This window comes from Hydrogenophaga sp., from assembly GCF_035481345.1.
In the GTDB taxonomy this organism is placed as follows: Bacteria; Pseudomonadota; Gammaproteobacteria; order Burkholderiales; family Burkholderiaceae_C; genus Hydrogenophaga.
The window spans coordinates 56,236-99,825 of record NZ_DATIGV010000106.1 but is presented as its reverse complement, the minus strand read 5'-3'; the positions used below and the strand labels follow the sequence as shown (position 1 = coordinate 99,825).

Here is a 43,590-nt window from a genome sequence, read left to right as displayed (position 1 = left end):
CCACATCTCCTTGTCCCGCTCCGCCGTCCAGATGCGCGGGTTCTTGATGCCTTTGGCTTCGTCGTAGGCGCGGCTCACGTCGAAGGGCAGGCAGTGTTCGTAGATGAAGACGTGGCCGAAGACCGGGTCCATGCTCTTGCGGGTGTGGGCCATGGCGGCTTTGAGGTCCATGTTGCCGGCCACGGCTTCCTTGCCGGCCTGGAACAGGGTGGTGACCCAGCGCTGGGTGTAGTCCAGCGCCTTGTTCACGTCGGCATTGCCTTTCATGGCCTCGCCGCGGCCGGGCACGATGGCCTCGGCCTTGAGCGCGCGCAGGGCTTCGAGCGTGGCGGGCCATTCCTCGAGCTGGGCGTCGCCGGTGTAGACACCCGCCTCGTACTCGACGAGATCGCCGCTGAACAGCACCTTCTCGTCTTCCACCCAGGCGATGGTGTCGCCGCGCGTGTGGCCCTGGCCAGGGTGCCAGATCTCGACCTTCACGCCACCCAGGTCCACCGTCAGCGAGCCCTGGCGGCCGGGCTTGCCGTCGCCGATGACCATCGTCGGCCAGGTCAGGCCGGGCACGCTGTCGGCGCCACGGAACAGGCGCGGGAAACGCTCCATCTCGCTCTGCATGTCCTCGGCACCGCGCTCGACGATGAGCTCGTAGGTGCCGCGGCTGGCGATGACCTCGGTGGCCCCTTCGGCCACGTAGGCGCTGGCGCCCAGCACGCGCACCGCGTGGTAGTGGGTGAGCAACACGTACTTGATGGGCTTGTCGCTGACCTCGCGGATGCGCGCGATCAGGTCCTGCGCCATGGCGGGCGTGGCCGTGGCGTCGCTGACCATGATGAACTTCTCGCCAATGATCACGCCCGAATTCGGGTCGCCTTCGGCGGTGTAGGCCCAGCAGTGCGGGCTGAGCTGTTCGAAGGTGATCTTCTTGTCCTGCAGGTCGGCTTGGGAGGCGAAGGCTTTGCTCATGGGGGTCTGTCTCCGGTGGGGAAGCGAGAATTTTAACTAATCGAAACTCGTTTCATATACGTAAACGCCAGAAATCCCCTTCGAGTCACTCGGGCCGACGGCCGGCCAGGCCGCCTTCCAGCACCGCCACCACCTCCTCGGCGAAGCCGGCGTAGCTCATGGGGCCGCCGGGGCGCAGCCAGATGAAGGTCCAGTTGATCATGCCGAACAGCATCATCGTGAGCGCGGCCTGGTTGGTGGGGGTCACGCGCTCGGGGTAGGCGCGCTTGATGAAGCGGGTGAAGGCGGCCACCACGTCGCGCTGGCGGTTGACCACCTGCTCGCGCTGCGCCGGGCCGAGGAACTTGGTGTCGGACACCAGGGCCGCGTGGCGCGTGGCGCTGGTCTCGTACTCGGCCAGGAAGGCGCGCACCAGTTCGCTCAGCGCGTCGCGCTCCGACAGGTTCTTGCGCTGGGCCCGGCCCTCGGCCTCGCCGATGAGGGCGAGCAGGCGCTGGGTGTAGCGGTCCAGCAGGTCGAACAGGATCGCTTCCTTGCTCTCGTAGTAGTGGTAGAGCCGCGCCTTGCTGGTGCCGCAGGCCTTGGCGATGTCGTTCATGCTCGCGGCCGGGAAGCTCTGGCGCGCGAAGCACTGGGCGGCGACGTCGAGGATCTCATCGCGTTTCAAATCGTGGGTAGCTGACTTGGGTCTGGCCATGCGAGGATTCTGCCTCCCACCTTCTCATCCGCCCATGCCCACCGCCCCCGACCCCCTCGTCGAGCACGCCTGTGAACTGCTGTCGCCTCTGGGCCACGTGGTGGCCCGGCGCATGTTCGGCGGCTGGGGCCTGTCGGTGGACGGCATGAACCTGGGGCTGATCGCCTGGAACACGCTCTACCTGAAGGCCAATGCCGAGACCGAGCCGCAGTGGCTGGCGGCGGGCTGCCGGCCCTTCGTCTATGAGGCCAAGGGCAAGGCCATGCGCTTGCACTACTTCACGGCGCCTGAGGAGGCGATGGAGTCGCCTGCGCTCATGCAGCCCTGGGCGCGGCTGGCGCTGCAGGCCGCGGTGGCCGCGCGCGCGCCGCGCAAGAAGGCCCCGAAGAAAACCTCAAGGCGGGTTTGATTCGAAGCGCGAGAGCACGCGGCCGCGGCCGGCGACGAGGAACTCGGTGTAACCGAGCACGCCGCGCAGCAGGCGCCCGAAGGCCAGTGTGGCCTGGCCCAGCGCGGTGGCCAGCTCGCGGGAGGGCGCGACCACTTCGCGCGAGAAGCGTTGCGGTCGCGCCTCGGCCTGGGGGATGACGGCCCAGTCGAAGCGCAGCGCCTCGCCGCGGATCCAGGGCTCCATCACCAGATGGGCGCCGGCCGGCACGAACAGCGATTCGCCGGCGCGCAACACGTGGTCGCCCAGGCCGTCGGGCTGGTGCGGCAGGTTGAGCGTGACCCAGGCGCGGCCGGTGGTGACGATCAGGCGGCTGTCTTCGGCGGGACGCAGGCTGATGGCCCGGTGGGCGCCGACGACGAAGCCGCGACGCTGGGAGGTTGATGCCGATTCGGAACGGGTTTCCATGGGGTTTCTCCATGCACCAGGGGGTATTGGCGCGGATGTCATCGTCGGGCTTGGTGTGCAACACGTCCAATGAAAGCCGGCTAAGCTATTGATTCGTTCACCGCATCAATCGTCATGAGCCTGACACCCCGCCACCCCCGCACCCGGCCCATCGGCATGGGCCACCTGCGCGCCTTCGAAGCGGTGGCACGGCACCTGAACTTCCGCGCCGCGGCCGAGGAGCTGTCGCTCACGCAAAGCGCGGTGAGCCGACAGATCCAGGCGCTGGAGGACGAGGTGGGCGCCTCGCTGTTCCTGCGCCACACGCGCGCGGTGGAACTCACCAGCGCGGGTTCCATGCTGCTGCGCGCCGCCGGCACGGCGCTGGAGCGCGTGGACAACACCGTGCGCCAGATCCGCCAGAGCGCGGGGCGCAAGAGCGTGGCCATCACCACCTGGGCCTCCTTCGCCTCCATGTGGCTGATCCCGCGCCTGGAGGCCTTCCAGCGCGACCACCCCGACATCGACATCCGCATCGACGCCACCGACTCGGCGGTGGACCTGGCCACGGCCGACGTGGACATGGCGCTGCGCTACGCGGTGCCGCAGGCGGTGCCGCCGGGTGCCATCCGCCTGTTCGGCGAGAAGCTCACGCCCGTGGCCAGCCCCTGGCTGCTGCAGAGCCATCCCATCCAGCGCATCGAAGACCTGGCGGGCTGCTCGCTCATCGAGGCGGGCGACGCGCACCGCACGCGCCACCTGGAGTGGCTCACCTGGCAGCGCTGGCTGGAGCACTTCGCGGGCCCCGAGACCGCGCCGCGCGGGCGCAAGGCGGCCAGCAGCAAGCCGCGCCTGAACCCGCAGCGCTGGCTGTACTTCAACTACGCGCAGCAGATCGTGCAGGCCGCCGTCATCGGCCAGGGCGTGGCGCTGGCGCGCCTGCCGCTGGTGGCCGAAAGCCTGGCCAGCGGCGCGCTGGTCGAGCCGCTGCCTCACACGCGCATCGACTCACCCCTGGTGTATTGGCTGGTGATGGCGCCGCGCAGCGAGCACCGACCCGAGGTGAAGGCCTTCGCCGATTGGTTGCTGGGCCAGGCCGCCGCCACGCGCGAGGCGATCGGCGATGTGCCGGATCCCGACACGGTTGATCAAATTGACTAACCCCCCGCGCCGCCTTCGGCGTCACCCCCCAGGGGGCGGCGCCTGCGGCCCGGCAAAGCCGGTTCCGCGGCACCCTCGCACTTAACGCTCTTCGCTCCCACACATGTCCTCACCCAGCAACGGCAACCTGCGCAGCATCGTTGCCATGCTCATCGCCGTGGGCTTCTTCGCGCTCATGGACGCGGTGCTCAAGACGCTCGCGGCGCGTTACCCAGCGCTGCAGATCGCCGCGCTGCGCGGCCTCACCGCGCTGCCGCTGGTGCTGGTCTACATCGCCTGGCGCGGCACCTGGCACACGGTGCTGCGCGCGCGCTGGCCGCTGCACGCGCTGCGCGGCGTGCTGGGCATCGCCATGCTCACGCTGTTCACCATGGGCGTGCGCACGCTGCCGCTGTCGGCCGCGTACACGCTGTTCTTCATCGCGCCGCTGCTGATCACGGCGCTGTCGGTGCCGGTGCTGAAGGAACGCGTGCCGGCCGCGCACTGGTGGGCCATCGCAGCGGGCTTCGGGGGGGTGCTCATCGCACTGCGCCCCAGCGGCGCCGACCTGCAGTCCGGTCTGGTCACCGCCGGCGGCCTAGCCATCCTGGGCGCGGCGCTGTGTTATGCCGTGGCCGCCGTGGCGGGCCGCCTGGCCAGCCGCACCGACACCAGCGAGTCGCTGATCCTCACCATGATGCTGTCCATGGCCGTGGGCGCGGGTCTGCTCGCGTTGCCGAACTGGCTGCCCATCGCGCGCGCCGACCTGCCGCTGCTGCTGGCGCTGGCGATCACGGGCTTCTGCGGTCAGCTCGCCATCACCGAAGCCTTCCGCCACGGCCAGGCGTCCATCGTCGCGCCGTTCGAGTACAGCGCGCTCGCCTGGGGCCTGGGGCTGGACTGGCTGATCTGGCAGGCCCTGCCGGGCCCGCACACCTGGCTGGGTGCGGCGGTCGTGGTCGGCAGCGGGCTCTACCTGATCCGGCGCGAGCGGCGCATCAGCGAGGTGCACGCCAGCGCGGAGCACCCCTGAGCAGGCGATCGATTCAACCCCCGGGGGCAGCGGCCCGCACGGCGGCGGAGCGCGGGCGCCTCAGCTCACGGGCCAGGCGACCCCTTTGTCGCACAGCACCGCGTCCAGCGGCACGTCGTGCGGCTCGGGCCGCAGCAAGGGCAGGAAGGCGAAGTCATAACCCAGGCCCACGGTGAACGGCTTGGGCCGCAGCGTGGCCAGCGTGCGGTCGTAGAAACCGCCGCCGTAACCCAGCCGGTAGCCACCCGGACCGTAGCCCACGCAGGGCACGAAGATCAGCGTGGGGTGCACGATCTCGGTGTCCTTGGGCTTGGGGATGCCGTAGGCGTCCTCCTCCATCGGGCAGCCCGGGTACCAGGTGTAGAAGGTCAGGGTCTTGTCGATCTTGTTCACCACCGGCAGGCCAATGCGGCGGTGGCGCTGCTGGCCTTGCGCGTCTTCCTCCAGCCCGGCCTCCTGCCAGCGGAACAACGCGGGCAGCGGGTCGAACTCGCCCTTGATGGGCCAGTAGGCCCCGATGATGGTGTCGGGGCGGTTCACCAGCCACACGCGCATCACCCGTTGCAACTGATCGTTTCGCCACAGGCGATCGGACAGGCGCTGGCGCTTGTCCACCAGCGCCTTTCGCCACTGCGCCTTCTGCTCGCCGGGCGAACCGCCGGCCGTCTTGTGCACGGGTGAAGGGGAACTCTGGCCGTCGTTGCTGTCCATAATCGGCTGTACGTCACGAAGGTCGATATGCAGGGATTTCGCAAGCGCTGGATGGCGCGTTTCGCGGCCCGCCCCGCTCCCGGGGCGCGGCTCATTATGGCGGCGCTGCTGCTGCCGTCGCTGGCGTGGACGCAGACCGCCGCGCCCGACCAGACCGTGCTGTCCATGAGCGAAGCCTCCCGACGCGGCCAGGCCAGCGAACTCACCCGCCTGTTGCCCGCCGCGCGCGGCCATGTGCTGGAGCCTCTCGCGCGCTACTGGGAGATGCGCGCGCGCCTGGACTCCGCGCCCGCCACCGAGATCCGCGCCGCGCTCGACGCCATGGCCGGCACCTACTGGGAAGACCGCCTGCGCAACGACTGGCTGCTGCAGCTCGGCAAGAACCGCGACTGGGCGCGCTTCGAGACCGAGCGCCCGCTGTTCCGCATGAACGACGACCGCCAGATCACCTGTTACACGGTGATGCTCGACGCCGCCGGCAGCCGCCTGCCGCCCGAGGTGGCGGCCGAGCGCGTGCGCGAACTCTGGCTGGCGCAGCGCGACGCGGACGACGGCTGCGCCACCGCCGCGCAGGCGCTGCTGGCCAGTGGCCACCTGCGCCCCGCCGTGGCCTGGCAGCGCGCGCGCTTGATGATGGAAGTGGGCCGCGGCCGCGCGGCCACCCAGGCGGTGGGGCTGGTGCAGCCCGAAGCGGTGTCCACGGTGGACGCCATCGCGGCGAACCCCGCGAAATACCTCGACGAAAAAATCACCGCCATCCGCCCGCGCACCAAGGAACTGGTCACCCTGGCCATCATCCGCCTGGCCTCGCAAGACCCGGTGCTGGCGGCCGGCGAGCTCGACAGCCTCAAGTGGCGCGCCCAGCTCACGGCCGAGGAGCGCGGCTGGCTCTGGGGCGTGATCGGCAAGCGCTCGGCGCAGCGCCTGCAGGCCGAGGCGCTGTCGTACTTCGCCAAGGGCGAGTTGCGCTTCATGACCGACGACCACCTGGCCTGGATGGCGCGCGCCGGCCTGCGCCTGGGTCGCTGGGACGCGGTGCGCGACGCCATCTACGCCATGAGTCCCGCGCAGCGCGGCGAGATCGGCTGGACCTACTGGCGCGCGCGCTCGATCGAGGCCTTGCAGGAGCCCGATGCCAGCGTGGCGCGCGCCCAGGCGCGCGAGATCTACGAGGCCATCGCCTCGCCGCGCGACTTCCACGGCATGCTGGCCATGGAGTCGCTGGGTCTGCCGATCGTGGCGCCCGCGCCGCCCGAGCCGCTGACGGCCGAGGAGCGCCGCGCCGCCGAGCAGAACCCCGGCCTGCGCCGCGCGCTCGCAGCCATCCGCCTGGGCCTGCGCGGCGAAGGTGTGCGTGAGTGGAACTACCAGGTGGCCCTGCACACGCCCGGCGGCATGCCCGACCGCGAGCTGCTCGCCGCCGCCGACCTGGCCTGCCGCGAGCAGTTGTGGGACCGCTGCATCAACACCAGCCAGCGCACACGCGAGGCCATCGACATGCAGCAGCGCTTCCCCACCCCGCACCGCGAGCAGGTGGTGGCGCGCACGCGCGACATCGGCCTCGACCCGGCCTATGTCTACGGCCTCATCCGCCAGGAAAGCCGCTTCGTGGTGGAGGCGCGCTCGCACGTCGGCGCCTCCGGCCTGATGCAGGTGATGCCCGCCACGGCGCGCTGGACGGCGCGCAAGATCGGCCTGAGCGATTTCCGCCCGCACCACATCAACGAGCGCGACACCAACATCCAGATCGGCACCGCCTACCTGAAGTTCGCGCTCGACGACTTCGAGGGCTCGCTGCCGCTGGCCGCCGCGGCCTACAACGCCGGCCCCTCGCGCGCCCGCGCCTGGCGCAACGGCCCCGTGCTGCCCGGCGAGGTCTGGGCCGAGAACATTCCCTTCGAGGAAACGCGCGACTACGTGCAGCGCGTGCTGACCAACACTGTGAACTACGCGGCGCTCATGAGCGGCGCGCCGCAGTCGCTGCGCCAGCGGCTGGGCAGCGTGGGACCGCGCAGCGGGGCCGCGCCCGCCGAAAACACCGAACTACCCTAGGGAGCCCGCGCTCCAGGAGGTGCGTCATGAAGAAGGTCCTCGTGCTCGGCGGCACCGGCTTCGTCGGCCGCCACGTCTGCGAAAAGCTGCAGCGGCGCGGCTGGCACATCACGGTGCCCACGCGCCAGATCGCCAAGGCCAACGCCGTGCTGCCCCTGCCGCGCGTGACGGTGGTGCAAGCCGACGTGCACGACCCGCGCCAGTTGCTGCGCCTCATGGAAGGACAGGACGCGGTGGTCAATCTGGTGGCCATCCTGCACGGCAATGAAGAGGCCTTCGAGCGTGTGCACGTGGAGCTGCCCCTGGCCATCGCCGAGGCCTGCCTGGCCGACGCGGCCTGCCGGCTGGTGCACGTGAGCGCGCTGGGCGCCTCGGCCGACGGCCCCTCCCTGTACCAGCGCAGCAAGGCGCGCGGCGAAGAGGTGCTGCGCGCCACCGGTCTGGCGCTCACCCTGCTGCGCCCCAGCGTCATCTTCGGCCGGGGCGACCACTTCCTCAACCTGTTCGCCCGGCTGCAGCGCGTCTCGCCCGTCATGCCGCTGGCCGGCGCCGACGCGCGCCTGCAGCCGGTTTGGGTGGAAGACGTGGCCGAGGCGATCGCGGTCTGCCTGGACGAGGACGCCATCGGACGCGCCAGCATCGGCCGCACCATTGAGTGCGCGGGGCCCGAGGTGCTCACGCTGCGCGAGCTGGTGCGGCTCGCGGGCCGGCTCAGCGGCGCCGAGCGCCCGGTGATCGGCCTGCCGCTGGCGGTGGGCCGCTGGCAGGCGGCCCTGCTGGAGCTGCTGCCCGGCGAACCGCTCATGAGCCGCGACAACGTCGCCTCGCTGTCCGTGCCCAACGTGGCCAGCGGCACGTTGCCCGGCCTGGACAGCCTGGGCATCACGCCGTCGAGCGTGCACGCCATCGCGCCCACCTACCTCGGCGAGCGCAATGCGCGCACCCGACTACTGCATTTGCGGAAGCAGGTGCGACGTTGATCGGATCTTGATCACGATTGTGTCCGGCGAACTGTACGGGGTTGGTGTTTCGGGGCACACTCGCGCCTCCGAAATGAGTACCTTTCACTGATAGGTGGACCATGACCCAGCACGACGGCCTTTCGCACCCCCCCCGCCACGCCGGCCTGCCGCGCAACGAGAGCCAGCGCGACGTGGTCAACCGCCTCAAGCGCATCGAGGGGCAGATCCGCGGGCTCATCGACATGGTGCAGACCGAGCGCTCCTGCGAGGAGGTGGCCCAGCAGATGGCCGCCGCCCGCAAGGCCATGGACAAGGCCTTCTACCGCATGATGGCCTGTTCGCTGATGGAGGCCGTGGCCGAATCCGCCGTGGAAGGTTCGGCCATGCGCGACGTGGAACGCTCCACGCGCATCCTCGAAAAATACGCCTGAGCGATCCGCAGACAAAAGCATTCATGAACGGCCCGCATCCATCGGGCCGCTTTTTCGCATGGATCGCGGCGCCGCGCGGGCCTAGGATGCGGTCTTCTCACGGAGACCCCCCATGCCCCTGCAACTGTTCATCGGCAACAAGAATTACTCGTCCTGGTCCATGCGCCCCTGGGTGCTCATGCGCCAGGCCGCCATCCCCTTTGAAGAGGTCCTGATCCGCTTCGACTCATTCGAGGCCGACTCCGATTTCAAGCGGCGCGCCAAAGCCGTCAACCCCCTCGGCAAGGTGCCGGCCCTGGTCGACGACGGCTTCGCGGTCTGGGACTCCCTGGCCATCGCCGAGTACCTGGCCGAGCGTTTCCCCGAGAAAGGGCTCTGGCCCGCCGATGCCCGCCAACGCGCCCGCGCGCGCAGCGTCTGCGCCGAGATGCACAGCGGCTTCTCGGCGCTGCGCAACCACTGCCCCATGAACATCGAAGCCTCGCTGCCCGACACCGGCGCCCTGCTCTGGCGCGACCAGGCCGGCCTGCGCGCCGACGTCGCCCGCATCGAGGCCATGTGGGGCGAGCTGCTCGCCGCACAGCCCGCGCACGGCCTGCTGTTCGGCGGCTTCACCATCGCCGACGCCTTCTTCGCGCCGGTCTGCACGCGCATCCGCACCTATGGGCTGCCGGTGTCCGACGCGGTGCGCGCCTACGTCGATCGTGTGCTCGCGCTGCCCGGCGTCAAGGCCTGGATCGACGACGCGCTCGCGGAGCGCGATTTCATCGACTTCGACGAACCCTACCGCCTGCGCCCGGCGACACGCTGATACGAAACAGCCCCCGCGCCGCATGGTGGGCGCAGCCCCGCCGCCTACACTCGCCGCATGCAGATCTATCTGGTGGGCGGCGCGGTGCGCGACGCTCTGATGGTGCGCGAACTGGGCTTGCCGGCCCCCGCGCAGGCCGACCGCGACTGGGTCGTCGTCGGCGCCACGCCCGAGGCCATGGTGGCCGAAGGCTATGAGCCCGTGGGACGCGACTTCCCCGTCTTCCTGCACCCGCAGACACGCGAGGAACACGCACTGGCGCGCACCGAGCGCAAGACCGCGCCCGGCTACCACGGCTTCGCCTTCCACGCCGCGCCCGACGTCACGCTGGAGCAGGATCTGGCGCGCCGCGACCTCACCATCAACGCCATGGCCGTGGCCGCCGAGGACGCCGGCCACCCGGAGAGCGCCCCGCTGATCGACCCCTGGGGCGGCCTGGCCGACCTGCGCGCGCGCACGCTGCGCCACGTCACCGAGGCCTTCGCCGAAGACCCGGTGCGCATCCTGCGGCTGGCGCGCTTTCGCGCGCGCTGGCCGGGCTTCGGCATCGCGCCCGAGACCGAGGCCCTGATGCGCGCCATGGTCGAGCGCGGCGAGGTCGACCACCTGGTGCCCGAGCGCGTGTGGCAAGAACTTTCTCGCGGCCTGATGGAAGCGCGGCCCGGACGCATGGTCGAAACGCTGCGCGACTGTGGTGCCCTGGCCCGTTTGCTGCCGCCGTCCGTGCGCGCACAGGTGGATGCCCTGCCCCCGAGCCTGCCCGGCGAAACCGACGCCCAGGCGCTGTTCACCGACGCGCCGCTGTCGGTGCGCTGGGCCTGGCTCGTGGCCGGACTGGACGGCGCGGCGCAGCAGGCGCTGGGTGCGCACTGGCGCGTGCCCAACGCCCTGCAGGAACTGGCCCAGATCGCGCAGCGCGAGCGCGCCGACTGGCCCGCGCCCGAGGCGCTGGACGCCGCCGAGGCGCTGCGGCGTCTGCAGCGCTGCGACGCCCTGCGCAAGCCCGCGCGCTGCCGCGAACTGCTCCGGGTGATCGACGGCGAGGCCCTGAGCGAGGCCGATGGCGGTGCGGCGGTGCGGCGCAGCACCCGGCGCCTGGAGCGGGCGCTGCAGTCCCTGCTGGCCTTCGATTCCGCCGGCGCGGTGCGCCAGGCCCAGGCCGATGGCGCGCAGGGCGAGCAGATAAGTGAGCGCCTACACACCGCTCGCCTCCAGCATTTGCTGCACTGCGATATCTGGAACGACTGAGACCGGCCGCGTCAAGCACCGGCGCAGTCTCTCACCCAGCGGCTGGGACAAAGCCGTCATGGCTTGCCCTGCGGCCCCGGCCTGGGGTACGGTCTCGGGCTGATGACGACGCTGCCCACTCTGTCGGCCCACGGGTCGGCACTGTTTCTGGACTTCGACGGCACCCTGGCCGAACTGGCCAGCCGACCCGATGCGGTGCGGATCCCTCCCGACCTGCCGAGCCTGCTCGATGCGCTGCACGAGCGCTTGGGGGGAGCGCTCGCGCTGATCACCGGCCGCGCGCGCGGCGACCTGCAGCGCTGGCTGCCGGTGCAGCACTGGCCCGGCGCCTTCGAGCACGGCGCGCTGCGCGTCGGCGCCGATGGCATCGACCGGCTCGCCGTGACGCCCGACCTGGGCCCGGTGGTGATGGCCGTGCAACCCTTCGCCGCCCGCCACCCGGCGCTGCTGCTGGAGGTCAAGCAGACCGCACTGGCCCTGCACTACCGCCTGGCGCCTGAGCTGGGCGCAGCCTGCGTGGCCCTGCTGGAACAGGCCGTGGCCGAACACCCCGGCCTGCGGCTGCTGCACGGCAAGGCCGTGGTTGAGGTGAAGGCCGCGCACACCAGCAAGGGCGCGGCCATCGATTGCTTCATGCGCGAGCCGCCGTTCGTGGGCCGCCGGCCCGTGTTCGCGGGCGACGATGTGACGGACGAGGACGGTTTCACGGTGGTGCAATCGCACGGCGGCGATGGCCTCAAGGTGGGTGATGGCCCGAGCATCGCCCGCCTGCGCTGCGAGAGCCCGCAGGCCCTGCGCGACTGGTTGCGACAACAGATCGAAGAGGTGAAGCCATGACGACCCCCGCCAGCGGATTCGCATCGCCCGAGCCGGCCTCGCTGCACATGGGCGTGATCGGCAACTGCACCATCAGCGCGCTGATCGACGCGCGCGCGCGTGTCGTATGGAGCTGCATGCCGCGCTTCGACGCCGACCCGGTGTTCTGCTCCCTGCTGGGCGGCGCCGATGGCGCGAGCGGCTCCTGGGCGATCGAACTCGAGGACCTGGCCGAGACGCGCCAGCGCTACGAGCCCAACACCGCCGTGCTGGTGACCGAACTGTGGGACCGCCACGGCCAGGGCCTGCAGGTCACCGACTTCGCGCCGCGCTTCGCCTCGCGGGGGCGCTTCTTCCGGCCCATGCAGATCACGCGGCGCGTGCGCGCGCTCAAGGGCACGCCGCGCATCCGCGTGCACCTGGCGCCGCGCTTCGAATGGGGGGCACGAGCGCCGACCATCACCTCGGGCAGCAACCACGTGCGCTACGTGGGCGACCACCTCACGCTGCGGCTGTACACCGATGCGCCCATCAGCCACGTGCTATCGGGCGAGCCCTTCCTGCTGGTGCACGAGCACAACTTCCTGCTCGGCCCCGACGAAACCATCGCGGGCAGCGTGAGCGACGTGGCGCGCCACTTCGAGCAGGAAACGCGCGCCTACTGGCGCACCTGGAGCCAGCGCCTGGCGCTGCCGCTGGAGTGGCAGGACGCGGTGATCCGCGCGGCCATCACGCTCAAGCTCTCGCTGTTCGAGGACACCGGCGCCATCGTCGCCGCCATGACCACCAGCATCCCCGAGGCGGCGCACACCCAGCGCAACTGGGACTACCGCTACTGCTGGCTGCGCGATGCCTTCTTCGTGGTGCGGGCGCTCAACAGCCTGTCCGAGATCGGCACCATGGAGGACTACCTGCGCTGGCTCTCCGACGTGGTGGTGGGCAGCGCACGCCATGACAGCAGCGGGCACGTGCAGCCCCTCTTCGGTGTGGGGCTGGAACGCCATTTGCCGGAGCGCATCGTCGACTCCCTGCCCGGCTACCGCGGCATGGGTCCCGTGCGCGTGGGCAACCAGGCGCAGGAACACTTCCAGCACGACGTGTACGGCAACATCGTTCTCGCGTCCTCGCAGGCCTTCCACGACCACCGGCTGCTGCACCCGCCGGGGCGGGCCGAATTCGAGCGGCTGGAAGCCGTGGGCGAGCACGCCCGGCGCGTGTTCGACCAGCCCGACGCGGGCATGTGGGAGCTGCGCACCCGCGCGCGCGTGCACACCTCGTCCGCGCTGATGAACTGGGCCGCCTGCGACCGCCTCGCCAAGATCGCGCGCACCCTGCACCTGCCCGAGCGCGCGGCCTACTGGGCCGGCCACGCGCAGGGCATGCGCGAGCGCATCCTGAACGAGTCCTGGAGCGAGGAGCGCCAGGCCTTCGCCGAAAGCTTTGGCGGCCGCGATCTGGACGCCAGCGTGTTGCTGATGGCCGAGGTCGGCTTCATCGACCCGAAGGACCCGCGCTTCCTCTCCACGCTGCAGGCGCTGGAGACCCACCTGTGCGACGGCCCGTACATGCGCCGCTACGAGGCGCCCGACGACTTCGGCAAGCCCGAGGTGGCCTTCAACATCTGTACCTTCTGGCGCATCGACGCGCTCTCGCGCACCGGCCGCGTGCGCGAAGCGCGCGAGGTGTTCGAGGCCATGCTGGCGGTGCGCAATCCGCTGGGTCTGCTGTCGGAGGACACGCACGCCACCACCGGCGAGATGTGGGGCAACTTCCCGCAGACCTACTCGATGGTGGGCCTGATCAACGCAGCGGTGCGGCTGTCGGCCCACTGGGACAGCGTCGTATGAGCCGATTGGTCGTCGTCTCCAACCGCCTCGCCGACCCGCGCAAGGTCGCGGCCGGCGGCCTGGCCGTGGCCCTGGGCCAGGCGCTGGAGGCCAGTGGCGGCGTCTGGTTCGGCTGGAGCGGGCGCATCGTCGAGAACGGCACGCCGGGCCAGGGCGAGGTCACCCGCCAGCAGGCCGGCGCGGTGCAACTGTTCACCCTGGACCTGTGCCGCGAGGACCACGACAGCTACTACCTGAACTACAGCAGCGGCGTGCTGTGGCCGGTGCTGCACTACCGGCTCGACCTGGCCAACTTCGACGCCAACGGCATCACCGGTTACCGGCGCGTGAACCAGCTGTTCGCGCAGAAGCTCAAGGCCCTGCTGCGGCCCGACGACATCATCTGGGTGCACGACTACCACCTGATCCCGCTGGCCGCCGAGCTGCGCGCCATGGGCTGCGAGCAGCGCATGGGCTTCTTCCTGCACGTGCCGCTGCCACCGCCGCTGATCCTGGCCGCGCTGCCCGAACACGACTGGCTCATGCGTTCGCTCTTCGCCTACGACCTGGTGGGCCTGCAGAGCCAGGCCGATGTGACGCACTTCGAGCGCTACGCCAGCGACGAGCTGCAGGCCCAGTGGGTGGGCGAGCACGGCTGGAACGCCTTCGGCAAGACCCTGCAGGTACGCGCCTTTCCCATCGGCATCGACGTGGACGAGTTCCAGGCCCTGGCCAACGGCAAGGACGCGCGGGACATGTTCGACCAGTTGCGCCGCGAGTACGCGCGCCGCCGCCTGCTGGTGGGTGTGGAGCGCATGGACTATTCCAAGGGCCTGCCGCAGCGGCTCAAGGCCTTTCGCACCCTGCTGCAGAACTACCCCGAGAACCAGGGCAGCGCCACGCTGATCCAGATCGCCTCGCCGAGCCGCGAGTCGGTGGACGCCTACGCCGCGCTGCGCGCCGAACTCGAAAGCCTCTCGGGCGCCATCAACGGCGAGCACGGCGAGCTCGACTGGATGCCGCTGCGCTACATCCACCGCAACGTGGCGCGCCGGCGCCTGCCGGGGCTGTACCGCGCGGCCTCGGTGGCGCTGGTCACGCCGCTGCGCGACGGCATGAACCTGGTGGCCAAGGAGTTCATCGCGGCGCAGGACCCGGACGACCCGGGCGTGCTGGTGCTCTCGCGCTTCGCCGGCGCGGCCGAACAGCTGCCCGAGGCCCTGCTGGTCAACCCCTACGACATGGCCCGCACCGCCGAGACCATTCAACGCGCGCTGCAGATGCCGCTGGCCGAGCGCCAGCAGCGCCACCAGGCCCTGCTGGCGCGACTGCGCGCGCAGGACGTGCACTGGTGGCGCGAGAGCTTCCTGCGCGCCTTGCAAGAGACACCGGACACGGAGAAAGCCCCATGAATCAGAACCTCATCGACGTCGCCGCCGGCTGGTGGCAGGGACTGGGCAGTGTCGCCACCAGCGGGCTGCGCATCGTGCTCATCCTGGCCATGGCCTGGGTCGTGGTCGGCGTCGCCGGGCGCGCCATCCGCCTGCTGCGCGACCGCATCGCCGGCCAGCTCGACGACGACCGCGAAGCGATCAAGCGCGCCCAGACGCTCAGCCGCGTGTTCCGCTACCTCGTGGTGGTGGTGGTCAGCCTCATCACCGGCATGCTGGTGCTGGGCGAACTGGGCGTGTCGGTGGCGCCCATCCTCGGCGCCGCCGGTGTCGTCGGCCTGGCCGTGGGCTTTGGCGCGCAGAGTCTGGTGAAGGACTACTTCACCGGCTTCTTCCTGCTGCTGGAGAACCAGATCCGCCAGGGCGACGTGGTGCAGCTCGGCAGTCACTCCGGCGTGGTCGAGGAGGTGACCTTGCGCTACGTGCAACTGCGCGACTACGACGGCAACGTGCACTACGTGCCCAACGGCGAGATCACCACGGTGGTCAACATGACGCGCGGCTTCAGCCAGGCGGTGTGCGACATCGCCGTCTCGGTGCACGAGGACGTGGACGCCGTGGTCCGGGTGATCCGCGAGGTGGCGGCCGAGCTGCGGGCCGACGAGGCTTTCAGCGCGCGCATCCTGGCCGACCTGGAGGTGGCCGGCGTCGAACGCTGGGACAACGCCTCGGTGGTGATCCGTTGCCGCTTCCGCACGCTGCCCATCGAGCAGTGGGGCGTCAAGCGCGAGTTCTTGCGCCGGCTCAAGGGCGCCTTCGTCGCGCGCGGCATCCGCCTGCCCTACCCTAACCTCACGGTGCACGCCGACGCCGAGGCCGCCAACGCGGCCAGCCTGCGCGAGGCGGCGGCCGCGGCGGCGACGCGCTGAGCGACCACTGGCGCTCACGACCGTTACCGGCTGTTGCGTCCGATTGCCCGAGCGCGGCAGGCGAGATTGCCCAACGGGCTTGGCCCCACGCGGGTCCTCGGTGCACCATGGCCCTCCAACCGCCGGAGGCCACCATGTCCTCGATCAACCCGCTCAACCCGCCCCTCGCCGAGGGCATCCGGCGCCTGGGGTTTCGCAAGTGGTACGAGCGCGAGCTGCTCTCCAGCCACGCGCACATGGCCCTGGCGGTGCTGGCGGCCGTGGCCATGCTGGCGAGCTTCGAGGCCTTCGCGGGCGCCAGCGCGGGCGAGAAGCTCATGAACACCGCCTTCGTGGTGCTCACCGCCGGCGTCACGCTGTGGGCGCTGCAGCGCTACGTCTACCTGCTGATGCATGCGGAGGAAGTGGCCAACCAGGCCAACTGCCCGCGCTGCCACGCCTACGGGCAGTTGCGCCTGTCGGAGCGGCCCGTGCGGCACACCGCTGAAGAAGAAGGCGCCCGGCGCCTGGTGCCGGTGTGCTGCAAGCGCTGCGCGTTCGAGTGGGACGTGGACGACGGCTGAGCCGCGCGCCCGCTCACATGCCGGCGAACACCGAATCGCTCTCGGCGTGCGCCGAGCCCACGAACACGCGCAGCAGCGGGCCCTGCAGGTCGTGCTCCCACAGCCGGCCCTGGATGGTGAACTGGCGCCCGCCGACGCGAAACACGTCGCCCGGGATGGGCGCGGCGCCATGGCCGCGCCAGTAGTCGGGCACCACCAGTTGCATGCGACGCAGCCAAGCCTGGTCCTCAGGGGTGAAAACGAGCACGGTTCTGAGGGTGGTGGTCATGGGGTCTCCTGTGGGCGCAGCATACGAGTGATCAGGTTAGCGCAAGCGGCGGTTCAGTCCAAGCCATCGAGGCCGCGGGCCGCGCCCAGCAGCGCGGGCGACTCGCGCGCGGTGATCACCCACACCGGAATGGCGCGCAGGTAGCCGCCGAAGCGGCCCTTGTCCTCGAAGCGCTCGCGAAACGGGGAGTTGTCGAACCAGGTGCCCAGGCGCGGCACGATGCCGCCGCCCAGGTACACGCCGCCGCGCGCGCCCAGCGTGAGCGCGAGGTTGCCAGCCACCGAGCCCAGCAGCGCGCAGAACAGGTTGAGCGCCTCCAGCGCCTGTGGCTGGCCGTGCCGCAGCGCGGCCTCGGTCACGTCGGCGGCGCGCTCGATGCCCTGCACGGCGACGCCATCGGCCTCACAGAGGATGCGAAAGCTGTCGAGCAGACCCGCACCGGAGCACACGCGCTCGGCCGAGGCGCGGCCGTAGCGGGCCGCGAGCGCGTCCATCAGCAGGCGTTCGCGCGGCGTGGCCGCCGGCAGCGTGACGTGGCCGCCCTCGCCCTCCAGGGGCGCCCAGCCGCCGTCGCCGCACGGCAGCAGGCCGGACACGCCCAGGCCCGTGCCGGCGCCCAGCAGCGCGCGCGCGGCGCGTGGCACGGGCTGTCCGCCACCGATCTGGCGCAGATCGGCGTCCGGCAGCACCGGCAAGGCCAGCGCCAGCGCGGTGAAGTCGTTGAGCACGCGCAGGCGGTCCCAGCCCATGGCCTCGCGCAGCGCGCGCTGCGAGAAGGCCCAGTGGTGGTTGGTCATGCGCACCTCGTCGCCCGTGACGGGGTTGGCGATGGCGATGGCCGCCGCGCGCACCGTGCGCGGCGCCAGGTCCGCGAGGTAAGCGCGCAGCGCGTCCTGCACGCCGGGGTAGTCGGCCACGGGCAGCACGCGGATGTCGCTCAAGGGCTCGCCGGGCGCGGACTGAAAAGCGAAGCGGGCGTTGGTGCCGCCGATGTCGGCCAGCAGGCGGCCGCTGGCGCGTGCGGGGGTGTCGCTCATGGCGACGGATGATAGGCCGAGCGCCGGTGAACCCGGCTCAACGCGGCAGATGGCCGCGCGCCCAGCGAACGATGTCCGCCGCGCCCATGGCGCCGGGCTGACGGGCGATTTCCCGGCCACCGGAGAACAAGGCCAGCGTGGGGATGCTGCGGATGTTCATGGCCGCCGACAGCGCGGGCGCCTCTTCGGTGTTGAGCTTCACCAGCCGCACGCGCGGCTCGAGTTCGCGCGCCGCCGCTTCGAACTGCGGCGCCATCGTGCGGCAGGGGCCGCACCAGGGCGCCCAGAAGTCCACCAGCACCGGCAGGTCCGACTTCTCGATGGTCTTGCGAAACCCGGCCTCGTCCAGCGACACCGGCGCACCCGTGAACAGCGCCCGGTGGCAGCGGCCGCAATCGGGCGCGCTGCCCAGGGCGTCGGCCGCGAGCCGGTTGGTGGTGCCGCAATGCGGGCAAACGACGTGCAGAGGGGTGGTGGCGTCCATGCCGATCAGATGCTGGCCGTGGGCGCGAATTGCAAGCCCCCGCCAGATACCCGGCCAGCGCCGGCACAGTCCTCAGATCAGATAGCCGATCAGCCCGGCGATGAAGCTCAGGAGCACCGTGCTGGCGAACGGCAGGAACCACTCCCGGCCGAAAGCACGGAAGTGGAAGTCGCCCGGCAGGCGGCCCAGGCCCAGACGGCGCAGCAGCGGCGTGGCCCAGCTGATCAGCAGCAGGGCCAGGAAGATGACGATCATCCAGCGGATCACGCGCCCACCTTCCTAGAGCCGGTGCGTGCGGTCGCCGTGCGCGAAGCCGACCGGTACCCAGCCGGCCCCGCCGCCCGACGGCGTGAGTGCGATGACCTTGAACAGCTCGCCCATCTCGTGCTCGTGCACCAGCATCTGCATGCGCGAGCGCTCGCGCGGATCGGCGCCCTGCGAGAGTTCGACCAGCCCCAGGTTGATGAGGAAGCGCCCCTGGCTGGTGTAGCCGATGACGTCCAGCCCCGCGTCCTGCGCCGCCAGCGCCACGCCCGTGAAGTTCACGTGCGCGGTGATGTCCTTCTCGCCGGGGCGATCCAGCACCTCGTCGTCCACCTGGTGCGCGCGGTGCGCCACCAGCGTGCCCATGTGGCGCTGCGGGTGGTAGTACTCGGCCTCGGGAAAGCCGTAGTCGATGAACAGGGCCACGCCCCGCGCGAGGCGATCGGCGATGGTGCGGATGAAGGCCTCGACCAGCGGGTGCACCTCGGTGCAGTAGTCGTGCTCGCCGGGCACGTCCAGGGGCGGGCGCAGGGTGGTGGGCCGATCCGCCCAGGCGAAGCCATCGCCCGCCCGCACCACCACGCGCTCGTGCCAGACGCCCTCCCGGCGCGCCAGCGGCGTGACGGGAATGGCGTCGAGGACCTCGTTCCCCACCAGCACGCCCTCGATTCGCTCGGGCAAGGTGTCGGCCCAGCGCACGCGATCGCCGCAAGCGGCCAGCCGTTCGCGCTGTCGTTCGCGCAGCTCGCTCGACAGCTCGACGATGGTGTAGCGCGCCACCGGCTGGCCAAGGGCGTCGAGCGCGGCGATGAGCTCGGCCGCGAGCGCGCCGCTGCCGGCGCCGAATTCCCAGACCTCCTGCGTGCCCGTGGCCGCCAGGGCCTGCGCGACCTGGCGGGCCAGTGCGCGGGCGAACAGCGGCGTAAGTTCGGGCGCGGTGACGAAATCGCTGCCCTGCGACGGGAAGTGGCCGAACTTGGGCGTGCCCGCCGCGTAGTAGCCGAAGCCCGGCTCGTACAGCGCCATGCTCATGAAGCGCTCGAAAGACAGCTGCCCCCCCGCCGCGTCGATGGCCGCGAAAATGCGGGCCGTCAGGGGGCTGGCTACACTCCCGGGCTGGTTCACGGATGCGGTGTTCACGCGCCGATTGTCACCCATGCCCTCTTCGCACACGCCTCGCATCGCGCTGGTCACCGGCGCCGGCCGGCGCCTGGGCCGGGAGATCGCGATCTCCCTCGCGAGGGCCGGCTGGAACGTGGCCGTGCACCACCGCCACTCGCTGCACGAGGCGCGCCAGACCGCCGCCGATTGCGAGGCCGCCAGCGGGCGCGCCGACAGCGCCCACACCTTCTTCGCCGACCTCTCCGACGAAGCCAGCGTGCGCGCGCTGCTGCCCGCCGTGGCGGCGCGCTTCGGCGCGGTGGACGCGGTCATCAACAGCGCCTCCACCTTCGAGCACGACAGCGCCGGCAGCTTCGACTTCGCCACCATGGAAGCCCACCTGCGCGCCAACACCGGCGCGCCCGTGCTGCTGGCACAGGCCCTGCACGCGCACCTGGCCGAGCGCGACGCGCGCGGCGTGGTGGTGAACCTGCTCGACCAGAAGCTGTGGAACATGAACCCCGACTTCTTCAGCTACACCCTGTCCAAGGCGGCGCTGGAAGCGGCCAACACCATGCTGGCGCTGGCCCTGGCGCCGCGCGTGCGGGTGGTGGGCGTGGCGCCAGGGCTCACGCTCACCAGCCACCTGCTCACCGACGAGAAGTTCCAGCAACTGCACCAGCAGTCGCCGCTGGGCCGCTCGTCCACCCCGGCCGACGTGGCCGCCGCCGTGGCCTTCGCGCTGGACAACGGCTCCATCACCGGCACCACGCTGCTGGTGGACGGCGGCCAGCACCTGATGCGCTTCGAGCGCGACTTCTCCCTCATGTGAGGACCGCATGATCCCCACGACCGCCGCCACCCAGATCCTCACCCTCACCGGCCTGCGCTTCGACGCCAACCTGGGCATCCTCGACCGCGAGAAACACGCGCCGCAGCCGATCCAGGTGGACGCCGAATTGAACCAGGGCACGCAGCCCCTGCTGCCCAAGGACGACGACATCACCCACGTGCTCGACTACCGCAAGGTGCGCCAGATCATCATCGACGAGTGCACCGCCGAGCACGTGAACCTGCTGGAGAGCCTGATCGGCAAGCTCACGCGCCGGCTGATGCAACTGCCCGGTGTGATCGGCGTGCGCGTGAAAATCGCCAAGCTGGAGATCTTCGAGGACTGCGAGGTCGCGATCCGCATGGAAAGCGGGCAATGGTGACCCTGAAGGAATGGCAATGAACATCGAACTGGAAAACCACAAGCTCGAGAAGCGCCTGTGCCGCGAGGTCGGCCGCGCCATCGTCGACTACAACATGATCGAGGACGGCGACCGCGTGATGGTCTGCGTCTCGGGCGGCAAGGACAGCTACGGCCTGCTCGACATCCTCATGAAGCTGCAGCAGCGCGCGCCGGTGAACTTCGAGCTGATCGCGGTCAACCTCGACCAGAAGCAACCCGGCTTTCCGGAGCACGTGCTGCCCGAGTACCTGGGCAAGCTCGGCGTGAAGTTCCACATCGAGAACCAGGACACGTATTCCATCGTCAAGCGCGTGATCCCCGAGGGCAAGACGCTGTGCAGCCTGTGCAGCCGGCTGCGCCGCGGCATCCTCTACCGTGTGGCCGACGAGCTCGGCGCCACCAAGATCGCGCTGGGCCACCACCGCGACGACATGCTGCAGACCCTGCTGCTCAACATGTTCTTCGGCGCCAAGCTCAAGGGCATGCCGGCCAAGCTGGTGAGCGACGACGGCAAGCACGTGGTCATCCGCCCGCTGGCCTACGTGCCCGAGAAGGACCTGAGCCGCTGGGCCGAGGTGCGCCAGTTCCCCATCATTCCCTGCACGCTGTGCGGCAGCCAGGAGAACCTGCAGCGCAAGCAGGTGGGCAATCTGCTGCGCGAATGGGAGCACAAGTACCCCGGCCGCGTGGAGAACATGGCCAACGCGCTGCAGAACGTGGTGCCCAGCCACCTGATGGACCGTGCGCTGTTTCCTTTTGAAACCCTGCGGGCGAGCGGCGTGCCGGACGACAACGGCGACAAGGCCTTCGACGACGAGCCCGTGGCCACGCCACCAGCCGCCGCCGAGGCCAGCGAACCCGCTGCGCAAGGGAACCCGGCCGCGCCGCGCACGGTCATACCCATCGCCGCCGAAGCCAGCTGATCGCCAGCCACGAGGGGCTTCAACGCCAGGAGACGTCCATGCCCTCGATCCGCCTTCTCATCCCCGCCCTGGCCGCACTGCTGCTGTCGGGCTGTGCGTCCGTCATCCTGGTCGACAACCAGGTGGAGAGCTTCCCTCGCTGGCAAGACCGTGCGGCCAACGCAGCGGTGCCCGCCCCGCCGCAGATCTACCGGTTCGAGCGCCTGCCGTCACAGCAGCAAGAACAACGCGCCGGGCGCGGCCAGGACGAACTGGAGCGCTACGCCGAGGCCTCGCTGGCCAAGCTGGGCTGGACGCGCGCCGCCGCCAACGTGTCGGCCCCCTGGGCGGTCCAGGTCAATGCCAGCAACGTGCGCCTGCCGCGCGCGCCCTGGGAAGACCCCTGGGACACCTGGGGCTGGGGGCCGTACGGCGGCTACCCCTTCGCCATGCCGGGGCGCGACTACGTCGTCACCGGCTCGGGCCAAGTGATCTTCTTCCCCATGATGGCGCCGCGCTTCGAGACGCCCTACTACCAGCGCACGGTGTCGCTGGTGATCCGCGACGCCGCCAGCGGGCGCGTGGTCTACGAGACGCGCGCCGCGCACGATGGCCGCTGGAACAGCACGCCGGCGCTGTGGACCGCCATGCTCGACGCGGCCTTGCAGGGCTTCCCCGCGCCGCCCACGGGCGTGCGGCAGGTCAACATCGAAGTGCCCCGCTGAACCGCGGCCAGGACGCGATTCAGGCCGGCAGCCGACCGCGCTCCGCGGACTCCAGCAGCGCGCAGATGGCCTGCGCCAGCGCGTCCATGTTGTCCTGCTTGGGCAGCACCTCGCACATACCCAGGGTCTGCGCCTCGGCCACCAGCGCCTCGTTCACGTGGCCGGAGACGATGGCCATCGGCAACGCCGGGCGCCGCTCGCGCGCGGCGCGCGCCACCTCCAGCCCCGACAGCCCCGGCATGTTCTGGTCGGTCACCAGCAGGTCGATCGCCTCGTCGCCATGCGCGGCGAGCCAATCGATCGCGGCCTGGCCCGACTCGAAGGTGGTGACGCGCGCCCCGCGCTTGGTCAGCAGGCGGCGCACCAGGAACACCAGCGCTTCGTAGTCGTCCACGTACACCAGGTGCCGCCCGTCGAGCGTGGGCAGCGCCGCCGCCTCGGGCGCGGCGCCGGGTTCGTCCACCGGCGCGCCGTCGGGCGCCAGCGGCAGGAACACGTCGAAGCGCGTGCCCCGCCCCGGCGCGCTGTCCAAAGCGATGGCCCCCTTGTGCGCCTTCACGATGCCGTGCACCACGGCCAGCCCCAGCCCCGTGCCCGCGCCGGGCGCCTTGGTGGTGAAGAAGGGCTCGAACACGCGCCGCTGCGTTTCGTCGTCCATGCCCGGCCCGTTGTCGGCCACGCTCAGGCAAGCGTAGGCCCCGGGGCTCAGGCCGCCGAGCTGCAGCGCGCGCGCCGCGTCGAGCGCCTCCTCGTGCAGGGCCACGGTGATCTCGCCGGCGCGCCCCTCGAAGGCCTGCCAGGCATTGGTGCACAGGTTCATCAGCACCTGCTGCAGTTGCGTGCCGTCGGCCATCACGGGCAGGGGCGGGCCGTCCAGGCGCAGGTTCAGCCGCACGCCCGCCGGCAGCAGCGTGCGCATCAGGCGCAGGGCCTCCTCCATCAGCGGCAGCAGCAGGCGCCGCTCCATGGTCTGGGCATCGCGCCGGCTGAAGGTGAGGATCTGCTGCACGAGCTGGCGCGCACGGATCGCCGCGCGGTTGATCTCGATCAGGCTTTCCTGCGCGGGGTGATCGGGGCCCACGTCCTCGCGCGCGAGCACGAGGTTGCCCAGGATGGCCGCCAGCAGGTTGTTGAAGTCGTGTGCCACGCCACCGGCCAGCGTACCGATGGCTTCCATCTTCTGGCGCTCGCGCAACTGCGCCTCGAACTGGCGCTGCTGCTCCTCGGCCTGCTTGATCTCGGTGATGTCGGTGTGCGTGCCCACCAGGCGCAGCGGGCGGCCCTGGGCGTCGCGCTGCACCGCGGCGCCGCGCGTGAGCACCCACATCCAGCGCCCGTCGCGCGTGCGGATGCGGTGTTCGTTGCGGTAGACGGGTGTGCGCCCCTCGAAATGCGCCTGCCGCGCGGCGAGCATCCCCGGCACGTCGTCCGGGTGCGTGCGCTCGTCCAGGTCGGCGGCCACGCCGTGGACGTCCTTGCGCGAGTAACCGTACATGGAGAGCAGGCTGTCGGACAGGTACTCCTCGCCCGTCTCCAGGTTCCAGTCCCAGACGCCGTCGCCGGCGCTCTCCAGCGCCATCTTCCACAGCGCCTCGCTGCGGTGTAGGGCCTCCTCCATGCGCTTGAGCTCGGTGATGTCGAGCAGCACGCCCACGCGGTGGATGCCCTCCTTGTCGCGGTAGGCCTCGCAAGAGCGGTTGTGCACCCATTTCTGCTGGCCGTCCGGCGTCACGACGCGGAACTCGCCCGAGAGCACGGCCTTGCCGGTCAGCAGGGCCTGCGTTTCGGCCTGCATGCGCGGGCGCTCGTCGGGGTGCAGCACGCGCGAGATCACGGTCGGGTCTTGCAGGAACACGTCCGGCGACACGCCCAGCAGCTCGCGCACGCCCGAACTCACGTAGCGGTAGCGGCGCGTCCCGTCGTAGTGGATGACCAGCGAGAACACCATGCCGGGGATCTGGTCGGCCAGTGCCTGCATGCGGTCCTGCTGCTCGCGGATGTCGCGCTGCTGCGCCACGCGCTCGGTGATGTCTTCCACCGTGCCTTCGTAGAACAGCACGCCCCCATCGGCGTCGCGCACGATGTGCGCGTTCTCGCTGATCCAGGCGCGCTCGCGCGTCTTGTGTCGGTACACCTCGGAGACGAAGGCGCGAACGAAGCCGTCGCGCTCGAGCAGGTGGCGGAAATCGTCGCGGCGGCGGTGGTCGACGTACCACTCGGTGGCGATGTCGCCGACGCTGGCGATCAGCGCGGCTTCGCTGTCGTAGCCATTGAATCGCACCAGCGCCTCGTTGGCCCGCAGCATGCGCCCATCGGGGGCGCTGCGGTACGCGCCGATGGGCAGGAAATTGAACAGCGAGGAGAAGTCGCCATCGGACGAGGCCATGTAAGACATTGTGTCGCAAGGCCCGGTACATTTCATCCAGACCGACCCCTCTTCCCAAGCACCTTGCAAGTCACCCGCATCCTGGCCGTGCGCCACGGTGAGACCGCCTGGAACCGCGACACGCGCATCCAGGGCCACACCGACATCGACCTCAACGACCACGGCCGCTGGCAGGCCGAACGGCTGGCGCACGCCCTGCGCGACGAGCCCATCACCGCCATCTACAGCAGCGACCTCAAGCGCGCGCGCGTCACCGCCCAGGGGGTGGCCGACACGCACGACCTGCCGGTGCACGCGCACATCGGCCTGCGCGAGCGCAGCTTCGGCCGCTTCGAGGGCCACACCTGGGACGAGCTGGAGCTGCGCTACCCGACCGAGACCCTGGCCTGGCGCAAGCGCATGCCCGACTTCGCGCCGCCCGGCGGCGAGACCCTGCTGCAACTGCGCGAGCGCGTGGTCGACACCGCGCTGGAGCTGGCCGCGCGCCACCCGGGCGAGCAGATCCTGCTGGTGGCGCACGGCGGTGTGCTGGACGTGCTGTACCGCGCCGCCACCCGGCTGGAGCTGCAGGCGCCGCGCAGTTGGCAATTGGCCAACTGCGCCGTCAACCGCCTGCTGTGGTCGCCCGAGGGCCTGGCCCTGGTGGGCTGGGGCGACGTGAGCCACCTGCAGGTGCCGGATGACGAAGGGGTGCTCGATGAGCGCAACGCCTGAACGGTTCCAGGGACTCGTCGGCCAGGGCGTGGCCGCCATCGACACGCCCGCGCTGGTGATCGACCTGGACGCCATGGAGCGCAACCTGCACCGCATGGCCGACTGGTGCCAGGCGCGCGGCCTGCGCCTGCGCCCGCACGCCAAGATGCACAAGTGCGCCGAACTGGCGAAGCTGCAGATGGCGCACGGCGCGGTGGGCGTGTGCGTGCAGAAGACGGGCGAGGCGCTGGCGCTGGCCGCTGCCGGCGTCACGGACGTGTACATCAGCAACGAGGTGGTGGACCCGGCCAAGCTCGCGCGGCTGGCGCGCGCCGTGCGCGTGGGTGGCACGCGTTTCGCCATCGCGGTGGACAGCGCGCTGGGCGTCGAGCGCCTGGCCCATGCCCTGGCCCAGGCCGGCGTGCGAACGCCGGGCGCCATCGACGTGTTCGTGGAGATCGACGTGGGCCATGGCCGCTGCGGCGCGGCACCGGGCGAGCCGGCGCTGGCGCTGGCGCGGGCCGTGGCAGCGCATGCGCCGCTGCGCCTGGCGGGCCTGCAGGCTTACCACGGCACGGCCCAGCACCAGCGCACGCCGCAGGAGCGCGCCGCCACCGTGGCGCGCGCGGCCGAGGCCGTGGCGCGCACGCGCGCGCTCATCGAAGGCGCGGGCCTGGCGGTGCCGCTGGTGACCGGCGCGGGCACCGGCACCTTCGTGCACGAGGCGGCCAGCGGCCAATGGGGCGAACTGCAGGCCGGCTCCTACCTGTTCATGGACGCCGACTACGCCGCCAACACCGCGGACGGCGATTCACCGACGTTCGAGCACGCCCTGTTCGTCAAGGCGCAGGTGATGAGCCGCCCCGAGGGGCGCGCCGTGATCGACGCCGGCCACAAGAGCCACGCCATCGACAGCGGGCTGCCGCGCGTGTGGCTGCCCGAGGGGCTGGACTTCGCCAATGGCGGCGACGAACACGGCGTGCTGCGCGGCGCGGCCCTGCCCGCGCTGGGCGACGCCGTGTGGCTGGTGCCGGGCCACTGCGACCCCACGGTGAACCTGCACGACGCGCTGATCGGCGTGCGCGGTGGGCTGCTGGCGGGCCGCGTGGAACGCGTGCTGCGCGTGGACGCGCGCGGCGCGGTGGACTGAAGCCCTTTCCGGCGGCGACGCGACAAGCCCCTGTGGGGCCCGGCCGATCAGGGCCCGAACACGCGGGCCTCCAGGCCCAGGTTGCGCACCGTCTCGGCGGCGGCCACGGCCTGTTCATGGGTGTCGAACGGGCCCACGCGCACGCGCGTGAGCGGACCGCGCGCCGACTCCACGGGGTCGCTGCGCACCGGCAAGCCCGCCTGGCGCAGACGGGACGCAGCGCGCTCGGCGTTGGCCGGGTCGGCGAAGATGCCCACGTTCACCCCGTGGCCCTGCCAGCGGGCGCGGGGCGCGTCGGCGCTGGCCGCGGGCGCCTGGGAGGGTGAAGGGCTCGGCGGGGTGACGGGGGCAAGGATCGGTGGGGGTGGCGGTGGTGGCGGTGCCGGCGCTTGCACCGTGACGCGGCCCGTCACCGACGTGCCGCTGGATGAGGCCGAGACCAGGGGCGGTGCTGGCTCAGAGACGACCTCAACGGACGCCGGCGCGGCGGGTGACGGCATCGGGACAGGCGCTGGCGCGGGGGCTGGCGCAGCCGCCTCGGCCACGGTCGGCTCCGCCGGGACCGGCCCACGCGTGGCAGCGACCGGGCCGGCCCCGGTGCGCACCCCCAGTGCGAACAGCAGTGCCAGTTCCACCAACAGCGCCACCACCCAGGCCCAGCGCAACGGCCCGACGGCCTGCAGCAGGCCGCAGGCCTCCTGCACGGTGCGCGCCCGCCGCACGGCGTCCGTCATGCGCCGGCGCACGTCCGCGTGCAACCAGGCCGTGCCCCACCAGCCGGGCACGGCCACCGCCAGCACGCCGATCAGGGCGAGCAGGCCCCAGCGCACGCCAGCCGGCCAAGTGGCCATGAACCCGCGCGCCCACCACCACAAGCCCAGCGCAGCGGCCAGGGCCACGGCGTACAGCAGGGCCTGGCGCCACAGGCGCCGGTACAGCAGCCAGTTCAGGTTGAGCCACGCGGCCGCATGGTTCCACGACGTCCCCGCCACGCCGCGTTCGTCGAAGCGCGCGAACACCGGCAGGTAGTGCGCCGTGCGGCCCGGGCCGAGCGCCGCCCGGTACAGCGCCTCGGTGGCGCTGGTCAGCGCCGCGGTGTCCGGGGGCGTGACGGTCGGCGGGCTGGTCATGGCGGTGCGAGCGGGCTCATCGTGCTCAGTCGGCGGCGCCGAACAGGCCTCCCTCGGTGCGCGGCGGGTTCACGCCCAGGTGGCGGTAGGCCGCCAGCGTGGCGGTGCGCCCGCGCGGCGTGCGCTGCAGGTAGCCCTGCTGGATGAGGTAGGGCTCGATCACGTCCTCGATGGTGTCGCGCTCCTCGCCGATGCTGGCCGCGATGTTGTCCAGGCCCACCGGCCCGCCGTCGAAGCGGTGGATCACGGCCTCCAGCAGCTTGCGGTCCATCAGGTCGAAGCCCTGCGGATCGACGTCGAGCATGGCCAGGGCGCGCTCGGCGATGTCCTTGTTGATGCGCCCACTGCCCTTCACGTCGGCGTAGTCGCGCACGCGGCGCAGCAGGCGGTTGGCGATGCGCGGCGTGCCCCGCGAGCGGCGCGCGATCTCGAAGGCGCCGTCGTCGTCGATGGGCGCGTTCAGCAGGCCCGCGCTGCGCCGCACGATGCGCGCGAGCTCCTCGGCCGAATAGAACTCCAGCCGCGCCACGATGCCGAAGCGGTCTCGCAGCGGGTTGGTCAGCATGCCCGCGCGCGTGGTGGCGCCCACCAGGGTGAAGGGCTGCAGGTCGAGCTTGATGCTGCGCGCGGCCGGCCCCTCGCCGATCATGATGTCGATCTGGTAGTCCTCCAGCGCGGGGTAGAGGATCTCCTCCACCACCGGTGAGAGGCGGTGGATCTCGTCGATGAAGAGCACGTCGTTGGGCTCGAGGTTGGTCAGCAGCGCGGCCAGGTCCTTGGGCTTCTCGAGCACGGGGCCGCTGGTCTGGCGCAGGTTCACGCCCAGTTCCTGCGCGATGATGTGCGACAGCGTGGTCTTGCCCAGGCCGGGCGGTCCGAACAGCAGCACGTGGTCCAGCGCCTCGGCGCGCTTCTTCGCGGCGCCGATGAAGATCTCCAATTGCTCGCGCACCTTCATCTGGCCCACGTACTCGTCGAGCAGCTTGGGCCGCAGCGCGCGCTCGATGGCCTCCTCCTTGGGCGAGGTCGCCATCGGCGAGATCACGCGAGGCGCGGGGGCGAAGTCGTCGGTCTGGATGCTCATGGATGGCGAGCGTGGAAATGCAGGATCAGCGGAAGGGGTTGAAGATCTCGACGCCGAACGCCCGGAAGTCGGCCACGTTTCGCGTGGCGACCGTGAGGCCATGGGCCTGGGCCGTCGCGGCGATCATGGCGTCTTCATACAGCGTATCGGACTTGCGGTGCATCAGGCGCGCCCATCGCCGAAAAGCGCTGGCGTCCATGGGTAGCACGTTGTAGGCCCCGGCCAGTTGCTCCAGCCAGGCTTCGATCCCGCTGGCCTTGGCCGCGTCCTGCTCGCGCGTGAGTTCGATGCCCGCCTGGATCTCGCCCAAGGTCACCGCCGACAGGAACAGATGGGCATCGTCCACCTGTTCGATCCAGGCCAGCACCGCCCCGTGCGGACGCGGCTTGCGCAGCTCCGAGACCACATTCGTGTCCAGCAGGTACATGCCACTCATCACAAGGGTTGCACGGGCCGGCGCCGGGCGCTGCCTCGCACGGGCGTGAGTGTTCTGGTGCGGGCCTGGTCCGACAGCAGCAACTGCTTCAGACTGGGCTGCGCCGCCGCCTGCAGCCGCCGCCATTGCTCGACAGGGACCAGCACGGCGGCTTCGGCTCCACGCTTGGTGACCATCTGCGGCCCCTCGACGAGACAGGCTTCCAGGAATTCGCTGAAACGGGCTTTGGCGTCTTGAACAGGCCATGTGTGCATGATCAGCCTCCAAACTAGTCAGTTGACTAGTCTGATCCAGCACAACCTGCCTGTCAAGCCGGGGACCGAAAGCCTCACTTCGCCAGCGCCTTCAGCGCCAGCTTGATGCCATCGGTGACGCCCACGTCCGCCGGCAAGGCCTTCAGCGCCGCGGCGGCGTCCTTCTCGTTGTAGCCCAGGGCCATGAGGGCCTGCTGGATGTCGGCCTGCGCGTCGCTGCGCGTGGCGCCCGCCGGGAGGCCCAGGTCCACGCCCAGCTTGCCCTTGAGTTCGAGCAGCAGCCGCTCGGCCGTCTTCTTGCCGATACCGGGCACCTTGACGATGCGCCCGGTCTCCTGCGTGCTCACGGCCTGGGCCAGGTCGTTCACCGACAGGCCCGAGAGCACCGACAGCGCGGTGCGCGGACCCACGCCGCTGATCTTGATGAGCTGGCGGAAGGCGTCGCGCTCGGCGGTGGTGGCGAAGCCGTAGAGGATCTGCGCGTCCTCGCGCACGACGAAGTGGGTGAGCAGCGAGACCCGCTCGCCGCTGGCGGGCAGGTGGTAGAAGGTGCTCATGGGCACGTCCACCTCGTAGCCCACGCCATGGCAGTCCAGCAGGATCTGGGGCGGGTTCTTCTCCAGCAGGGTGCCGGTCAACTTGCCTATCATCGGTGTCCTTTTGGTCGTTCGCCGGGCCGCCCCAAGAACGACCGCGCCCCTCGGGGGCCTGGCGTAGCCAGGGTTGGGGCCATTTTTTTTGCCTTGGGATTATCGGCTTGATTCTCAGACACACCTTCAGCCCACCGGACAACGCCCGCATGGCCCACCTGTGCGGTCCACTGGACGCTCACCTGCGAGCCATCGAGTCCGCGCTGCAGGTCAAGGTGGCCCACCGCTTCGAGCAATTCCGCGTCGAGGGCCCCAAAGCCAAGGCGCAGCGCGCCATGGAGGTGATCCAGGCCCTGTACGAGATGGCGCGCGGTCCGATCCCGCCCGAGCAGGTTCAGCTCATGCTCAACGGCAATACCGCGCTGGACAACCCGGGCGACGAGACGCTGGCCATGCAGACGCGCCGCGGCGAGGTGCGCGGGCGCACGCCCAACCAGGCGCGCTACCTGGAGAACATGGCGCAGCACGACATCACCTTCGGCATCGGCCCGGCCGGCACCGGCAAGACCTACCTGGCCGTGGCCTGCGCGGTGGACGCGCTGGAGCGCAGCGCGGTGCAGCGGATCGTGCTCACGCGCCCCGCGGTGGAGGCCGGCGAGAAGCTGGGCTTCCTGCCGGGCGACCTGGGCCAGAAGGTGGACCCGTACCTGCGCCCGCTGTACGACGCGCTGTACGACCTGATGGGCTTCGACAAGGTGCAGAAGGCCTTCGAGCGCCAGCAGATCGAGATCGCGCCGCTGGCCTTCATGCGCGGGCGCACGCTCAACCACGCCTTCGTCATCCTCGACGAAGCGCAGAACACCACACCGGAGCAGATGAAGATGTTCCTCACGCGCATCGGCTTCGGCAGCAAGGCCGTGGTCACGGGCGACGTGAGCCAGATCGACCTGCCGCGCACCCAGCTCAGCGGTCTGATCGACGCCGAGCGCGTGTTGAAGCGGGTCAACGGCATCGGTTTCACGCGCCTGACCAGCGCCGACGTGGTGCGCCACCCACTGGTGGCGCGCATCGTCGACGCCTACGAGGCGCGCAGCCCGTCGGCGGAAGAGGCCGAACCGGCCCGCCGCCGCCGACACACCTGAAGGGAGGAACCGCCATGCGTTCGATCGCCATCGCCGCCCCGCTCGCCACCGCCCTGCTGGCGGGCGGCTGCGCGCTGCATCAGCACCCGGCGCCACCCAGTACCCGGGGCGCCATCCAGGGCCCGGGCTACAGCAGCGAGACGGTGCGCTACCGCTGCGAGAGCGGCACCGAGATCGAGGTGGCCTACCTGGAGTTCGGGCATGGCGACAGCTTCGCCGCCCTGCACCACCAGGGGCGCACCGCGCTGCTCAAGAGCCGGCCCAGCGCCTCGGGCGTGCGCTACATCGCACTGGACGAGCAGCACAGCCTGCGCTGGAACACCAAGGGCGAAGAAGGCTTCCTGAGTTTCCTGGCCGCCGACCACACGGCGCAGGAGCGCGTGCTGCTGGCCAACTGCAAGTCGCTGCAGTCCCTCAGCGCCGGCAAGGCGGCGAGCTGATGGCCCTGCCCCCGCTCACATTGTCGCTGCAGTTCGCGCGCTTCGATGGCGTGGCCGAGCACCGCGCCGCGCTGCCGCGCGCCTTCGTGGCGCGCTGTCTGCGCCACGCCCTCGACCGCGAGGCCGAGCTCACGGTGCGCATCGTCGACGCCGAGGAGGGCCAGACCCTCAACCGCGACTACCGCGGCCGCGACTACGCCACCAACGTGCTCACCTTCGACTACGCGGTGGAACCCCTGGTGATGGCCGACCTGGTGCTGTGCGCGCCGGTGGTGGCGGCCGAGGCAAAGCAGATGAAGAAGCCGCTGGCCGCGCACTACGCGCACCTGCTGGTGCACGGCGCCCTGCACGCCCAGGGCTGGGACCACGAGACCAGCGAGGCCGACGCCGAGGCCATGGAGGCGCGCGAGACCACGATCCTGGCCGCGCTGGGCGAGCCCGACCCCTACGGCCGATCGCGGCGCGCCCGCAAGGCCTGAACCGCGCTCAGTCGCAGGCGTCGGCGCGTCCCCAGCGCTGCACGGAAAACCGCAGGCCGCCGGCGGACAGGTCGCGCTGCGGCGGCGGCACGGATTCGACGCGGCCTTCGCGCACGGCATCGAACAGCGCGGCGGCGCCCGGCTGCGATTGGCAGCGCGCGTCCAGCCCCTGGCCCGGCAGGCTGCCCCGCGCCGCCCATTGGCCGCGTTCGTCGGCGCGCCAGACGCGCGCGCCCGCCCCGCCACGAGGGCCGGTGGACTCGCGCGACAGCAGCGCGTAGGCGTCGGCGCCCAGCACCTCGGGCGGCAGGCGCCAGATGAGGCAGGTGTCCCCCTCGCACGCGCCCACGCCGCCCTCGCGGGCCAGGGCGTCCAGCAACGCAGGCGGCGCCACGGCGCCCGCCGGGAACACGGGCAGCGCGCGCAGCATGGCCGACTGGCGCTCGCGGCGCGTGTCCGCGTCGCTCAGCGCGTCACGCGCCAGCGCCTGGCGCGCGGCCGGCACGCCGCCGAACCGGGGGTCGTCGGCCGCCAGGGCCTGCAGCGCGCGCCGGCCGAACACGCCGCCTTCGCGGGCAAGGTAGCGGATCGGGTCCTGCTGATCGCCGCTGTCGCTCATCAGTCGGCGCACCTGGTCGTTGACGCTCACGCGGCGCGGGTCGATCGCACCGCCCAGCAGCAAGAGAATGCCCACCACGGCCACCCCGGCGGCCACCGCGTTGGTGGCAGGCACCAGGCAGCGTTCGGCGCGGCCCGCCCATTCGGCCAGCGCGTTGAGCGCGTAACCCAGGGCGAACACGGCGATCACGACCGCCACGAACAGGCCCCAGAGGCGGTCGACCGTCCAGCCGTACTGGTTGATGCGCACGCCCAGCGCGTAGAGCGCCACCGCCACCATGGGCAGCAGCACCAGCAGGCCGGTGGACAGGGCGCGGCGCAGCCAGCGCGGGTAGCGCGGCTCGTCGAGCCCGCCGCGCGAGCTGGCATTGACCAGCAGCACGCTGAGCACCGCGAACCACAGCAGCAGGAAGGCCGCGCGCCGCGTCTGCAGCAGCGGCTCGATGCCCTGGAACAGCCAGCTCGCCACGAAGGCCACGCCCAGCGCGCCCGCCAGCGGGTAGATCCAGCCGCAGAGCTGCGTGACCCGGTCGAACAGGAAGCGCGCCACCGTGCGCTGCGTGACGGCAAGCGACACGCCGTAGGAGAAGACCAGCGCGGTGGCGGGAATCCAGAACTCGCCGCGCTCGATGAGCTCGCTCAGGAAGGGCAGGCGCACGAGCTTGAACAGCGCCGCCGCGCTGAACATCACCAGCCAGAACAGACCGGTGACGAGCGCGCCCTGCGCGAGCAGCAGGGTGTTGTGCAGCAGCGCGTCGAACCAGGCCTCGTAGCGCACGCGGCCCTCGCGCGCCACGGCAGCGGCGGGCACGGCAATCATCAGCGCCAGGCCCAGCACGAAGGTGGGCATGAGGTAGTCGTCTTCCTTGAAAGGCAGGCCCGCGCGCGCGTTCACCGTGAGCCCGCTCACGGTGAGGCCGTGATAGGCACCGACGGCCAGCGCGAGCGCGCCCACGCCCAGCGCGATGGCCACGCGGCGGCCCAGCGGGGCCGCGCTGGCCAGGTAGAAGCCCAGCGGCGCGAGCGCCATGAGCAGGAACAGCGGCACGAAGGCCGCGGCCTCGGTGGCGGGCCAGGCGCCTTGGCGCGTGGTCTGGTACAGGGCGTAGGCCAGCGCGGCCTGCAGGGCGCCCGTGACCAGGTGGACGCGGGCTTCGGGCGGGGGCGTCGAGGGATCCGGGGGGGTCGTCATGCGCTCCTCCTGAGGGCTCTTGGGCGCTGGCGGCTCAAGCCACCAGGCGCATCGGGATCGTCACCGGCCCGTCGTTCACCAGGTGCACCTGCATGTCGGCACCGAAGCGGCCGGTGGCCACCTGGGGGTGGGCGGCGCGCGCGCCGGCCACGAAGGCATCGTAGAGCGCCTCGCCGAGCGCGGGCGGCGCGGCGTTGGTGAAGCCGGGGCGGTTGCCGCCGGTGGTGTCGGCCGCCAGGGTGAACTGGCTGACGATGAGCAGGCCGCCGCCCACGTCCTGCACGCTGCGGTTCATCTTGCCGGCGTCGTCGGCGAAGATGCGCAGCTTCAGGACCTTGTTGAGCAGCTTCAGGCCCACGGCCTCGGTGTCGGCGGGTTCGGCGCACACCAGCACCAACAGGCCGGGGCCGATGGCGCCCACGGTCTGGCCCGCGATGTCGACACGGGCCTGGCTTACGCGTTGCAGCAGGGCGATCACGTCGGTTCCTTTTTGTCTTGTTCCACCGCCAGCGCCTCCACGTTGGTCGGCAACAGTTCAATGGTGGCGCGCAGGCCGGGCACGGCCTGCATCAGGGCCTGCTCCACCTCGGCGCGCAGCGCGGCGGCGCGGCCCAGCGGCCAGGCGGCGGGCAGGTGCATGTGCAGGTCCACGAAGCGGCGCTGGCCGGCCTTGCGCGTGGTGATGTGGTCGAAGCGGGCGGTGCCGAAGCCCGCCAGCGTGCGCTCGATGGTGGCCTGCAACGCCGGATCGAGTGCTTCGTCCATGAGGCCCTGCGCGGCACGCCAGACCAGGCGAACACCCTCGCGCAGGATGTTCAGCGCCACCAGAATGGCGACCACGGGATCGAGCCACAGCCAGCCCGTGAGCCCCACGAGCGCGATGCCCACGACCACGCCGACCGAGGTCCAGACGTCGGTGAACAGGTGGCGCGCGTCGCCTTCCAGCGCGGCCGAGCGGTGCCGGCGCGAGGCGCGCAGCATCACCGCGGCCAGGGCGGCGTTGAGCGCGGTGCTCAGCCCGGTGAACAGCAACCCCAGATCGAGTTGTTGCAGCGGCTGCGGCACCAGCAGCCGGGCCACGGCGGCCCAGATGATGGCCACGGCCGCGACCACGATCAGCACGCCTTCGAAGCCCGAGGAGAAGTACTCGGCCTTGTGGTGGCCGTAGGGGTGGTCGTGGTCGGCCGGGCGCGTGGCGATGGTGACCATGAGCAGGCCGAAGCTGGCGCCCGCGAGGTTGACCAGGGCCTCCAGCGCGTCGGACAACAGACCGACCGAGCCGGTGATCCACCAGGCCGCGGTCTTCAGGCCGATGGTGAGCAGGGCCACCGTGATCGAGGCCTGCAGCAGGCGGCGCGGCGTGAGTCGGTCGAGCAAGGTGGGCGTCACGCGCGGCATTGTGACCCAGGGTCGGCGGCCGACGGCTGACGGGCCGTTGCAGAATCGCCGCCATGCAATCCGCATGGACGTCCCGGCTGGGCTGGATCGCGGCAGGCCTGGTCCTGTCGCTGCTCGGCGCGTGGCTCATCGCGCAGCGCGGCCTGCAGGCGCAGCGCGCCGCCTTCGAGACCGACGCACGCATCGTGCACCGGCTGCTGAGCCAGCAGGTGGTGCAGCACGACGCGGTGCTCTCGACTCTGGCCCTGCTGGAGCCCGAACGCACCGAGGCGCTGCCGCGCCTGAGCGCCGTGCACCCGCGCCTGTTGGGCGTCCTGGCGCGGGCCCCCGGTGGCACCTGGGCCGATGCGGCGCTGGCGCGCGCGGAGGCGGCCTCGCGCGCCAGCGGCCGCGCGGCCATGGCCGAGGGTGATCTGGCCAGTGGCCGCTACACGCTCGTGCTGGGCGCGGGCGACGGTGCGTACGCGCTGGTGATCGCGCTCAAGGGCCTGGTACCCGACGCCGACTGGCCCATGGACCGCGCGAGCAGCCCGGTGCGCGTGGCCTTGCAGTGGAACGGGCAGTCGCTCCCCTTGCAAGCGGGCCGACCACTCGAACGCGGCTGGCGTTTCGACTTCGACAAGGTGGTGGCCGCCGAGAGCCAGCCCTTTCATGCGGTGGCCACCCGCTGGGTCGGCTGGGGCGAACTGCCCTGGCTCGGCATGGCGGCGTGGGTGCTGGCCGTGCTGGCCGGCCTGGCCCTGCTGGCGCACGCGCTGCGCCTGCGCGAGGCGCGCCAGCGCGCCGAGGCCCTGCTGCGCCTGGGCCAGCTCGGCCGGCTCAACGCCATGGGCGAGTTCGCGGCCGGCCTGGCACATGAACTGAACCAGCCGCTGACCGCCGTGCTGGCCAGCACGCAGGCCGCGCAACGCCTGCTGACCGACGTGCCACCCGCCCTGGACACCGCGCGCGAGGCCATGGGCCGCGCCGGAGCCCAGGCGCGCCGCGCGGCCGAGGTGCTGGCGCGCTTGCGCCGCGGGCTCGAACCGCCGGCCGGCGCGGCGGCGAGCCTGGCACTGGACCTTGGCGCCTGCGTGCGCGATGCCCTGCACCTGCTGCAGCCGGACATCGAGCGGCGCGGCGTGGCCGTGCGCTGGCTGGCCAGCGACTCCGTGGTCGTGCGCGCCGATCCGGTCGCGATCGATCAGATCGTGCACAACCTGATCGCCAACGCCCTGCAGGCCCTGGACCGCCAGGCCAGCGGCCCGCGCGAACTGCGCCTGTCGGTGCGCCGTGACGGCGACAGCGCCGTGCTCGACGTGGCCGACACCGGCCCGGGCCTGCCGCCCGAGGTGCTGCCGCGCCTGTTCGAACCCTTCTTCAGTACCCGCGAGGGTGGCCTTGGCCTGGGTCTCACGCTGAGCGAGTCGCTGGCGCAGGCGCAGGGCGGGCGGCTGAGCGCGGGCGCCGCGCCGGGCGGCGGCGCGCTGTTCTCGCTGCGCCTGCCGCTCGACACCGACACGCATCCATGAACACCGCCCGCGACGCCCTCTCCCCCACCGTGCACCTGATCGACGACGACGAGGCGGTGCGCGAGAGCCTGGCCCTGCTGATCGGCACGGTGGGCCTGCGCGTGGTGGCCTGGGCCGACCCGCGGGCCTTTCTGGCGGGCTTCGAGCGCGAGGGCATCGGCGCCATCGTGCTCGACGTGCGCATGCCCGGCATCAGCGGCCTGAACGTGCTCGACACCCTGGTGGCCGAGGGTGTGGACCAGCCGGTGATCATGCTCACCGGCCACGGCACGGTGGACATGTGCCGCCGCGCCTTCAAGGCCGGCGCGGCCGAGTTCCTGGAAAAGCCGGTGGACGACGAGGCCCTGATCGAGGCCCTGCAGCAGGCCGTGCGCCAGCACGTGCACCTGCGCCAGCGCACGCAGACCGACCGCGCGGCGCGCGAGCGGCTGCAGCAGCTCTCGCCGCGCGAACGCGAGGTGCTGGCGCTGATCATCGAGGGCCTGAGCAACAAGGGCATCGCGCGCGCACTCGAGCTGTCGCCGCGCACGGTGGAGACACACCGCGCCCACGTGTTCGAGAAGCTGGGAGCGGACTCCCTGGCCCAGCTCGTGCGCGGCTACGCGGCACTGGTGAACGCGCCGGGCACCGCGTAGTTCTACGGAGCCCTGCGCGTAGCCGCGCGAATGGTGCGCGCGGCGCGCGATTCCTACAGTGCGGACACGGTTGATCGAACCGCAACGCCCCCACGGAGACCCGCTTCATGAACACCCCCATCCGCACCACGCTGGCCATCGCCCTGATCGGCGCCAGCGCCCTCGCCCAGGCACAAACCCAGGGCAGCGGCGCCGTCCTCAGTGAGCGCAATGTCTCGCTGGCGCTGGCCAACCAGATCGCCGCCGCCACCGTGGCCGCCTGCAGCGCCAATGGCCACGCCGTGACGGCCACCGTGGTGGACCGCGCCGGCAACGTGCGCGCCATGCAGCGCGCCGACAACGCCGGCCCGCACACCCTGGAGGCCAGCCGCCTGAAGGCCTACACCTCGGCCTCGGCGCGCAACACCACCCTGGCCATGATGGAGGCCTCGCAGAAAAACCCCGCCGCGGCCAACCTGAAGGACATCCCCGGCTACCTGCTGCTCGGCGGCGGCGTGCCGGTGCGCGCGGGCAACGAGGTGATCGGCGCCGTGGGCGTGGGCGGCGCGCCCGGCGGCCACCTGGACGAGCAGTGCGCCATGGCCGCGCTGGAACAGGTGAAGGCGGCCCTGCAATGAAGCGCCGCGCGCTGCTGTCGCTGGCGCTGGCCACCGCGTTCGCGGGCGCCGCACGGGCCCAGGTGCCGCCCTCGCCGAGCGAGGTCGCGGCCTACCAGGGCCTGCACGCCGCGGCGCAGCGCGGCGACCTGACCGCCATTGCGCGGCTGCTGAAAGCCGGCGCGGCCATCGACGCCACCGACGGCGCCGGTCGCACGCCGCTGCACGTGGCCACGTTCGCGCGCCAGCGCGAGGCGGTGCAGGCCCTGCTGAAGGCTGGCGCGAACCACGCGGCGCTGGAGCACGGACGCTACGACGCCGTGACCATCGCCGCCGTGGCCGACGACGAGGAGACGCTGCGGATCCTGCTGGCCGGCAGCGCGAGCGCCAGGCTGGTGACCAGCCGCTACGACGGCACCGCGCTGATCGCGGCCGCGCACCTGGGGCACGAGGGCGTGGTGAAGCAGCTCATCGCGGCCGGCGCGCCGCTCGACCACGTGAACAACCTGCACTGGACGGCCACGATCGAGTCCATCGTGCTCGGCGATGGGGGGCCGCGGCACCAGGCCACGCTCAAGGCCTTGATCGACGCGGGCGCGAGCCTGCAACTGGCCGACCGCAGCGGACACACGCCGCTGGCGCTGGCGCGCTCGCGCGGCTACGCGGCGATGGTGGCGATGCTGGAGAAGGCCGGGGCCCGCTGAACGCGACCCCCACGCTCCGCCGCTGCGCGGGTCGCTGCCCCCCGAGGGGGCTGATCCGGCTTGGGGCGGCCCGGCGCCGGATCGGCCTCAGGCCAGCGCCACGCGCGCGAACTTGCGCTTGCCCACCTGCACCACGTAGGTGCCAGCGGCCAGCTTCAGGCCCTTGTCGCTCACCACCGCGCCATCGACGCGTACCCCACCGCCGTCGATGAGGCGGTTGGCCTCGCTGCTCGACGGCGCCAGGCCCGCCGACTTGAGCAGCGCCGCGATGCCCAGCGGCGCCCCCGACAGCGAGACCTCGGGGATCTCGTCCGGCACGCCGCCCTTGGAGCGGTTGATGAAATCCTGCTCGGCCGCGTCGGCCGCTGCCGCGCTGTGGAAGCGCGTGGTGATCTCCTTGGCCAGCATCACCTTCGCGTCCTTGGGGTTGCGGCCGGCGGCCACTTCCCGCTTCAGCGCCTCGATGGCCTCCATCGACTGGAAGGACAGCAGCGTGTACCAGCGCCACATCAGCGTGTCGGAGACGCTCAGCACCTTGGCGAACATGCTGTTGGCGTCCTCGGTGATGCCGATGTAGTTGTTCTTCGACTTGGACATCTTGTCCACGCCGTCCAGGCCCTCCAGCAAGGGCATGGTCAGGATGCACTGCGGCTCCTGGCCGTACTCGGCCTGCAGGTGGCGGCCCATCAGCAGGTTGAATTTCTGGTCGGTGCCGCCGAGTTCCAGGTCGCTCTTGAGCGCCACCGAGTCGTAGCCCTGCATCAGGGGGTAGAGGAACTCGTGCACGCTGATCGGCGTGCCGGCCGTGAAGCGCTGGTGGAAATCGTTGCGCTCCATCATGCGCGCCACCGTGTACTTGGCCGCGAGCTGGATCATGCCCATCGAGCCCAGCGGCAAGCTCCATTCGCTGTTGTAGCGAATCTCGGTCTTCGCCGGGTCCAGCACCAGGCTGGCCTGCTTGTAGTAGGTCTCGGCGTTGGCCTTGATCTGCTCGGGCGTGAGCGGCGGGCGCGTGCTGTTGCGGCCCGAGGGGTCGCCGATCAGGCTGGTGAAATCACCAATAAGAAAAATGACCGTATGCCCCAGGTCCTGGAGCTGGCGCATCTTGTTGAGCACCACGGTGTGGCCGATGTGGATGTCCGGGGCCGTCGGGTCCAGGCCCAGCTTGATGCGCAGCGGGGTGCCGGTGCGCTCGGCACGTGACAATTTTTGCGCCCAGTCCGCCTCGGGGATCAATTCTTCGCAGCCCCGCCGGGTGACGGCCAGGGCGTGGCGAACACCGTCCGTCAGGGTTTCGCTGCCGCTGGGGGAGCCATCGGTCGGGGATGGGAAAGATAAGCCGTTATTCATACGTGTTTGTTCCGATGGGAGCGCGTCGCCAGCTCGCTACACTTGCCGGTTGTCGCCGGATTTTAGTTGGCGTGCTTTTTGCACAAGCGTTCGGACCAACGTAAAGCCCGGCCCGTGGCGTGAACTCTCGCGTCGCTGCCCGCTCACTCCCTGGATGCCGGTGTGTGGCTCCGCTGCCCTCACCGGCCCTTTCATGGATGACCGATCTTGATACGCCAGACCTTGCACGCCATGGCCCAATTGGGCCAAGAGACCGCTGAGACGATCGCTCGTCACCCTCGCCGCATCATGGGCGGCATTGGCGCCCTGCTTCTGGGCACCGGCGTCACCGCCTTTGGCATCGCCCCACTGGCCCCCGACGCGGCCGACCTGCCGGTGCGCGAAGTGGTCGAAGCCCTCCCGGTGCTCGCCACCCCCCTGTACGCCGCCATCCCCGCCAGCGCCGAGCTGTCGCCCGAGGCCCGCCCGGTGCTCGCCAGCCCCCAGCCCTGGACGCTCTACCGCAGCGACACCACGCGCACCGACGACACCCCCCAATCGCTGCTGCAGCGCCTGGGCGTGAACGACAGCGAGGCCCAGGCCTTCCTGGCCCGCAACCCGCTGGCGCGCCAACTGCTGGCCTCCCGTCAGAGCCGCCTGGTGCACGCCGAGTCCACCCCGCAACAGGCGCTGCAGCGCCTGACCGCCCGCTGGGCGGACCCGAAGAGCGAGCGCGGCTTCCTGCGGCTGGTGGTGGAGCGCGACGCCAATGGCCTGAACGCGCGCCTCGAGCCCGGCGCCCTGCAATCCAGCTCGCGCCTGGCCAGCGGCGAGATCCAGAGCTCCCTGTTCGCCTCCACCGACGCGGCGGGCATCCCCGATGCCGTGGCGGTGCAACTCGCGGAGATGTTCGCCAGCGACATCGATTTCCGCCGCGACCTGCGCAAAGGCGACCGCTTCCAGGTGGTCTACGAGATCCTCAGCGCCGAAGGCGAGCCGATGAAAACCGGCCGCATCCTGTCGGCCCAGTTCGTCAACAACGGTCGACCGCACGAAGCGGTGTGGTTCGAGGCGCCCGGCGTCAAGGGCGGCTACTACGCCTTCAACGGTGACAGCAAGCGCCGCTACTTCCTGTCCTCGCCGCTCGAGTTCTCGCGTGTCAGCAGCGGCTATGGCATGCGCTTCCATCCGGTGCTGGGGCGCGAGCGCCCGCACCTGGGTGTGGACTACGCGGCGCCGACCGGTACGCCGGTGCGCACGGTAGCCGACGGTGTGGTCGAGTTCGCCGGTGTGCAGCGCGGCTACGGCAACGTCATCTACGTGCGCCACCGCAACAACCAGGTCACGGTCTTCGCGCACCTCAGCCGCATCGGCGTGCGCACCGGCCAGCGCGTGAACCAGGGCGAGTTCATCGGCAACGTCGGCTCCACCGGCATGTCCACCGGCCCGCACCTGCACTTCGAGTTCCGCGACAACGGCGTGCACCGCGATCCGCTGGTCATCGCCCGCCAAAGCGAGGCCATCAAGCTGCCCGAGAACCTGCGCAGCGCGTTCAATGAGGTGGCCCGCGTCCAACGGCAGGAACTCGCCGCCGCCGGTCGCCTGCAGCAGGCGCTGGCCAGCGCCGACTGAGCCGGCCCCCGGTATCGGGCCCGCCTCAAACAAAAAGGGAGCCGATGGCTCCCTTTTCATTGGCCGGCGCGCCGGCGGGTTTCAGGTACTGAAGCTCGACCCGCAGCCGCAGGTGGTGGTGGCGTTGGGGTTCTTGATCACGAACTGGGCGCCCTGCAGGTCTTCCTTGTAGTCGATCTCGGCGCCCACCAAGTACTGGTAGCTCATGGCGTCGATCAACAGGGTGACGCCGTTCTTGCTCATCGCGGTGTCGTCGTCGTTGACGACCTCGTCGAAGGTGAAACCGTACTGGAAGCCCGAGCAGCCACCGCCCTGCACGAAAACGCGCAGCTTCAGGTCGGGATTGCCTTCTTCGGCCACCAATTCGGCCACCTTGGCGGCGGCGCTGTCGGTGAAGACCAGCGGCGCGGGCATGTCGGTCTGGATGTTCTCAGCCACGGCACTCATGGGGATTCCTCTCGTAGGGACGGGCGGCAGGCCCGCAATAGTGCGAATGGTACGGTACGGCGCTCGGGTATGCCGCTCAGCGGTCGTTTGCCGCCAGTTTCAGTGTGGGCTTTTCCTCGGCGCCGTCGCTCGCCATGGGGCGCAATTGACCCTCGACGGTGGCGCCCTGGTGCATCTCGATCGCGCTGTAGGACACATCGCCCTTGATGTCCGCCTTGGGCTGCAGCTCCAGCAGCTTGCGCGCCATCACCGGACCCTTGACGCGGCCGTTGATGATGACATGGTCCGCCTCGATGGAGCCTTGGACCGAGGCCACCTCGCTCACGATGAGCAGGCTGGCCCCATCCGCCGCTCGCACATTGCCCACGACCTCGCCGTCGATGCGAAGCCCTTCCGCGAACAACAGGTCGCCCTGGATACGGGTGCCCTGCGCAATCAAGCTCTTGATCGGGGGCTGTTTGGCCTTGTTGGCGAACATGCGCAATCTCCTGTCGGCGACCCCCGATCAGGGATCGAAGGTCTGAACGGACCGCACCGCGCTGCCCTGCAGCAGCTTCGCGGTGACGGTTTTTACAACGGCCTGCGCAGGCAGATCAACAACGCCTTCCTGCCGCAGATAACCTTTGACGAGCACCGGCTGGGGCGCTGGTGCGTGCTTCGCCGACCAGGGTTTGCCGGCCAGCGTGCCGGTGAAGCTGATCTCCAGCGCACCTTTGAAGTCTGGCGCGTTGCGCGCCGCCTGGATCATCAGAACCTGCCAACGCCACTGTGTGGCCGACAGGCGTTCCGCCTGCAAGCCGCGAATGGCGAGCGCATCCCCCCCGGCGGGAATCAATCGCTCGAAGAAGCCGAGGTCGTTGCGCAGGGCCTGGTTGTCGGCCTCGAGCTGGCGGATCTGCACGCGCAGTTGTTCCTGCAGCGAACGCTCGGTGGTGAGCCGGCTTTGGGCGGTGTGGTCCTCCGAACTGAGGGCCGCGAGATCGGCGCGCAGTGTGACCACCTCCTGGCGCAAGCGCTCGAGCTCCTCACGCGCGTTGCGGTCCAGCCCCGCGATGTCCTTGCCGAACTCGAAGGCCCACAGCGCCAGCGCGCCGCACAGCCCCAGCATGACCGCCGCCCCGAGCCAGCGCAGAGGCCAGGGCAAGGCGCTGCGCACCGACATGCGTGGGGCCCCAGCCTTCCAGCGTCGACGTCCGAAGCGCAATCGCATGCAAACCTTTCAAACTGCAAGCAAAAGAAAGCGGGGCCCAGAAAGCAGAAACCGCCCCAAGCGGACTTGCAGGCGGTTTCTGGGGGTCGTTCGCGAGGCGATCAGCGCTTG

The 43,590-nt window shown here is 70.9% G+C and carries 50 protein-coding genes (1 of these 50 only partly in view); 27 read left to right on the top strand and 23 right to left on the bottom strand.

Features of this window, described 5'->3' with window-relative positions:
* Window positions 1-963, bottom strand: a 963-nt coding sequence (locus VLG41_RS11810; protein WP_325349597.1) for an MBL fold metallo-hydrolase, incomplete at its 3' end; no start/stop codon positions are given.
* An 85-nt stretch (window positions 964-1,048) separates the two neighbouring features.
* Complete coding sequence (locus tag VLG41_RS11805) at window positions 1,049-1,660, bottom strand: TetR/AcrR family transcriptional regulator (RefSeq protein WP_009516734.1); 612 nt, start codon at window positions 1,658-1,660, stop codon at window positions 1,049-1,051.
* Between the two features lie 34 nt (window positions 1,661-1,694).
* On the opposite strand from VLG41_RS11805, the gene VLG41_RS11800 reads away from it, so the two are divergent.
* Window positions 1,695-2,069 carry a TfoX/Sxy family protein gene (locus VLG41_RS11800; RefSeq protein WP_325349596.1) on the top strand — a complete coding sequence of 125 codons (375 nt, stop codon included), beginning with the start codon at window positions 1,695-1,697 and terminating at the stop codon, window positions 2,067-2,069.
* Here VLG41_RS11800 and VLG41_RS11795 read toward each other — a convergent pair.
* Window positions 2,055-2,516 (bottom strand): DUF2917 domain-containing protein, encoded by a 462-nt coding sequence (locus VLG41_RS11795; RefSeq protein ID WP_325349595.1) that lies wholly within the window; start codon window positions 2,514-2,516, stop codon window positions 2,055-2,057. The two genes, VLG41_RS11800 and VLG41_RS11795, sit on opposite strands and share 15 nt — an antisense overlap.
* Before the next feature lie 114 nt (window positions 2,517-2,630).
* On the opposite strand from VLG41_RS11795, the gene VLG41_RS11790 reads away from it, so the two are divergent.
* Both VLG41_RS11790 and VLG41_RS11785 read left to right on the top strand, forming a co-directional pair.
* A complete protein-coding gene (locus VLG41_RS11790) occupies window positions 2,631-3,656 on the top strand; it encodes a LysR substrate-binding domain-containing protein (protein WP_325349594.1) in 1,026 nt (341 codons plus the stop codon).
* 103 nt (window positions 3,657-3,759) lie between these two features.
* Window positions 3,760-4,668, top strand: a complete 909-nt coding sequence (locus VLG41_RS11785) for a DMT family transporter (protein ID WP_325349593.1) — start codon at window positions 3,760-3,762, stop codon at window positions 4,666-4,668.
* Between the two features lie 60 nt (window positions 4,669-4,728).
* Here the strand turns inward: VLG41_RS11785 and VLG41_RS11780 are convergent, their stop codons facing one another.
* Window positions 4,729-5,379 (bottom strand): 5-formyltetrahydrofolate cyclo-ligase, encoded by a 651-nt coding sequence (locus VLG41_RS11780; protein WP_325349592.1) that lies wholly within the window; start codon window positions 5,377-5,379, stop codon window positions 4,729-4,731.
* Window positions 5,380-5,430: 51 nt separating this feature from the next.
* Here VLG41_RS11780 and VLG41_RS11775 point away from each other — a divergent pair, with 51 nt between their 5' ends.
* From VLG41_RS11775 to VLG41_RS11730, 10 genes are all read left to right on the top strand, one after another.
* On the top strand, window positions 5,431-7,431 hold the full coding sequence (locus VLG41_RS11775; protein WP_414652490.1) for a lytic transglycosylase domain-containing protein: 2,001 nt from the start codon (window positions 5,431-5,433) through the stop codon (window positions 7,429-7,431).
* A gap of 26 nt (window positions 7,432-7,457) precedes the next feature.
* A complete protein-coding gene (locus tag VLG41_RS11770; RefSeq protein WP_325349590.1) occupies window positions 7,458-8,411 on the top strand; it encodes a complex I NDUFA9 subunit family protein in 954 nt (317 codons plus the stop codon).
* A gap of 101 nt (window positions 8,412-8,512) precedes the next feature.
* The gene (locus VLG41_RS11765) at window positions 8,513-8,824 is read left to right on the top strand and encodes a metal-sensitive transcriptional regulator (protein ID WP_325349589.1); all 312 of its coding nucleotides are present in this window, start codon (window positions 8,513-8,515) and stop codon (window positions 8,822-8,824) included.
* Between the two features lie 112 nt (window positions 8,825-8,936).
* Window positions 8,937-9,635 carry a glutathione S-transferase family protein gene (locus tag VLG41_RS11760; protein ID WP_325349588.1) on the top strand — a complete coding sequence of 233 codons (699 nt, stop codon included), beginning with the start codon at window positions 8,937-8,939 and terminating at the stop codon, window positions 9,633-9,635.
* A 57-nt stretch (window positions 9,636-9,692) separates the two neighbouring features.
* Complete coding sequence (locus VLG41_RS11755; protein WP_325349587.1) at window positions 9,693-10,883, top strand: multifunctional CCA tRNA nucleotidyl transferase/2'3'-cyclic phosphodiesterase/2'nucleotidase/phosphatase; 1,191 nt, start codon at window positions 9,693-9,695, stop codon at window positions 10,881-10,883.
* Between the two features lie 102 nt (window positions 10,884-10,985).
* A complete protein-coding gene (gene otsB / locus VLG41_RS11750) occupies window positions 10,986-11,720 on the top strand; it encodes a trehalose-phosphatase (RefSeq protein ID WP_325349586.1) in 735 nt (244 codons plus the stop codon).
* A complete protein-coding gene (locus VLG41_RS11745; RefSeq protein WP_325349585.1) occupies window positions 11,717-13,546 on the top strand; it encodes a glycoside hydrolase family 15 protein in 1,830 nt (609 codons plus the stop codon). Before otsB ends, VLG41_RS11745 begins: the two co-directional genes overlap by 4 nt.
* The gene (locus tag VLG41_RS11740) at window positions 13,543-14,937 is read left to right on the top strand and encodes an alpha,alpha-trehalose-phosphate synthase (UDP-forming) (protein WP_325349584.1); all 1,395 of its coding nucleotides are present in this window, start codon (window positions 13,543-13,545) and stop codon (window positions 14,935-14,937) included. Before VLG41_RS11745 ends, VLG41_RS11740 begins: the two co-directional genes overlap by 4 nt.
* Window positions 14,934-15,845 (top strand): mechanosensitive ion channel family protein, encoded by a 912-nt coding sequence (locus VLG41_RS11735; protein WP_325349583.1) that lies wholly within the window; start codon window positions 14,934-14,936, stop codon window positions 15,843-15,845. Before VLG41_RS11740 ends, VLG41_RS11735 begins: the two co-directional genes overlap by 4 nt.
* Window positions 15,846-15,979: 134 nt before the next feature.
* Window positions 15,980-16,408, top strand: coding sequence for a hypothetical protein (locus VLG41_RS11730; RefSeq protein WP_325349582.1), 429 nt, complete (start codon window positions 15,980-15,982; stop codon window positions 16,406-16,408).
* Between the two features lie 13 nt (window positions 16,409-16,421).
* On the opposite strand, the gene VLG41_RS11725 is transcribed toward VLG41_RS11730, so the two are convergent.
* The 5 genes from VLG41_RS11725 to VLG41_RS11705 all read right to left on the bottom strand — a co-directional run bounded on the left by VLG41_RS11725 (window position 16,422) and on the right by VLG41_RS11705 (window position 19,619).
* Window positions 16,422-16,676, bottom strand: coding sequence for a hypothetical protein (locus tag VLG41_RS11725; RefSeq protein ID WP_325349581.1), 255 nt, complete (start codon window positions 16,674-16,676; stop codon window positions 16,422-16,424).
* A gap of 53 nt (window positions 16,677-16,729) precedes the next feature.
* Complete coding sequence (locus VLG41_RS11720; protein ID WP_325349580.1) at window positions 16,730-17,713, bottom strand: glucokinase; 984 nt, start codon at window positions 17,711-17,713, stop codon at window positions 16,730-16,732.
* A 37-nt stretch (window positions 17,714-17,750) separates the two neighbouring features.
* Window positions 17,751-18,197: a thioredoxin TrxC gene (gene trxC / locus VLG41_RS11715; RefSeq protein WP_325349579.1), complete on the bottom strand. Its 447-nt coding sequence runs from the start codon at window positions 18,195-18,197 to the stop codon at window positions 17,751-17,753.
* Window positions 18,198-18,269: 72 nt separating this feature from the next.
* Complete coding sequence (locus tag VLG41_RS11710) at window positions 18,270-18,464, bottom strand: DUF2905 family protein (RefSeq protein ID WP_325349578.1); 195 nt, start codon at window positions 18,462-18,464, stop codon at window positions 18,270-18,272.
* 12 nt (window positions 18,465-18,476) lie between these two features.
* A complete protein-coding gene (locus tag VLG41_RS11705; RefSeq protein WP_325349577.1) occupies window positions 18,477-19,619 on the bottom strand; it encodes a class I SAM-dependent methyltransferase in 1,143 nt (380 codons plus the stop codon).
* On the opposite strand from VLG41_RS11705, the gene VLG41_RS11700 reads away from it, so the two are divergent.
* Genes VLG41_RS11700 through VLG41_RS11685 form a run of 4 tightly spaced genes read left to right on the top strand, consistent with a single transcriptional unit; the run spans window position 19,618 to window position 22,423 of the window.
* Window positions 19,618-20,394: an SDR family oxidoreductase gene (locus tag VLG41_RS11700; RefSeq protein ID WP_325349576.1), complete on the top strand. Its 777-nt coding sequence runs from the start codon at window positions 19,618-19,620 to the stop codon at window positions 20,392-20,394. The genes VLG41_RS11705 and VLG41_RS11700 overlap by 2 nt on opposite strands.
* A gap of 7 nt (window positions 20,395-20,401) precedes the next feature.
* Window positions 20,402-20,776 (top strand): dihydroneopterin aldolase, encoded by a 375-nt coding sequence (locus VLG41_RS11695; protein WP_070400359.1) that lies wholly within the window; start codon window positions 20,402-20,404, stop codon window positions 20,774-20,776.
* Window positions 20,777-20,786: 10 nt separating this feature from the next.
* Window positions 20,787-21,719 (top strand): tRNA 2-thiocytidine(32) synthetase TtcA, encoded by a 933-nt coding sequence (gene ttcA / locus VLG41_RS11690; protein ID WP_325349575.1) that lies wholly within the window; start codon window positions 20,787-20,789, stop codon window positions 21,717-21,719.
* Window positions 21,720-21,757: 38 nt separating this feature from the next.
* Window positions 21,758-22,423 (top strand): DUF4136 domain-containing protein, encoded by a 666-nt coding sequence (locus VLG41_RS11685; RefSeq protein ID WP_325349574.1) that lies wholly within the window; start codon window positions 21,758-21,760, stop codon window positions 22,421-22,423.
* 19 nt (window positions 22,424-22,442) lie between these two features.
* Here VLG41_RS11685 and VLG41_RS11680 read toward each other — a convergent pair whose 3' ends face one another.
* Window positions 22,443-24,809 (bottom strand): hybrid sensor histidine kinase/response regulator, encoded by a 2,367-nt coding sequence (locus VLG41_RS11680; protein WP_325349573.1) that lies wholly within the window; start codon window positions 24,807-24,809, stop codon window positions 22,443-22,445.
* A gap of 63 nt (window positions 24,810-24,872) precedes the next feature.
* Between VLG41_RS11680 and VLG41_RS11675 the strand changes: the two genes are divergently transcribed.
* Both VLG41_RS11675 and VLG41_RS11670 read left to right on the top strand, forming a co-directional pair.
* The gene (locus VLG41_RS11675) at window positions 24,873-25,523 is read left to right on the top strand and encodes a histidine phosphatase family protein (RefSeq protein ID WP_325349572.1); all 651 of its coding nucleotides are present in this window, start codon (window positions 24,873-24,875) and stop codon (window positions 25,521-25,523) included.
* A complete protein-coding gene (locus VLG41_RS11670) occupies window positions 25,507-26,652 on the top strand; it encodes a DSD1 family PLP-dependent enzyme (RefSeq protein ID WP_325349571.1) in 1,146 nt (381 codons plus the stop codon). The genes VLG41_RS11675 and VLG41_RS11670 overlap by 17 nt, the downstream gene beginning before the upstream one ends.
* Before the next feature lie 47 nt (window positions 26,653-26,699).
* Here the strand turns inward: VLG41_RS11670 and VLG41_RS11665 are convergent, their stop codons facing one another.
* From VLG41_RS11665 to ruvA, 5 genes are all read right to left on the bottom strand, one after another.
* Window positions 26,700-27,782: an SPOR domain-containing protein gene (locus VLG41_RS11665; RefSeq protein WP_325349570.1), complete on the bottom strand. Its 1,083-nt coding sequence runs from the start codon at window positions 27,780-27,782 to the stop codon at window positions 26,700-26,702.
* A gap of 25 nt (window positions 27,783-27,807) precedes the next feature.
* Window positions 27,808-28,866, bottom strand: coding sequence for a Holliday junction branch migration DNA helicase RuvB (gene ruvB, locus VLG41_RS11660; RefSeq protein WP_325349569.1), 1,059 nt, complete (start codon window positions 28,864-28,866; stop codon window positions 27,808-27,810).
* Between the two features lie 25 nt (window positions 28,867-28,891).
* Entirely contained in the window at window positions 28,892-29,293 is a 402-nt protein-coding gene (locus VLG41_RS11655; RefSeq protein ID WP_325349599.1) for a type II toxin-antitoxin system VapC family toxin, read from the bottom strand.
* Window positions 29,294-29,301: 8 nt separating this feature from the next.
* On the bottom strand, window positions 29,302-29,556 hold the full coding sequence (locus tag VLG41_RS11650; RefSeq protein WP_325349568.1) for a type II toxin-antitoxin system Phd/YefM family antitoxin: 255 nt from the start codon (window positions 29,554-29,556) through the stop codon (window positions 29,302-29,304).
* Window positions 29,557-29,630: 74 nt separating this feature from the next.
* Complete coding sequence (gene ruvA, locus VLG41_RS11645) at window positions 29,631-30,206, bottom strand: Holliday junction branch migration protein RuvA (protein WP_325349567.1); 576 nt, start codon at window positions 30,204-30,206, stop codon at window positions 29,631-29,633.
* 149 nt (window positions 30,207-30,355) lie between these two features.
* Here ruvA and VLG41_RS11640 point away from each other — a divergent pair, with 149 nt between their 5' ends.
* The 3 genes from VLG41_RS11640 to ybeY are packed head-to-tail and all read left to right on the top strand — an operon-like array spanning window position 30,356 to window position 32,207.
* Entirely contained in the window at window positions 30,356-31,288 is a 933-nt protein-coding gene (locus VLG41_RS11640; protein ID WP_325349566.1) for a PhoH family protein, read from the top strand.
* 14 nt (window positions 31,289-31,302) lie between these two features.
* Window positions 31,303-31,728: an MliC family protein gene (locus VLG41_RS11635; protein WP_325349565.1), complete on the top strand. Its 426-nt coding sequence runs from the start codon at window positions 31,303-31,305 to the stop codon at window positions 31,726-31,728.
* Complete coding sequence (gene ybeY, locus VLG41_RS11630; protein ID WP_325349564.1) at window positions 31,728-32,207, top strand: rRNA maturation RNase YbeY; 480 nt, start codon at window positions 31,728-31,730, stop codon at window positions 32,205-32,207. Before VLG41_RS11635 ends, ybeY begins: the two co-directional genes overlap by 1 nt.
* A 7-nt stretch (window positions 32,208-32,214) precedes the next feature.
* On the opposite strand, the gene VLG41_RS11625 is transcribed toward ybeY, so the two are convergent.
* Genes VLG41_RS11625 through VLG41_RS11615 form a run of 3 tightly spaced genes read right to left on the bottom strand, consistent with a single transcriptional unit; the run spans window position 32,215 to window position 35,415 of the window.
* Complete coding sequence (locus VLG41_RS11625) at window positions 32,215-34,017, bottom strand: DUF4153 domain-containing protein (RefSeq protein WP_325349563.1); 1,803 nt, start codon at window positions 34,015-34,017, stop codon at window positions 32,215-32,217.
* Between the two features lie 34 nt (window positions 34,018-34,051).
* The gene (gene dtd / locus VLG41_RS11620; protein WP_325349562.1) at window positions 34,052-34,495 is read right to left on the bottom strand and encodes a D-aminoacyl-tRNA deacylase; all 444 of its coding nucleotides are present in this window, start codon (window positions 34,493-34,495) and stop codon (window positions 34,052-34,054) included.
* On the bottom strand, window positions 34,492-35,415 hold the full coding sequence (locus VLG41_RS11615; protein ID WP_325349561.1) for a cation diffusion facilitator family transporter: 924 nt from the start codon (window positions 35,413-35,415) through the stop codon (window positions 34,492-34,494). Before VLG41_RS11615 ends, dtd begins: the two co-directional genes overlap by 4 nt.
* A 53-nt stretch (window positions 35,416-35,468) precedes the next feature.
* Here VLG41_RS11615 and VLG41_RS11610 point away from each other — a divergent pair, with 53 nt between their 5' ends.
* From VLG41_RS11610 to VLG41_RS11595, 4 genes are all read left to right on the top strand, one after another.
* Window positions 35,469-36,926: a sensor histidine kinase gene (locus tag VLG41_RS11610; RefSeq protein ID WP_325349560.1), complete on the top strand. Its 1,458-nt coding sequence runs from the start codon at window positions 35,469-35,471 to the stop codon at window positions 36,924-36,926.
* Window positions 36,923-37,561: a response regulator transcription factor gene (locus tag VLG41_RS11605; RefSeq protein ID WP_325349559.1), complete on the top strand. Its 639-nt coding sequence runs from the start codon at window positions 36,923-36,925 to the stop codon at window positions 37,559-37,561. Before VLG41_RS11610 ends, VLG41_RS11605 begins: the two co-directional genes overlap by 4 nt.
* 107 nt (window positions 37,562-37,668) lie before the next feature.
* The gene (locus VLG41_RS11600) at window positions 37,669-38,178 is read left to right on the top strand and encodes a heme-binding protein (RefSeq protein ID WP_325349558.1); all 510 of its coding nucleotides are present in this window, start codon (window positions 37,669-37,671) and stop codon (window positions 38,176-38,178) included.
* The gene (locus VLG41_RS11595; RefSeq protein ID WP_325349557.1) at window positions 38,175-38,861 is read left to right on the top strand and encodes an ankyrin repeat domain-containing protein; all 687 of its coding nucleotides are present in this window, start codon (window positions 38,175-38,177) and stop codon (window positions 38,859-38,861) included. The genes VLG41_RS11600 and VLG41_RS11595 overlap by 4 nt, the downstream gene beginning before the upstream one ends.
* An 87-nt stretch (window positions 38,862-38,948) precedes the next feature.
* On the opposite strand, the gene tyrS is transcribed toward VLG41_RS11595, so the two are convergent.
* On the bottom strand, window positions 38,949-40,211 hold the full coding sequence (gene tyrS / locus VLG41_RS11590) for a tyrosine--tRNA ligase (protein ID WP_325349556.1): 1,263 nt from the start codon (window positions 40,209-40,211) through the stop codon (window positions 38,949-38,951).
* Between the two features lie 231 nt (window positions 40,212-40,442).
* Between tyrS and VLG41_RS11585 the strand changes: the two genes are divergently transcribed.
* A complete protein-coding gene (locus tag VLG41_RS11585; protein WP_414652488.1) occupies window positions 40,443-41,822 on the top strand; it encodes a M23 family metallopeptidase in 1,380 nt (459 codons plus the stop codon).
* Window positions 41,823-41,903: 81 nt separating this feature from the next.
* On the opposite strand, the gene erpA is transcribed toward VLG41_RS11585, so the two are convergent.
* From erpA to rpsI, 4 genes are all read right to left on the bottom strand, one after another.
* Window positions 41,904-42,269: an iron-sulfur cluster insertion protein ErpA gene (gene erpA, locus VLG41_RS11580; RefSeq protein WP_325349554.1), complete on the bottom strand. Its 366-nt coding sequence runs from the start codon at window positions 42,267-42,269 to the stop codon at window positions 41,904-41,906.
* Window positions 42,270-42,345: 76 nt separating this feature from the next.
* Window positions 42,346-42,747: a polymer-forming cytoskeletal protein gene (locus VLG41_RS11575; protein WP_325349553.1), complete on the bottom strand. Its 402-nt coding sequence runs from the start codon at window positions 42,745-42,747 to the stop codon at window positions 42,346-42,348.
* A 27-nt stretch (window positions 42,748-42,774) separates the two neighbouring features.
* Window positions 42,775-43,479 carry a DUF6776 family protein gene (locus VLG41_RS11570; RefSeq protein ID WP_325349552.1) on the bottom strand — a complete coding sequence of 235 codons (705 nt, stop codon included), beginning with the start codon at window positions 43,477-43,479 and terminating at the stop codon, window positions 42,775-42,777.
* Between the two features lie 101 nt (window positions 43,480-43,580).
* On the bottom strand, window positions 43,581-43,590 hold the 3' portion of the coding sequence (gene rpsI, locus VLG41_RS11565; protein WP_325349551.1) for a 30S ribosomal protein S9. It continues 383 nt past the right edge of the window; only the last 10 of its 393 coding nucleotides appear in the window; the start codon falls outside the window, past its right edge; the stop codon is at window positions 43,581-43,583.

Coding starts and splice junctions, on each gene's coding strand:
- VLG41_RS11585 (WP_414652488.1), top strand. CDS start 40,443: ATGGCCCAATTGGGCCAAGAGACCGCTGAGACGATCGCTCGTCACCCT.
- ybeY (WP_325349564.1), top strand. CDS start 31,728: ATGGCCCTGCCCCCGCTCACATTGTCGCTGCAGTTCGCGCGCTTCGAT.
- VLG41_RS11665 (WP_325349570.1), bottom strand. CDS start 27,782: ATGACCAGCCCGCCGACCGTCACGCCCCCGGACACCGCGGCGCTGACC.
- VLG41_RS11800 (WP_325349596.1), top strand. CDS start 1,695: ATGCCCACCGCCCCCGACCCCCTCGTCGAGCACGCCTGTGAACTGCTG.
- ruvB (WP_325349569.1), bottom strand. CDS start 28,866: ATGAGCATCCAGACCGACGACTTCGCCCCCGCGCCTCGCGTGATCTCG.
- VLG41_RS11795 (WP_325349595.1), bottom strand. CDS start 2,516: ATGGAAACCCGTTCCGAATCGGCATCAACCTCCCAGCGTCGCGGCTTC.
- trxC (WP_325349579.1), bottom strand. CDS start 18,197: ATGGACGCCACCACCCCTCTGCACGTCGTTTGCCCGCATTGCGGCACC.
- VLG41_RS11740 (WP_325349584.1), top strand. CDS start 13,543: ATGAGCCGATTGGTCGTCGTCTCCAACCGCCTCGCCGACCCGCGCAAG.
- VLG41_RS11705 (WP_325349577.1), bottom strand. CDS start 19,619: ATGGGTGACAATCGGCGCGTGAACACCGCATCCGTGAACCAGCCCGGG.
- VLG41_RS11655 (WP_325349599.1), bottom strand. CDS start 29,293: ATGTACCTGCTGGACACGAATGTGGTCTCGGAGCTGCGCAAGCCGCGT.
- VLG41_RS11700 (WP_325349576.1), top strand. CDS start 19,618: ATGCCCTCTTCGCACACGCCTCGCATCGCGCTGGTCACCGGCGCCGGC.
- VLG41_RS11805 (WP_009516734.1), bottom strand. CDS start 1,660: ATGGCCAGACCCAAGTCAGCTACCCACGATTTGAAACGCGATGAGATC.
- VLG41_RS11780 (WP_325349592.1), bottom strand. CDS start 5,379: ATGGACAGCAACGACGGCCAGAGTTCCCCTTCACCCGTGCACAAGACG.
- VLG41_RS11720 (WP_325349580.1), bottom strand. CDS start 17,713: ATGAGCGACACCCCCGCACGCGCCAGCGGCCGCCTGCTGGCCGACATC.
- VLG41_RS11730 (WP_325349582.1), top strand. CDS start 15,980: ATGTCCTCGATCAACCCGCTCAACCCGCCCCTCGCCGAGGGCATCCGG.
- VLG41_RS11725 (WP_325349581.1), bottom strand. CDS start 16,676: ATGACCACCACCCTCAGAACCGTGCTCGTTTTCACCCCTGAGGACCAG.
- VLG41_RS11695 (WP_070400359.1), top strand. CDS start 20,402: ATGATCCCCACGACCGCCGCCACCCAGATCCTCACCCTCACCGGCCTG.
- VLG41_RS11600 (WP_325349558.1), top strand. CDS start 37,669: ATGAACACCCCCATCCGCACCACGCTGGCCATCGCCCTGATCGGCGCC.
- VLG41_RS11760 (WP_325349588.1), top strand. CDS start 8,937: ATGCCCCTGCAACTGTTCATCGGCAACAAGAATTACTCGTCCTGGTCC.
- VLG41_RS11625 (WP_325349563.1), bottom strand. CDS start 34,017: ATGACGACCCCCCCGGATCCCTCGACGCCCCCGCCCGAAGCCCGCGTC.
- VLG41_RS11765 (WP_325349589.1), top strand. CDS start 8,513: ATGACCCAGCACGACGGCCTTTCGCACCCCCCCCGCCACGCCGGCCTG.
- VLG41_RS11670 (WP_325349571.1), top strand. CDS start 25,507: ATGAGCGCAACGCCTGAACGGTTCCAGGGACTCGTCGGCCAGGGCGTG.
- erpA (WP_325349554.1), bottom strand. CDS start 42,269: ATGAGTGCCGTGGCTGAGAACATCCAGACCGACATGCCCGCGCCGCTG.
- VLG41_RS11610 (WP_325349560.1), top strand. CDS start 35,469: ATGCAATCCGCATGGACGTCCCGGCTGGGCTGGATCGCGGCAGGCCTG.
- VLG41_RS11755 (WP_325349587.1), top strand. CDS start 9,693: ATGCAGATCTATCTGGTGGGCGGCGCGGTGCGCGACGCTCTGATGGTG.
- VLG41_RS11605 (WP_325349559.1), top strand. CDS start 36,923: ATGAACACCGCCCGCGACGCCCTCTCCCCCACCGTGCACCTGATCGAC.
- VLG41_RS11680 (WP_325349573.1), bottom strand. CDS start 24,809: ATGGCCTCGTCCGATGGCGACTTCTCCTCGCTGTTCAATTTCCTGCCC.
- VLG41_RS11575 (WP_325349553.1), bottom strand. CDS start 42,747: ATGTTCGCCAACAAGGCCAAACAGCCCCCGATCAAGAGCTTGATTGCG.
- VLG41_RS11790 (WP_325349594.1), top strand. CDS start 2,631: ATGAGCCTGACACCCCGCCACCCCCGCACCCGGCCCATCGGCATGGGC.
- VLG41_RS11685 (WP_325349574.1), top strand. CDS start 21,758: ATGCCCTCGATCCGCCTTCTCATCCCCGCCCTGGCCGCACTGCTGCTG.
- VLG41_RS11745 (WP_325349585.1), top strand. CDS start 11,717: ATGACGACCCCCGCCAGCGGATTCGCATCGCCCGAGCCGGCCTCGCTG.
- ttcA (WP_325349575.1), top strand. CDS start 20,787: ATGGCAATGAACATCGAACTGGAAAACCACAAGCTCGAGAAGCGCCTG.
- otsB (WP_325349586.1), top strand. CDS start 10,986: ATGACGACGCTGCCCACTCTGTCGGCCCACGGGTCGGCACTGTTTCTG.
- VLG41_RS11785 (WP_325349593.1), top strand. CDS start 3,760: ATGTCCTCACCCAGCAACGGCAACCTGCGCAGCATCGTTGCCATGCTC.
- ruvA (WP_325349567.1), bottom strand. CDS start 30,206: ATGATAGGCAAGTTGACCGGCACCCTGCTGGAGAAGAACCCGCCCCAG.
- VLG41_RS11735 (WP_325349583.1), top strand. CDS start 14,934: ATGAATCAGAACCTCATCGACGTCGCCGCCGGCTGGTGGCAGGGACTG.
- VLG41_RS11615 (WP_325349561.1), bottom strand. CDS start 35,415: ATGCCGCGCGTGACGCCCACCTTGCTCGACCGACTCACGCCGCGCCGC.
- VLG41_RS11570 (WP_325349552.1), bottom strand. CDS start 43,479: ATGCGATTGCGCTTCGGACGTCGACGCTGGAAGGCTGGGGCCCCACGC.
- VLG41_RS11770 (WP_325349590.1), top strand. CDS start 7,458: ATGAAGAAGGTCCTCGTGCTCGGCGGCACCGGCTTCGTCGGCCGCCAC.
- VLG41_RS11595 (WP_325349557.1), top strand. CDS start 38,175: ATGAAGCGCCGCGCGCTGCTGTCGCTGGCGCTGGCCACCGCGTTCGCG.
- tyrS (WP_325349556.1), bottom strand. CDS start 40,211: ATGAATAACGGCTTATCTTTCCCATCCCCGACCGATGGCTCCCCCAGC.
- VLG41_RS11635 (WP_325349565.1), top strand. CDS start 31,303: ATGCGTTCGATCGCCATCGCCGCCCCGCTCGCCACCGCCCTGCTGGCG.
- VLG41_RS11640 (WP_325349566.1), top strand. CDS start 30,356: ATGGCCCACCTGTGCGGTCCACTGGACGCTCACCTGCGAGCCATCGAG.
- VLG41_RS11775 (WP_414652490.1), top strand. CDS start 5,431: ATGGCGCGTTTCGCGGCCCGCCCCGCTCCCGGGGCGCGGCTCATTATG.
- VLG41_RS11650 (WP_325349568.1), bottom strand. CDS start 29,556: ATGCACACATGGCCTGTTCAAGACGCCAAAGCCCGTTTCAGCGAATTC.